This window comes from Streptomyces vinaceus (assembly GCF_008704935.1).
Lineage (GTDB): Bacteria > Actinomycetota > Actinomycetes > Streptomycetales > Streptomycetaceae > Streptomyces > Streptomyces vinaceus.
Genome location: NZ_CP023692.1, coordinates 3954861 through 4007500 on the forward strand (window position 1 = coordinate 3954861; position 52640 = coordinate 4007500).

Annotated in this window: 41 protein-coding genes, 5 tRNA genes and 1 pseudogene; 24 read left to right on the forward strand and 23 right to left on the reverse strand. The window is 74.2% G+C overall.

Translation table 11 applies throughout. From position 1 onward, the window contains the following. The first annotated feature begins 38 nt into the window (after nt 1-38). Both CP980_RS17790 and CP980_RS17795 read left to right on the forward strand, forming a co-directional pair. Nucleotides 39-842 (forward strand): DsbA family protein, encoded by an 804-nt coding sequence (locus CP980_RS17790; protein WP_150528592.1) that lies wholly within the window; start codon nt 39-41, stop codon nt 840-842. Then, entirely contained in the window at nt 839-1687 is an 849-nt protein-coding gene (locus CP980_RS17795; RefSeq protein WP_150528593.1) for a cytochrome c biogenesis CcdA family protein, read from the forward strand. The genes CP980_RS17790 and CP980_RS17795 overlap by 4 nt, the downstream gene beginning before the upstream one ends. 36 nt (nt 1688-1723) lie before the next feature. Here CP980_RS17795 and CP980_RS17800 read toward each other — a convergent pair. From CP980_RS17800 to CP980_RS17810, 3 genes are all read right to left on the reverse strand, one after another. Further along, a tRNA-Phe gene (locus CP980_RS17800) sits at nt 1724-1800 on the reverse strand. A 22-nt stretch (nt 1801-1822) separates the two neighbouring features. Then, nucleotides 1823-1896, reverse strand: a tRNA-Asp gene (locus tag CP980_RS17805). Between the two features lie 39 nt (nt 1897-1935). Further along, a tRNA-Glu gene (locus tag CP980_RS17810) sits at nt 1936-2008 on the reverse strand. A gap of 126 nt (nt 2009-2134) precedes the next feature. Between CP980_RS17810 and CP980_RS17815 the strand changes: the two genes are divergently transcribed. The 6 genes from CP980_RS17815 to CP980_RS17835 all read left to right on the forward strand — a co-directional run bounded on the left by CP980_RS17815 (nt 2135) and on the right by CP980_RS17835 (nt 6848). After that, a complete protein-coding gene (locus CP980_RS17815) occupies nt 2135-2485 on the forward strand; it encodes a metallopeptidase family protein (RefSeq protein WP_030160118.1) in 351 nt (116 codons plus the stop codon). Further along, complete coding sequence (locus CP980_RS17820) at nt 2482-3015, forward strand: fluoride efflux transporter FluC (protein ID WP_373313003.1); 534 nt, start codon at nt 2482-2484, stop codon at nt 3013-3015. The genes CP980_RS17815 and CP980_RS17820 overlap by 4 nt, the downstream gene beginning before the upstream one ends. Beyond that, the gene (locus CP980_RS17825; RefSeq protein ID WP_150528594.1) at nt 3012-3386 is read left to right on the forward strand and encodes a fluoride efflux transporter FluC; all 375 of its coding nucleotides are present in this window, start codon (nt 3012-3014) and stop codon (nt 3384-3386) included. The genes CP980_RS17820 and CP980_RS17825 overlap by 4 nt, the downstream gene beginning before the upstream one ends. A gap of 197 nt (nt 3387-3583) precedes the next feature. Next, a complete protein-coding gene (locus tag CP980_RS35170) occupies nt 3584-4099 on the forward strand; it encodes a hypothetical protein (RefSeq protein ID WP_132761442.1) in 516 nt (171 codons plus the stop codon). Nucleotides 4100-4376: 277 nt separating this feature from the next. Then, nucleotides 4377-6638 carry a DEAD/DEAH box helicase gene (locus CP980_RS17830; RefSeq protein ID WP_132761443.1) on the forward strand — a complete coding sequence of 754 codons (2262 nt, stop codon included), beginning with the start codon at nt 4377-4379 and terminating at the stop codon, nt 6636-6638. Nucleotides 6639-6775: 137 nt separating this feature from the next. Further along, a tRNA-Lys gene (locus tag CP980_RS17835) sits at nt 6776-6848 on the forward strand. A 50-nt stretch (nt 6849-6898) separates the two neighbouring features. Here the strand turns inward: CP980_RS17835 and CP980_RS35175 are convergent. Next, complete coding sequence (locus CP980_RS35175; RefSeq protein WP_165937502.1) at nt 6899-7054, reverse strand: hypothetical protein; 156 nt, start codon at nt 7052-7054, stop codon at nt 6899-6901. 325 nt (nt 7055-7379) lie between these two features. Here CP980_RS35175 and CP980_RS17840 point away from each other — a divergent pair, with 325 nt between their 5' ends. After that, complete coding sequence (locus CP980_RS17840; RefSeq protein WP_132761444.1) at nt 7380-8363, forward strand: helix-turn-helix transcriptional regulator; 984 nt, start codon at nt 7380-7382, stop codon at nt 8361-8363. A 15-nt stretch (nt 8364-8378) separates the two neighbouring features. On the opposite strand, the gene CP980_RS17845 is transcribed toward CP980_RS17840, so the two are convergent. From CP980_RS17845 to CP980_RS17900, 12 genes are all read right to left on the reverse strand, one after another. Continuing rightward, complete coding sequence (locus CP980_RS17845) at nt 8379-8912, reverse strand: rhodanese-like domain-containing protein (protein ID WP_132761445.1); 534 nt, start codon at nt 8910-8912, stop codon at nt 8379-8381. Continuing rightward, nucleotides 8809-9996, reverse strand: coding sequence for an APC family permease (locus CP980_RS17850; RefSeq protein WP_150528595.1), 1188 nt, complete (start codon nt 9994-9996; stop codon nt 8809-8811). Before CP980_RS17850 ends, CP980_RS17845 begins: the two co-directional genes overlap by 104 nt. Continuing rightward, the gene (locus CP980_RS17855; RefSeq protein WP_150528596.1) at nt 9993-11636 is read right to left on the reverse strand and encodes a methionine--tRNA ligase; all 1644 of its coding nucleotides are present in this window, start codon (nt 11634-11636) and stop codon (nt 9993-9995) included. The genes CP980_RS17850 and CP980_RS17855 overlap by 4 nt, the downstream gene beginning before the upstream one ends. Next, on the reverse strand, nt 11633-12271 hold the full coding sequence (epsC, locus tag CP980_RS17860) for a serine O-acetyltransferase EpsC (protein WP_132761448.1): 639 nt from the start codon (nt 12269-12271) through the stop codon (nt 11633-11635). The genes CP980_RS17855 and epsC overlap by 4 nt, the downstream gene beginning before the upstream one ends. Next, the gene (locus tag CP980_RS17865) at nt 12258-13466 is read right to left on the reverse strand and encodes an NAD(P)/FAD-dependent oxidoreductase (RefSeq protein WP_132761449.1); all 1209 of its coding nucleotides are present in this window, start codon (nt 13464-13466) and stop codon (nt 12258-12260) included. The genes epsC and CP980_RS17865 overlap by 14 nt, the downstream gene beginning before the upstream one ends. Next, the gene (locus CP980_RS17870; protein WP_132761450.1) at nt 13463-13891 is read right to left on the reverse strand and encodes a cupin domain-containing protein; all 429 of its coding nucleotides are present in this window, start codon (nt 13889-13891) and stop codon (nt 13463-13465) included. Before CP980_RS17870 ends, CP980_RS17865 begins: the two co-directional genes overlap by 4 nt. Nucleotides 13892-13906: 15 nt before the next feature. Next, nucleotides 13907-15223 (reverse strand): SidA/IucD/PvdA family monooxygenase, encoded by a 1317-nt coding sequence (locus CP980_RS17875; protein WP_150528597.1) that lies wholly within the window; start codon nt 15221-15223, stop codon nt 13907-13909. Next, on the reverse strand, nt 15223-16635 hold the full coding sequence (locus CP980_RS17880) for a diaminobutyrate--2-oxoglutarate transaminase family protein (RefSeq protein ID WP_150528598.1): 1413 nt from the start codon (nt 16633-16635) through the stop codon (nt 15223-15225). Before CP980_RS17880 ends, CP980_RS17875 begins: the two co-directional genes overlap by 1 nt. A 20-nt stretch (nt 16636-16655) precedes the next feature. Beyond that, nucleotides 16656-17999 (reverse strand): lysine N(6)-hydroxylase/L-ornithine N(5)-oxygenase family protein, encoded by a 1344-nt coding sequence (locus CP980_RS17885; RefSeq protein ID WP_150528599.1) that lies wholly within the window; start codon nt 17997-17999, stop codon nt 16656-16658. After that, on the reverse strand, nt 17996-19519 hold the full coding sequence (locus CP980_RS17890; RefSeq protein ID WP_132761454.1) for an ABC transporter substrate-binding protein: 1524 nt from the start codon (nt 19517-19519) through the stop codon (nt 17996-17998). The genes CP980_RS17885 and CP980_RS17890 overlap by 4 nt, the downstream gene beginning before the upstream one ends. A gap of 133 nt (nt 19520-19652) precedes the next feature. Then, entirely contained in the window at nt 19653-20933 is a 1281-nt protein-coding gene (locus CP980_RS17895; RefSeq protein WP_132761455.1) for an ATP-grasp domain-containing protein, read from the reverse strand. After that, a complete protein-coding gene (locus CP980_RS17900) occupies nt 20930-22201 on the reverse strand; it encodes an ATP-grasp domain-containing protein (protein WP_150528600.1) in 1272 nt (423 codons plus the stop codon). The genes CP980_RS17895 and CP980_RS17900 overlap by 4 nt, the downstream gene beginning before the upstream one ends. A gap of 247 nt (nt 22202-22448) precedes the next feature. On the opposite strand from CP980_RS17900, the gene CP980_RS17905 reads away from it, so the two are divergent. The 9 genes from CP980_RS17905 to CP980_RS17945 all read left to right on the forward strand — a co-directional run bounded on the left by CP980_RS17905 (nt 22449) and on the right by CP980_RS17945 (nt 29804). Beyond that, nucleotides 22449-23714, forward strand: coding sequence for an MDR family MFS transporter (locus CP980_RS17905; protein WP_167535848.1), 1266 nt, complete (start codon nt 22449-22451; stop codon nt 23712-23714). A gap of 63 nt (nt 23715-23777) precedes the next feature. Then, on the forward strand, nt 23778-24404 hold the full coding sequence (locus tag CP980_RS17910) for a DinB family protein (protein WP_123513750.1): 627 nt from the start codon (nt 23778-23780) through the stop codon (nt 24402-24404). Between the two features lie 91 nt (nt 24405-24495). After that, nucleotides 24496-25272, forward strand: a complete 777-nt coding sequence (locus CP980_RS17915) for a 2OG-Fe dioxygenase family protein (RefSeq protein ID WP_165937504.1) — start codon at nt 24496-24498, stop codon at nt 25270-25272. Continuing rightward, nucleotides 25272-25769: a GNAT family N-acetyltransferase gene (locus CP980_RS17920; protein ID WP_132761459.1), complete on the forward strand. Its 498-nt coding sequence runs from the start codon at nt 25272-25274 to the stop codon at nt 25767-25769. Before CP980_RS17915 ends, CP980_RS17920 begins: the two co-directional genes overlap by 1 nt. Beyond that, complete coding sequence (locus CP980_RS17925) at nt 25757-26590, forward strand: AzlC family ABC transporter permease (protein ID WP_208834784.1); 834 nt, start codon at nt 25757-25759, stop codon at nt 26588-26590. The genes CP980_RS17920 and CP980_RS17925 overlap by 13 nt, the downstream gene beginning before the upstream one ends. Next, entirely contained in the window at nt 26587-26913 is a 327-nt protein-coding gene (locus tag CP980_RS17930) for an AzlD domain-containing protein (RefSeq protein ID WP_132761460.1), read from the forward strand. The genes CP980_RS17925 and CP980_RS17930 overlap by 4 nt, the downstream gene beginning before the upstream one ends. Nucleotides 26914-27035: 122 nt before the next feature. After that, nucleotides 27036-27109: transfer RNA gene (locus CP980_RS17935), tRNA-Met, on the forward strand. Between the two features lie 170 nt (nt 27110-27279). Further along, nucleotides 27280-28497 carry a PP2C family protein-serine/threonine phosphatase gene (locus CP980_RS17940; RefSeq protein ID WP_150528602.1) on the forward strand — a complete coding sequence of 406 codons (1218 nt, stop codon included), beginning with the start codon at nt 27280-27282 and terminating at the stop codon, nt 28495-28497. A 293-nt stretch (nt 28498-28790) separates the two neighbouring features. Further along, nucleotides 28791-29804, forward strand: coding sequence for a M23 family metallopeptidase (locus CP980_RS17945; protein WP_150528603.1), 1014 nt, complete (start codon nt 28791-28793; stop codon nt 29802-29804). Here the strand turns inward: CP980_RS17945 and CP980_RS17950 are convergent. The 4 genes from CP980_RS17950 to CP980_RS17965 all read right to left on the reverse strand — a co-directional run bounded on the left by CP980_RS17950 (nt 29713) and on the right by CP980_RS17965 (nt 35215). Further along, nucleotides 29713-31035: a PrsW family intramembrane metalloprotease gene (locus CP980_RS17950; protein WP_150528604.1), complete on the reverse strand. Its 1323-nt coding sequence runs from the start codon at nt 31033-31035 to the stop codon at nt 29713-29715. The genes CP980_RS17945 and CP980_RS17950 overlap by 92 nt on opposite strands. Nucleotides 31036-31087: 52 nt before the next feature. Next, nucleotides 31088-31870, reverse strand: coding sequence for a tRNA (guanosine(46)-N7)-methyltransferase TrmB (trmB, locus tag CP980_RS17955; protein WP_229907424.1), 783 nt, complete (start codon nt 31868-31870; stop codon nt 31088-31090). 238 nt (nt 31871-32108) lie between these two features. Then, a complete protein-coding gene (gene lhgO / locus CP980_RS17960; RefSeq protein ID WP_150528606.1) occupies nt 32109-33332 on the reverse strand; it encodes an L-2-hydroxyglutarate oxidase in 1224 nt (407 codons plus the stop codon). 218 nt (nt 33333-33550) lie between these two features. Next, the gene (locus CP980_RS17965; RefSeq protein ID WP_150528607.1) at nt 33551-35215 is read right to left on the reverse strand and encodes an NsdA family TPR-like regulatory protein; all 1665 of its coding nucleotides are present in this window, start codon (nt 35213-35215) and stop codon (nt 33551-33553) included. 661 nt (nt 35216-35876) lie between these two features. On the opposite strand from CP980_RS17965, the gene CP980_RS17970 reads away from it, so the two are divergent. From CP980_RS17970 to CP980_RS35180, 3 genes and pseudogenes are all read left to right on the forward strand, one after another. Continuing rightward, nucleotides 35877-38063 (forward strand): asparagine synthase-related protein, encoded by a 2187-nt coding sequence (locus tag CP980_RS17970; protein WP_132761467.1) that lies wholly within the window; start codon nt 35877-35879, stop codon nt 38061-38063. A gap of 666 nt (nt 38064-38729) precedes the next feature. After that, a pseudogene (locus CP980_RS17975) lies at nt 38730-39791 on the forward strand (AfsR/SARP family transcriptional regulator); the annotation flags it as partial. A 1509-nt stretch (nt 39792-41300) separates the two neighbouring features. Next, a complete protein-coding gene (locus tag CP980_RS35180; RefSeq protein WP_167535746.1) occupies nt 41301-43736 on the forward strand; it encodes an ATP-binding protein in 2436 nt (811 codons plus the stop codon). Here CP980_RS35180 and CP980_RS17980 read toward each other — a convergent pair. Both CP980_RS17980 and CP980_RS17985 read right to left on the reverse strand, forming a co-directional pair. Further along, nucleotides 43723-45705, reverse strand: coding sequence for a sigma-70 family RNA polymerase sigma factor (locus CP980_RS17980; protein WP_150528608.1), 1983 nt, complete (start codon nt 45703-45705; stop codon nt 43723-43725). The genes CP980_RS35180 and CP980_RS17980 overlap by 14 nt on opposite strands. A gap of 432 nt (nt 45706-46137) precedes the next feature. Next, a complete protein-coding gene (locus CP980_RS17985) occupies nt 46138-46908 on the reverse strand; it encodes a TetR/AcrR family transcriptional regulator (RefSeq protein ID WP_132761469.1) in 771 nt (256 codons plus the stop codon). Nucleotides 46909-47250: 342 nt separating this feature from the next. Between CP980_RS17985 and CP980_RS17990 the strand changes: the two genes are divergently transcribed. Both CP980_RS17990 and CP980_RS17995 read left to right on the forward strand, forming a co-directional pair. Continuing rightward, complete coding sequence (locus CP980_RS17990) at nt 47251-48669, forward strand: NAD(P)/FAD-dependent oxidoreductase (RefSeq protein ID WP_132761470.1); 1419 nt, start codon at nt 47251-47253, stop codon at nt 48667-48669. Between the two features lie 113 nt (nt 48670-48782). Next, on the forward strand, nt 48783-50561 hold the full coding sequence (locus tag CP980_RS17995; protein WP_150530258.1) for an ATP-binding SpoIIE family protein phosphatase: 1779 nt from the start codon (nt 48783-48785) through the stop codon (nt 50559-50561). Nucleotides 50562-50662: 101 nt separating this feature from the next. On the opposite strand, the gene CP980_RS18000 is transcribed toward CP980_RS17995, so the two are convergent. Then, the gene (locus CP980_RS18000) at nt 50663-51952 is read right to left on the reverse strand and encodes an MFS transporter (protein ID WP_132761476.1); all 1290 of its coding nucleotides are present in this window, start codon (nt 51950-51952) and stop codon (nt 50663-50665) included. A 125-nt stretch (nt 51953-52077) separates the two neighbouring features. On the opposite strand from CP980_RS18000, the gene CP980_RS18005 reads away from it, so the two are divergent. Continuing rightward, nucleotides 52078-52614: a MarR family winged helix-turn-helix transcriptional regulator gene (locus CP980_RS18005; RefSeq protein WP_069921218.1), complete on the forward strand. Its 537-nt coding sequence runs from the start codon at nt 52078-52080 to the stop codon at nt 52612-52614. Nucleotides 52615-52640: the final 26 nt, after the last annotated feature.

The following is a 52640-nucleotide window of genomic DNA, read 5'->3' on the forward strand; positions in this document are numbered from 1 at the left end:
CCGGTCCGATCCACCACCCGTAGCTCTGGAGCACCCGTATGCCCTCTTCGCCTTCCCGCCCCTCTTCCCCGTCCTCCCGTTCCTCTTCCTCCTCCGCTTCTGCGCGCAAGCGGCTGCTGATCTCCGTCGCGGTCGCGGTCGCGGCCGTCACCCTCGGGATCGTGTCCTGGCAGGCCACCGCGCCCGAGGAGCGGCCGGACCGGTCCTCTTCCCCCTCCGCCGCGGCCGCGCCCAAGGGCTCCGACGTCCACGCCGAGCTGGCGAAGCTGGCCCGCCGCGAGGCCGGGGACAAGCTGGCCGTCGGCCGGGCGGACGCCCCCGTCGTGCTGATCGAGTACTCCGACTTCAAGTGCGGCTACTGCGGGAAGTTCGCCCGCGACACCGAACCCGAACTGGTGAAGAAGTACGTGGAGGACGGCACGCTGCGCATCGAGTGGCGCAACTTCCCGATCTTCGGAGCCGACTCCCAGTCCGCCGCCAAGGCCGCCTGGGCCGCCGGGCAGCAGGACCGGTTCGCTCAGTTCCACGCGGCCGCGTACGCCGACGGGGCCAAGGAGAAGGGCTTCGGCCGGGAGCGGCTGCTGGAGCTGGCCCGCGAGGCCGGGGTCCCGGACCTGGAGCGCTTCGAGAAGGACATGGCGGGCGACGCCGCCGTGGCCGCCCTGCAGAAGGACCAGGAGGAGGGCTACCGCATCGGCGTCACCTCCACCCCGTCCTTCCTGGTCAACGGGCAGCCGGTCGCGGGAGCCCAGCCGCTCGGCGCCTTCGAGGCGACGATCGCCAGGGCGAAGGCTCAGGCCAAGGCCGAGCCGCAGGCGGCCGACGGCCGGGCCGCGAAGTGAGCGGCGTCGGCGACATCGGGTACCTGGCCGCGCTGCTGGGCGGGCTGCTCGCCCTGCTCAGCCCGTGCAGCGCCCTGCTGCTGCCCGCGTTCTTCGCGTACTCGATCGACTCCGCCTCCCGGCTGCTCGCGCGGACCGGGATCTTCTACGCGGGCCTCGCGAGCACGCTCGTACCGCTGGGCGCGGCGGGCTCGTACGCCGGGCGGTTCTTCCACAGCAACCGCGACGGGCTCGTCCTGGCGGGCGGCTGGCTGATCATCGCGCTCGGCCTCGCGCAGATCCTGGGCCTGGGCTTCGCCTCGAAGCGGATCTCGGAGCTCTCGGGGCGGATCCGGCCGACCACCGCCCTGTCGGTGTACGCGCTGGGCGCGGTCTACGGGCTGGCCGGGTTCTGCGCCGGCCCGATCCTCGGCAGCGTCCTGACGGTGGCGGCGGTCAGCGGCAGCCCGGTCTACGGCGGGCTGCTGCTGGCGGTGTACGCGCTGGGGATGGCCGTACCGCTGTTCCTGCTGGCGCTGGTGTGGGAGCGGTTCGACCTGGGCCGGCGGCGCTGGCTGCGCGGGCGGGCCGTCCGGGTGGGGCGCTTCGAGCTGCACACCACCTCGCTGCTGTCCGGGCTGTTCTTCATCGCCCTGGGCGCGCTGTTCCTCGCGTACGACGGGGCGAGCGCGCTGCCGGGCCTGCTCGACGTGGACGACTCGTACGCGGCGGAGCAGTGGGTCCGGTCGTTCGCGGACGCGGTTCCGGACTGGGCGCTGCTCGGGCTGGTGGCGGCGGGCGCGGCGGCGGTCGGCGTGACGCAGTGGCGCCGTCGTACCCCCGGCCCCGAGGGGGAGCGGGAGTGACGCAGAAGGCCCCGTCCGATGGACGGGGCCTTCTTGTGGTGGCTGGGGCCGGGGTCGAACCGGCGACCTATCGCTTTTCAGGCGATCGCTCGTACCAACTGAGCTACCCAGCCACGAGACCGTTTCCGGCCTCAGCGATCCTGACGGGACTTGAACCCGCGACCTCCACCTTGACAGGGTGGCGAGCTAACCAACTGCTCCACAGGACCTTGCAGTGTGCGAAGACAAGTCTTGCACACGGTAATGCGTACCCCCAACGGGATTCGAACCCGTGCTACCGCCTTGAAAGGGCGGCGTCCTGGGCCACTAGACGATGAGGGCTAAAGGCCCGCCGGGCACTTCTTCAGCGCGTCGGGGACGTGAGAAGCATATGGGATCCGGGGAGCTATCGCCAAAACGGTTTCCCCCGCATGCGGGAGGCACCCCCACCGGAGCGACAATGGCCGGGTGCTGGAGATGACGCGCGAGGAGTTCGAAGAGCTCGTCGCAGAGGCCTTGGACCGCATCCCGCCGGAGCTGACGCGGCTGATGGACAACGTGGCGGTGTTCGTCGAGGACGAACCGCCGGCGGACGATCCCGAGCTGCTCGGCCTCTACGAGGGGACCCCCCTGACGGACCGCGGCGAGTGGTACGCCGGGGTGCTGCCGGACCGGATCACGATCTACCGGAACCCCACGTTGCGGATGTGCGAGGACAGGGAGAGCGTGATCGCGGAGACGGAGGTCACCGTGGTGCACGAGATCGCACATCACTTCGGGATCGACGACGAGCGGCTGCACGCGCTGGGTTACGGGTGATCGGGGCGGCCGGGGAGCTCGACGGCGGCGACGGCAGCGGCGGCGGCGCGGCGGAGGCGATCGATCCGGACGTCGACCTGCACGTGCCGGGGCAGCGCGCCGAACGGCCCGGGCCGGTGCTCGCGGCGATCGCCGCGGGCGGCGCGCTCGGCGCCTCGGCGCGGTACGCGGCCTCGCTGCTGTGGCCGGCCGCCGGGCCCGGGGCCTTCCCGTGGACGACGCTCTGGACGAACGTGCTCGGCTGCGCGCTGATCGGGGTGCTGATGGTGCTGATCAGCGAGGGCGGGCGGACGGCGCCGCACCCGCTGGTCCGGCCGTTCGCCGGGGTCGGGGTGCTCGGCGGGTTCACCACGTTCTCCACGTACGCGGTGGACTTCTCCCGGCTGCTGGACGCCGGCGAGGCCGAGCGCGCGCTGGCGTACGCCGGGCTCACGGTGGTCGGGGCGCTGGGCGCGGTGTGGGCGGGGGCCGCGGCGACCCGGCTCGCGACCGGTCTTCCCGTACGGGGCCGTCCGCGGAGGCGGGCGTGAACTGGCTGCTGGTGGTGGCGGGCGCGGTCGTGGGGGCCCCGCTGCGCTACTTGACGGACCGTGCGGTGCAGGCGCGCCACGATTCGGTGTTCCCGTGGGGGACGTTCGTGGTCAACGCGGGCGCGTGCCTGGTGCTCGGGGCGCTGACCGGGGCGGCGCTGGCCGGTGCGGCGCCCGCGTGGCTGAACCTGCTGCTGGGGCCGGGGCTGTGCGGGGCGCTGAGCACGTACTCGACGTTCTCGTACGAGACGCTGCGGCTGTACGAGCGCGGCCGGCGGTTCCTGGCGGCGGCGAACGTGGCGGCTTCGGTGCTGGCGGGGCTGGGCGCGGTGACGCTGGGCTCGCAGGTGGCGCGGCAGTTGTTCGCCTGAGCCGTGAACGGCGGGGCGCGGTCGCGGGCGCAGGCGCTTGGGGCGGCGGGTCGTGGGCGGGGGCGGGTCGCGGACGGGCGGTGTCCCCAAGGGCGTGTCTCTTACGGGGTAAAGGGAGTTGGGCACATTGACCCGCTCACCGCGGGCCCTGACCGCCCCCTCCCGGCTGCCGCCGGGGGACCCCCAGGAGGTGCCCCGTGCGCCAGTTGTCCGCTTCCCTCCGGCTGGCCGCCGCCGTGCTCGCGGTCGCGGCCACGGCGGGCTGCATGAGCGTCGGTGAGGACGGCGCGAAGCCCGGGCCCTCCTCGTCGGCGGACCGCAAGGCGGCCGCGGAGGCGGCCGCGGGCTCCGCCTCCGGCCGGGGGTCGGGGGCGCACGGCAACGGCCACGGCTCGAAGCCGGGCGCGACGGGCGAGCAGGGGAGGTCGGCCGAGGACGGCAAGGCGTCCGGCGCCACCGGGGCCACCCCCAGCCCGGGTGCTCCCGCGGGGCGGCCCGGGGCCCCCTCGCCGTCGGCCGGGCCGGGCGGCGGCCCCGGCGGCCAGGGCGGGCAGCAGCCGACCTCGGGCGGATCCGGAAGTGGTGGTTCCGGTGGGGCGCAGGTCACACCGCCGCCCGCCCAGTCGCCGACCCCGCCGCCGCCCGTGACTTCGCCCACTCCGCCAGCCCAGACACCCCCGGCGCCGGAGCCCAGCGCGTCGGCCTCCTCGTAGCCGTTCGCGGGTCCCGGGGGGCGGCGCGAGGGCGGTACGGGCTCCCTGATCGGCGGCATCGTCGCAGGTCAGGGCGGGTCGGCCCGGAATGACTTGCCAGACCCGGGGGAGGGTGCGTATGGTTATAGATCGTTTGATCCCATTGCCCGGCGCCGAATCCGAAGAGCGCCGTGTGGCGCGTACTCTCCCTAGCCGTGGCTGACCGCATTGAGGCGGTCGATTTGCGATTCACGGAGTTTGGGCGCGTGCCGAGACTCCGGAAGGTTTCGCATTTCGCATGTCCATTTCCAGTTCTGACCGTGCCGTCATGCCCGAGAACGACTCGAACGAGATCGTCGACGCCGTCGAGGCCCTTGTGGTCACCGAGGCGATCGAGGCCGCTGAGGCGGACGAGATCATCGAGGCCCTTGAGGCCGACGTGACGACCGACCAGTCCATCGACGCCGAGGCGGACGACGCCGACGCCGAGCCCACCCTCTCCTTCGGCGACCTCGGTCTGCCCGAGGGCGTCGTGCGCAAGCTCGCGCAGAACGGTGTCACCTCCCCCTTCCCGATCCAGGCCGCGACCATCCCGGACGCCCTGGCCGGCAAGGACATCCTCGGCCGCGGCCGCACCGGCTCCGGCAAGACCCTCTCCTTCGGTCTGCCCACCCTGGCCCGCCTGGCCGGTGGCCACACCGAGAAGAAGAAGCCCCGCGCGATCATCCTCACGCCGACGCGTGAGCTCGCGATGCAGGTCGCGGACGCCCTCCAGCCGTACGGCGACGTGCTCGGCCTCAAGATGAAGGTCGTCTGCGGCGGTACCTCGATGGGCAACCAGATCTACGCCCTGGAGCGCGGCGTCGACGTCCTCGTCGCCACCCCGGGCCGTCTGCGCGACATCATCAACCGCGGCGCCTGCTCCCTGGAGAACGTCGAGGTGGCCGTCCTCGACGAGGCCGACCAGATGGCCGACCTGGGCTTCCTGCCCGAGGTCACCGAGCTGCTCGACCAGATCCCCGGCGGCGGCCAGCGCATGCTCTTCTCCGCCACCATGGAGAACGAGATCGGCACCCTGGTCAAGCGCTACCTGTCCAACCCCGTCACGCACGAGGTCGACAGCGCGCAGGGCAACGTCACGACCATGACGCACCACGTCCTCGTCGTGAAGCCGAAGGACAAGGCGCCGGTCACGGCCGCCATCGCCGCCCGCAAGGGCCGCACCATCATCTTCGTCCGCACCCAGCTGGGCGCCGACCGCATCGCCGAGCAGCTCGTCGAGGCCGGCGTGAAGGCCGACGCGCTGCACGGCGGCATGACGCAGGGCGCCCGTACCCGGGTCCTCGCGGACTTCAAGGACGGCTACGTCAACGCGCTCGTCGCGACCGACGTCGCCGCCCGAGGCATCCACGTCGACGGCATCGACCTGGTCCTGAACGTGGACCCGGCCGGCGACCACAAGGACTACCTGCACCGCTCGGGCCGTACCGCCCGTGCCGGCAAGTCGGGCGTCGTGGTCTCCCTGGCCCTGCCGCACCAGCGCCGCCAGATCTTCCGCCTGATGGAGGACGCGGGCGTCGACGCCTCGCGCCACATCGTCCAGGGCGCCGGCGCCTTCGACCCGGAGGTCGCCGAGATCACCGGTGCGCGTTCGCTGACCGAGGTCCAGGCCGACTCCGCGAACAACGCCGCCAAGCAGGCCGAGCGCGAGGTCGCCGACCTCACCAAGCAGCTGGAGCGCCTGACGCGCCGTGCCGCCGAGCTGCGCGAGGAGGCCGACCGCCTGGTCGCCCGCTCCGCCCGCGAGCGCGGCGAGGACCCGGAGGCCGCCGTCGCCGAGGTGGCCGAGGCCGCCGAGGCCGAGGTCGCGGCTGCCGTCGCGGCCGCGCCGGTCGCCGAGGAGCGCCCGTCCTTCCAGGCGCGCGACGACCGCGGCAACTACGAGCGCCGCGACAACCGTCGTGACGACCGCGGTGACCGCGGTGGCGACCGCGGTGGCTTCCGCCGTGACGACAACCGCGGTGGCGACCGTGGCGGCTTCCGTCGCGACGACCGTCCGTCGGGCGGCTTCCGTTCCGGTGGCGACCGCCGTGACGACAACCGTGGTGGCGGCTTCCGTCGCGACGACCGTCCCTCCGGTGGCTTCAACCGTGACGACCGCGGTGGCGACCGTGGCGGCTTCCGCCGTGACGACAACCGTGGTGGCGGCTTCCGTCGCGACGACCGTCCCTCGGGCGGCTTCAACCGTGACGACCGCGGTGGCGACCGTGGCGGCTTCCGCCGTGACGACCGTCCCTCCGGTGGCTTCCGCTCCGGCGGCGACCGCCCGTCCGGTGGCTTCCGCCGCGACGACCGTCCGTCGGGCGGCTTCAACCGTGACGACCGCGGTGGCGACCGTGGCGGCTTCCGCCGTGACGACCGTCCCTCCGGTGGCTTCCGCTCCGGCGGCGGCGACCGCCCGTACGGCCGCCGCGACGACAACCGCCCCTCCGGCTCCGGCTCGACCGGTTCCTTCGGCGGCCGCCGCGACGACAAGCCGCGCTGGAAGCGCAACGGCTGATCTGACTGACTGACAGGGCCCCCACGACACCGTCGTGGGGGCCCTGTCCGCGTTTCGCGACCCGCGCGGGGCCCGGTCAGCCGATACTCGATCGGCTGACGGTTGGTCTCCGGCTATGCTCTGGGGTGAGCACGCGAGGGCCATTAGCTCAATTGGCAGAGCAGCGGACTTTTAATCCGTTGGTTGTCGGTTCGAGTCCGACATGGCCTACGGCTCCCGAAGCGCCCCACCCGATCCCTCGGGTGGGGCGCTTCGGATTTTCAGGACCAGCCCGGGTCCTGGGGGGCCGGGGCGGACCAGCCCGGGTCCTTGGGCGGGGCTGCGAGGGTCTGGGCCTGGCCGGCCGTGCCGGTGGCCATCACCGCGATGAGGGCGGCGGCGGTGACGGTGACGAGGGTGACGAGCTTGCGACGCATGGTGACGGTGCCTCTTGTCGGTTCGGTACGGACGTTGGTGCGCAGGAGCGGGGTGGTTGGCCGGATCTCTCGTTCCGGCGTGCCGCCATCGTGCCGAGCCGGGCAGGGCCGTGTCCCCGGTTTGAGCTGGCACAAAGCGATCTGACATATCCGTGCCAGCCCGCTCGCCCTGTCCGCGTGATGGACGGTGTTTGTGCGGGCGCTGGCTGGTATGGACAATCCAGGGTGCAAGATCGGCCCGTCGGAGGGGCCGCGTGCCGCCAGCGTTGTCGGTTCAGGTTCACAGTCGTGCTGCCGCTCCGAACCGAGAGCTGGGGGGCTCCTCTTGTTGGTTTCTCTTGGGCTGACCGAACGTTCCGACGCGCTCTACCGACTCGTCCTCAGACGGCCGGATCTCGCCGTCTCCGAGGTGGCCGCGGAACTCGCGGGCTCCGAGGACGACGTACGCGCGGACCTGGAGGAGCTGACCCGGCTCTCCCTCCTCGCGCCGTCCTGGCGGACCGACGGGCGACTGCGCGCGGTCAACCCGAAGGCCGCGCTCGATTCGCTGCTCGCCCACCAGCAGGCGGAGATCGCCCAGCGCCACCGCGCCCTCGCCGAGAGCCAGGCCGCCGCCAGCGCGCTGCTCTCGCAGTACGCCGAACTGCACCCGGCCCAGCCCGCGCACGAGGCCGAGCGGTTCCTCGGCGTCGAGGCGGTGCGGGCCAAGCTGAGCGAGATGTCCGCCCGGACCCGCCGGGAGTCGATCAGCTTCCATCCCGGAGGGCCCGTCCCCGCCGCGCAGTTCAAGGCCAGCGAGCCGCTCACCGAGGACCTCATCGCGCGCGGAGTGAAGATCCGCACCGTCTACCAGGACGCCATCCGCAACGACTCCGGCAGCCTGGAGCACGCCCGCTGGCTGACCGAGCGGGGCGGCGAGGTCCGCACCGCCCCCTCGCTGCCGATGCGCATGGTCATCGCGGACCGGGAGTTCGCGCTGATGCCGATCGACCCCTCGGACAGCGCGCAGGGCGCGGTACTGCTGCGCGAGCCGGGCGCCGTCGCCGCCTTCTGCGCGCTGTTCGACTCGGTGTGGGAGACGGCCACCCCCTTCGGCGAGCCGCCGCGGCGCAGTCTTGAGGATCCCGGCTCGCAGCCGCGCGAACTGCTGCGCCTGCTGGCCCAGGGCTATACGGACGAGGCCGCCGCGCGCCGGCTGGGGATCTCCCTGCGCAGCGAGCGGCGGCTGATCTCGGAGCTGATGGAGAAGCTGGACGCGCAGAGCCGCTTCCAGCTCGGGCAGCGGGCCGTCGAAGAGGGCCTGCTGTAGGCGGACCCGTCCGGCTCAGCAGCCGCAGGACGCGTCCGGCCCGACCGGGGCCGTCAGCGGGTCCGGCGGCGACTGGCGGGTGCCCGCCGAGTCCTCGACCGGGAAGCCCTCCCGGGACCAGTACTCGAAGCCGCCGAGCATCTCCTTGACCCGGTAGCCGGCGCTCGCGAAGGCGTACGCCGCCCGGGTCGCGCCGTTGCAGCCGGGGCCCCAGCAGTACGTGACCACCACGCTCGCGGGCGGCACCAGTTCGGCGGCCCTGGCCCCGATTTCGTCGGTGGGCAGGTGCACGGCCCCCGGGATATGGCCTTGAGCCCAGGCCTCGGCGCTGCGGCTGTCGACGAGGACGAAGCCCCCGGCGCCCGATTCCACGTCCGCGTGCACGTCGGCGACGTCGGCCTCGAAGGTGAAGCGGCGGTGGAAGTGGGCCGCGGCGGTGGCCGGGTCAGCCGGCGGAACGCGCAGCACCTTCGAGGACGCGGCCGTCGGGGCCTGCGCGGTGGGGGTCTGCGTAATCGGGTTCTGCGTGGTCGGGGTCTGCGTGGGCATGGTCGGTGGGCTCCTGAGGACGGGGGCGGCGTACGGCCGCCACGGCGATGAGGGTGTACAGGGCCGCGGTGGCTGCACCGGGGCCGATGAGCAGGACGGACAGGTCCCAGCGGGCGGCCCGCCCGAGGGCGAGCACCCCGAGGGCGATCAGGCCCGCGGCCACGAGCCCGCCGCGCCGGCTCCGGCCGGTGAGCTCGGTCCAACGGGCGGCGGTGGCATGGAGGTTCGTACGGCAGTACGTCCAGCAGAGCGCGGCCGAGCCGAGCCCGAGGGCGGCCGCCACGGCCGCGGGCGGCGCCTGCGCGGCGGGACCGGGCGCGGCCAGAAGTACGGAGTACAGCGCGGCCGCGAGCGCGATGCCGAGCAGGGTCCCGCCCAGGGCCCGCCGGCGCGCCAGGGCCGGAACCGCCCCTTCGAGGCCGACCCAGCCGAACAGCAGGGGTACGGCCACCAGCAGCGCGGCCCCGGTCCAGCCGTCGGCCGCCCAGGTCCCGGCCGCCCAGCCGCCCGCCCGGTCACCGGATCCCGGCCCCGGCAGCGGCCCGCCGAGGGCCCGCCAGGCGACGGCCAGCGCGAGCACCGCGGCCGTACGCAGCTGCCGGGCCACCGGGGACGGCCCCCGCGGTACGCACCAGGCGTACGCGGCCGCGCTGCCCAGCACCAGGGCGGCGGCCGCGTACGCCCGCCAGCCGGAGTCCCCGAGCGCGAACCCGGCGGCCCCGAGGGCCACCGCGGCCTGCCCGGTGGCGAATCCGCCGAAGTAGAGCGCGGTGGCCGCGCGGGCCGGCCCCGGGCCGAGCCTCTCGCGTACGAAGACGACGGGCCCGCGGTGCTCCGTACCGCCGGCCAGGGCCACCAGCAGGCACCAGCCGGCCACCGCCCCCGCCACCGCGATCCCGGTCCAGGGCCCCGCCCAGGGCCCGGGTCGCGGGGCGAACGCCGCCGGGAGCAGCAGGGCCCCGGCTCCGAGGACAGCGCCCAGCGCCTTCGCGGCGCCGGAGGACCAGGTGCCCCTACGGGTGAGGTCCGTACGGGTGAGGTCCGTAGGGGTCGGGTCCGTACGCGTCGGGTCCGTACGGGTCACGACAGCTCGTGGAAGAACAGCGGGGTGGCGGCCGGCAGCGTCGCGCCCGGCGCCAGAAGGCGTCCCTCCACGCCGTCCCACACCGGCATCCGCGTACCGAGGTCCACCGGCAGGCCCAGGTGCCCGGCGAGGAACGCCGACCAGCCCGGCATCAGCGGCGCCGCGGTGACCGCGACCGCCGCCAGCAGCTCCACGTGCGCGGCGAGCCGGCCCGCGTACTCCTCGCGGGGTCCGGCGGCCCGCAGCAGGGCCAGCTGCCGCAGGTCGGCGTCGGCCCGCTCGATCACGGTGGCCAGGACGTCGGCGGCTCGCTGCGGGGAGAAGGCCTGCGCGCCGAGGGCGGCGGCGATCCGCCCGGGCAGCGCCGCGCGTTCGGCGCCCAGCGGGCCGTCCGCGGGCCAGGCGTCCGGCACGACGGAGTCGAAGTCCTGGGCGAGCAGGTCCAGTACGGTGTCGGTCCACCGCTCCAGGCCGCCGGCGAGGACGGTGCTGAGGGTGTCGGCGAACTCCTTCATGGAGAAGTTGTTCTGCGCCCGCTCCGGGCCGGTCAGGCACAGGTGGAAGCGGAGCGCGTCCGCGTTGACCCGGCGCAGGAACTCGCCGCCCCAGATGGCGTGGCCGCGGCTGGTGGAGAACTTCTCGCCCTCCAGCCGGTAGAACTCGTTGATCACCACCTGGGCGGGCAGGGTCAGTTCCCCCTGGGCGAGCAGCAGCGCGGGCCACAGCACGGCGTGCGAGAACGAGCAGTCGAAGCCGATGAAGTTGACGATCCGGGTCTCGGGGTCGGTCCACAGCCGCTCCCACTCCGAACGGTCGCCGTTCGCCTCGGCGAGCCGCGCGGTGCCCGCCGCGTACCCCCAGATGCCGCTGAACCAGGTGTCGAGGACGTGCCCCTCCCAGCCGGGCAGCGGGACCGGGATGCCGTAGTCCGCCTCGCGGCTGATCGCGGTGTCGGGCAGGGTCCGCTCGAACAGGCCGTCCAGGTACGAGATCAGCCGGGGCCGCCATTCCGCCGCGGCCTGCGCGTCGGCGTAGTACGCCTGGAGGCGCTCGCGCCAGCGCTCCAGCGGGAAGACGATGCGGCGCAGGGTGGTGGTCTCGGGGGCGTTCCAGCAGGCGGTGCAGCGGGGGGCGGCGAGTCCGGCCGGGTCCTGGGGCAGGCCGCAGGCCTCGCAGTACACGCCGTCGGAGGGCTCGGCGCAGAACTGGCACTCCCCGCGCACCTCGGCCTCGTACAGGTACCGCTCGCAGGGCGCGCAGCGGAAGACGGGCAGCTCGCGCACTTCGAGGGCGCCTGATTCCCACAGTTCGAGGAAGAAGCGCTGGACGAACTCGGTGTGGGTGGAGTCGGTGAGCGGGCGGGTGAACCAGTCGTGGTGCATGGCGCCCAGCGAGAGGGTCTCCTCCATGCGGTCGCCGAACAGCTTCGCGGTCGGGTACGCGGTGGAGCCGATCTCGGCGGCCCGGCGCGGTACGTAGCAGGAGTGCTCGTCGGAGTAGCCCACGTAGTGGACGTCGTGGCCGCGCTGGCGCAGGTGCCGGGTCAGGACGTCGGCGCCGAGGAAGGGGCCGGAGAGGTGGCCGAGGTGGAGGTCGCCGTTCGGGTTCGGCGGGGCGCTGGTGACGACGTACGAGGTCATGAGGCGTGGGTTCCTTCGGGGACGGTCAGGGCGGAGGAGTCGAGGGGGGCCGCGGTGTCGAGCGGCGGCAGGGCGGCGGAGGCGGCGGCGACGACGCGGCTGCGCGGCGGCAGGTCGTCGAGGACGACCGAGTGGGCGCCGATCCGGGAGTCGGCCCCGATGGTGACGGGGCCGAGGACGCTGGCCCCGGTGCCGATGACGACGCGGTCGCCGACGACGGGGTGGCGGCGGGATCCGGAGGGCCGGCGCAGGTCCTTCCACCAGCCGACCGAGCCGAGCGTGACCTGGTGGTAGAGCATCACGTCGTCGCCGATCCGGACGGTCTCGCCGATGACGACGGCGGTGCCGTGGTCGATGAAGAACCGGCGGCCGATCCGGGCCCCGGGGTGGATCTCGATGCCGGACACGGCGCGGGCCAGCAGGGACAGGGCGCGGGCGAGGACCCGGTGGCCGCGGCCCCAGAGCCAGTGGGCGACGCGGTAGGTCCACAGGGCGTGGATGTGCGGGTAGAGCAGCACCTCGACGCGGGAGCCGGCGGCCGGATCCTTGTCGAGGACGGTCCGCACGTCCTCGCGCAGCACCTCGCGCAGCGGTCGGCGCGCTTCGCTGCCCGGTCCGGTCTCACATGTGGTCATACGGGGCCTCCGGACGGATCGGGCGGCCCGCGAGGAAGCGCTGCGGCCGGTACGGCTCCAGCAGTTCCTGGACGGCCTTGCCGGGGACGGCCCCGCCCTCGGTGATCTCCTTGGCGGCGAGCTCGGCCACGGCGGGCGCCAGCTTGAAGCCGCCGCCGCTGAAGCCGAGGGCCAGGTACAGCCCGTCGGGTCCGGCCGCGCCCACGACCGGGCGCTTGTCGGGGGTGTAGCCGTCGAGCCCGGAGCGGGTGCCCGCGAGAGGGGCGGTGGCGGCGGCCGGGACGCGGCCCGCGATGGCGGCGATCGCGGACTCCAGTTCGGCCTCGGTCAGCGGCTCCACGTCGCGGCCCAGCTCGGTGTCCGGCTTGCTGGGGACGCCGAAGTAGAAGCGGTTGAGGCCGTCGGGCCGGAAGTAGCTGCCGGTGGTGTCGTCGATGCAGGTCGGTACGGAGGCCGCCGACCCGCGCCGGCCCGCCCCTGGGAGCTCTGCCTGGGCCAGCCCGATCCGGCGTGCGGTGACGGGGATGTGGATGCCCAGGTGCTCGGCGGGGGCGGAGCCCCAGGCGCCGCCGGCGAGGACGACCAGCGGGGCGTCGATGCGGCCGATGGAGGTGAGGACGCCGGTGACGGTGCCCGCGTTCTCCAGCACCTTCACGGCCCGGATGCCCTCGGAGGGCGAGACGCCGAGGCGGTAGGCGGCGGTGAGCAGCGAGGCGGAGGCGGCCATCGGGTCGGCGTACCCGCCCTCGGGCTCGTACGCGGCGAGGGCGACGCCCTCGGTCCGCAGGCCGGGGTAGATCTCCTTCAGCTCGGCGGCGTCGATGACCTCGACCCGGCGGTATCCGGCGGCGTCGGCGGAGGCGGCGGCGTTGTACCGCAGGTCCTCGGCGTGGTTCTCGCCGACGATCATGACGAAGCCGGTGCGGCGGTAGCCGCAGTCGCCGCCGATGACGTCCGACCACTGCTCGAAGACGGGCAGGCTGCGGGCGGCGAGCCGGGTGTCGGCGACGGCCGTGTGGTGCAGCCGCAGCAGTCCGCCGGAGCGGGAGGTGGCGCCCTGGGCGTTGACGCGGCCCTGGTCGCACAGGACGATCCGGCCGATGCCGGCGAGGGCGAGCTGGTGCGCGATGGCCGCGCCGATCACCCCGCCGCCGACGACGATCGCGTCGGCGTGCGCGTGGACGATGGGACTCATGCGTCCACGCTCCGGTCCTGCGGCGCGGCGCCCGGGTCGCTGATGCCGAACTCGGCGGCCCACTTGGCGCGGTCCCGGGCCACGGCGTCCGAGCCGCCCCACCAGATGGTGACGAAGCGCAGCCGCACGTCCCCGTCGTTGGTCAGGTCGTGGTCCTGGAGCGGGGTGATGAACACGGTCTCGCCGGCCCGGACCCGGCGGGTCTCCGCGCCGATCCGCATCACTCCGCTGCCTTCGACGATGAAGAACATCTCGTTCTCGTCGTGGTCGTGCGGGGTGGAGGTGGCGCCGGGCGCCACGTCGACCCAGGCGCCGCCCCAGTTGGGCTCCTCGACGGCCTCGGGCCAGGGGAAGATCCGCCGGCCGCTGACGTTGTACGGCTCCTCGAAGACCATGTCGTCCTCGTGGGCGGTGAAGATGTGCATCGCGTACGGGTCCAATCAGGCGGCGACGGGCTGGCGCAGGCGGGCGCGCAGGTCGCGGTGGATGGTGTCGGCCTTGGCGGCCATCTGGCTGAAGGAGGTGGCGCTGCCGATGCCGTGCCGCCATTCGGTGAGTCCGTCGAGGTAGACGCCGACCTCGCAGTCCCCGGTGGTACGGGCGCGGTAGGCGCGGGTGACCTCGGGGCGGCCCTGCGCGTCCAGGCGCAGGTGGGGGACGAAGGCGGCGAGCTGCCGGGGCAGGGCGGCCTCGCGGTAGCCGGTGCAGACGATGACGGCGTCGGCCTCGATGAGGCCGCTCTCGCCCGTGAAGACCTCCGCGGTGCGCAGCCGCACCCGCCCGTCCGGGGTCAGGCCGACGTCGGTCGTCTCGGTGCGCTTGTGCATGTGCAGGCGCTGCCGGCCGGTGAACCGGTCCTGGTAGACGGCCTGGTAGAGGGCGGTGGACACGTCGGGGTCCACGGCCGCGTAGTTGGTGGCGCGGGCCTGGTCCAGGGCGCGTTCGCGCTGCTCGCCTTCGAGGCCGTAGAAGTAGTCGGTCTCGTCGGGGAAGTACACCTCGTTGCTGAAGTGTCCGAGCTCGTACATCCGGAAGCCCGCGTGCCGCACCACCGAGTGGATCTCGGCGTCCGGGTGCTGGGCGGCCAGGTGCAGGACGATCTCGCCCGCGGTCTGTCCGGCGCCGATGACGGCGATGCTGCGCAGCGGGCGCTCGCCCAGGGCGGCCAGACCCGGCAGCAGCTTCGAGGCGTGGAAGACCCGCTCGCCCAGGTGCGGCCGGAACAGCTCCGGTACGTATGCCTCGTGGCCGGTGGCGAGCGCGATGTTGCGGCCCTCCACGGTGTGCAGGGAGCCGTCGCGGGTGTCGCGGGAGAGCACGCGGGCGGTGCGGACGCGGCCGTCGGCACCGGTGACGGGCTCGACGCTCAGCACCTCGCGGTGGTAGTCGACGGGGCCGCGGACCTGGCGGGCGGCCCACTGCACGTAGTCCGACCACTCCAGGCGGCTGACGTAGCCGCCCATCAGCGTGAACGGGTAGAAACGGCCGCTCTGCTGGAGGTAGTGGGGGAAGGTGAAGCGGGAGCGGGCGTCGCGCGGGGTGGCGAAGTCGCGCAGGAAGTGGTGCTGGATGTCGGTGCCGGGCAGGACCAGGTTCGGCTGCCAGGCGGAGTCGGCGGCCTTCTCCAGGTAGCGGGCGGCCAGCGGGGCGGCGCCGGTGGCGTCGTCGTGGTCCTCGACGGCTGCGGCGAGCGCGATCCCGGAGGGGCCGAAGCCGGCCACCACCAGGTCCTGGACCTCGGTGTCGTGGGTGGTCATCAGGCATCCGCCGCCGTCGTCAGGCCGAGCGCGGCCAGGGCCGCGGTCAGGGACTCGCGGATGATCCGGCCGGCCTGGTCGATCTCGCGGGCCGAGCAGTTCAGCGGCGGCAACATGCGCACGACGCAGTCGTCGCGGCCGCCGAGCTCGATGATCAGGCCGCGGCTGACGGCCTCCCACTGGACCTGCTTCGCCAGCTGGTCGGCGGGCAGCCCGGTGTGCGGATCGGTCAGCTCGACACCGGTCATCAGGCCGAGTCCGCGTACGTCGGCCACGTACGGGGTGAGCTCGCGCAGGCCCTGGAGGTGGACCATCAGCTGGTCGGCGCGGGCCCGGACGTTCTCCAGGACGCGCTCGCGCTTGACGACCTTCATGGTGGCGACGCCGGCGGCGAAGGCGGGCTGGTTGCCGCGGAACGTGCCGGAGTGGGCGCCGGGCTTCCAGACGTCCAGCTTCTCGTCGTAGAGGATCACGGAGGCCGGCAGGCCCATGCCGGACAGGGCCTTGGAGGCGCACACGACATCGGGCTCGATGCCGTACTGCTCGAAGGCGAACCAGGTGCCGGTGCGGCCGCAGCCGCTCTGCACCTCGTCGACGATGAGCGGGATGCCGAGCCTGCGCGTGACCTCGCGGATCCGCTGGACGAACTCGACCTCGGCGGGGATGACCCCGCCCTCCCCCTGCACCAGCTCCATGATCACGGCGGCGGGCAGGGTGATCCCCCCGTTGACGTCGGTCAGCGCCTTCTCCAGGAACGCGGCGCAGTTGACCTGGCAGATGTCCCGCTTCAGGCCGAGCGGGCAGTTGTGGCAGTTGGAGTACGGGAAGAAGTGCACGCCCGGCATCCGGCCGCGGACCGGCTCCTTCTGCTCGACGAGCCCGGTGACGCTCAGCGCGGCCAGTGTCGCCCCGTGGAACCCGCCCTGGAAGGTGATGATCTCCTCGCGGCCGGTGGCGGTCTTGCACAGCTTGAGCGCGGCGTCGACGGCGTTGGCGCCGGTCGGCCCGCAGAAGTGGATCCGGGTGCGCTCGCGCATCGGCTCCGGCAGCATCCCGATGGTCAGCTCGGTGAACTCGTCCTTGACCGGGGTGGGGAAGTCCAGCCCGTGCACGAACTCGTCGAGCTGGCGGTGGGCGGCGGCCAGCGGCTCGGGGTGGTTGTGGCCCAGGGAGAGCACCCCGGCGCCGCTGAGGAAGTCGAGGAAGACGTTGCCGTCGAGGTCCTCCACGTACGAGCCCTTGCCGCGGCGGACCGCCATCGGCAGCTTGCGCGGGTAGGAACGGGAGTTGGACTCGCGGCCGGCCTGGCGGTCGAGCAGCTCGGCGCTGCGCGGACCGGGCAGCGGGCCGGTGATCACGGGGGCGGTGTAGACCTGCGGGGCCGCGACCGGGGTGTCGATGGTGGCAGTCATGGGGAACGGGACCTTTCCGGTCAGGCGGCGGCGAGTACGGCGCTGCGGTCGGCGGCGGTGGTGGCGGCGCCGGTCAGGCGGGCGGTCAGGGCGTCGGTGAGGGTCGCGGCGCGCAGCGACAGGAGGCTGAAGGAGCCCGCGTCGCCGATGCCGTGGCTGGACTCGCACAGACCGTTCAGGAAGAGCGGCGGGGTGCCGTCGGCGACGGGTTCGAGCGCGTAGTCGACGGACACCTGGAGGCGGCCGTCCGGCTCGGTGGCGAAGAGCTCCGCGAGCGGGGCCATCAGCGGCGGGCACAACTCCTCGTGCGGGCCGGGGCCCATGTTGCGGAAGCCGGTGGCGAGGACCGCGAAGTCCACGGTCTCGCTGACGCGCTCACCCGTGGTCCGCTCCAGGAAGTCCAGGGCGATCCGGTCCCCGCCCGCCGGGGCGACGCCCACGGCCTCGTGGTTGCCGCGGACGAACACCTTCTGGTCGCCGTCGAGCTCCTGCTCGTACATGGTCATGTAGAGGTCGCGCAGCACGTCGCCGTCGGCGGAGGAGTAGTTCGTGCCGTGCATGTAGGCGTCCAGGGCCTTCTTGCCCTCGCGGGAGGCCTGGAAGTAGTACTCGGTGAACTCGGGGAAGTAGCCCTCCTCGCTGAAGGGGCTGGTGTCCTTCAGGCGCAGTGAGTGCGAGCGCGTGTACGTGGTCACCTTGGCCCGAGGGAAGCGGCGGTGCAGGTCGAGGGCGAGCTCGACGGCGCTCTGGCTGCCGCCGATGACGGCCACCGACTCGGGGGCGCGCCCCTCGCCGGCCAGCTCCGCCAGCTTCGGCAGGTACTGGGTCAGGTGGAAGATCCGCGGGGTGCGCAGCGTGTCGTACGGGGCCGGCACGTAGGGGGTGCGGCCCGGACCCATCACCAGCGTGCGGCCGAGGTAGCGGCTGCCCGACATGGTGGTGACCTCGTAGAGGCGCTCGCCGAACTCCTCGACGACCTCCACGCGGGCCGCCCGCTGGTTGCAGTCGACCAGGTGCGAGAAGAACCCGGCGGCCCAGCGGATGTACCCGGCGTACTCCTTGCGCAGCGGGAACTCCGAGGGGAGGTTGAGGTGGCGCAGGAGCCGGCCCTGCTCGTGCAGGTAGTTCAGGAAGGTGTAGCGGCTGCGCGGGTTGCGCAGGGTCACCAGGTCGCGGCTCGGGTGGTTCTGGATGTCGGAGCCGTCCAGCAGCATCCCGGGCTGCCACTCGGGGCTCGGGCGGGCCTCCAGGAAGCGTGCCGTCAGCGGCGATTCGCGCTCCTCCAGGGCGATCGCCAGGGCCAGGTTCGCCGGGCCGAAGCCGATGCCCAGGATGTCGTGGACGGGAGTCGTGCTCGCGCTCATCGGGTGGTCTTCCTTGCCTTGACAGTGGTGAGGGTGGGGTTTCCGTCGAAGTCGATGCGCAGGCCGGTGATCCGGTCGGCGGCGTGGACCCGCTGGTCGGTCCGGTACCAGAGCGGGATCAGCGCCAGGTCCGCCATCGCGGTACGGTCCGCGCGGCGCCAGGCGTCGGCGCGTTCGGCGGGGTCCGTCGAGGCCCGGGCGTGCGCCACGAGGGCGTCGAACTCCGGGTTCACGTAGCGGCCTTCGTTGTCGCCGTGGGCGGTGCCCTCGGCGTCGGGCGCCGTGCACGAGGAGTGCAGCAGCGGGAAGAGCATGTTGTCGGGGGTCGGGTAGTCGCAGGCCCAGCCGGCCCGGCAGAACCCTGCCGCCGCGATCGAGGTCCGGTGGTCGACCAGACCGCGGGCGTCGGTGCGCAGCAGCTCGATCCGCCAGCCCAGGACCTCCTCCAGGCCGCGGGCCAGCGCCTTGACCCAGTCGTCGTGCCCGGCGCCGGTGTTGTAGGCGAACTCGACGCGGCTGCCGGGCCCCAAACCTGCCCGCAGGGCCGCGGCTCGGGCCCGCTCGGGGTCGTACGCCGACCAGCCGGAGTCCGGGTCGTCGGCGCTCAGCTCCGCGAGGGGGGTGTGGGCCTTGCCGAACCAGGGGGAGAGCAGGGAGTGGGCCGCGCTGCGCCGACCCTGGAAGTAGGTGTCGATCAGCCCCTGGCGGTCGATGGCCGCGGACAGGGCCCGGCGGGCGTCCAGCGACTCCATCGGCGCCTGGTGGCAGAAGGGGATCAGGTAGAAGAGCCCGGCGCCCTCCTGTTCCAGGAAGCCGTCCTGGGCCGCCGCCTCGGCGGTGCGCGCCGGGGGGATCCGGGCGTAGTCGTAGACGCCGGCCAGGAAGCGCTCGTACTCGTCGTCCAGGCCGGTGACCGCGTCGAGGATGTCGATGTGCACCTCGCGGACCTCGGGCGCGGGCCCCGCCCACAGGTCGTTGCGCTCCAGCCGGATCGCCACCCCGTGCTCCCAGGGGCCGGCCATCTTGAACGGGCCGTTGCCGACCGGGAGGTCGTTGTACCCGGGGTTCAGCGCCGGGCCGGCGCACTCGGGCACGGGGCTGAAGATCGGCTGGAGGGTCTTCAGGTCGAACTGCACGTCCGGCTCCGACAGTTCGACCACCAGGGTGGTCTCGTCGACCGCCGTGAAGGAGCGCACGCCCGCCAGGTGGTAGGCGGTCTCCGTGTTCGCCTCGGGGTCCAGCGCCCGCTTCCAGCCGCGTACGAAGCTGTGCGCGGTGACCGGCTCGCCGTTGCTGAAGACCGTGCCGGCGCGCAGCGTGAAGGTCCAGGTGGTGGCGGTCGGGTCGCTCTCCCAGGACCGGGCGGTGGCCGGGATCAGCGCGCCGTCTTCGTCGAGGGCGAGGAGTCCGGTGAACAGGGCCTTGCAGACGAGAATGCCCTCCCCCTCCTGGGCCTTGTACGGGTCGATGGCGGTGGGCTCCGTGATTCCCATCCGGAACACGGGGTCGTTGGCGTGCACGTGGGGCTCTTTCCGCGGTCGGTGAAGTGTGGAGTGCGTGGACGGCGGCCGATGTTTCACGTGAAACAGGCGAAGTCCCGGACATCGGGCGACGTTTCACGTGAAACATCGCCACGGGCGGGGTGCGCAGCGGTCAGGCCGCCGGTACGACGACCACGTCGAGCCGCTCGTCCAGATCGGCGGCGATGCGCTCCACCCGGTCGATGTCGGCGGCGCTCCGGTAGGGCGCGGCCACCGCGAGCGAGCCGGCGATCTCGTACCAGCCCTCGGGGGCGCGCCGCAGCCGGTCCCCCGGCTTGGAGGCGGGGATGTACGAGCGAAAGTGCGGGGAGTGCGTCGCGTCGCCGGGGTTGTTGCGGACGAGGGTCCCGGTCCGGTACGCGAACTTGATGCAGGTGGCGGCCCGCGGGGCCGCGGCCCGCAGCACCTCGCCGTCCAGGAGCGCGCCCAGGGCGGAGGCGTCGTCCCCGGCCAGTACGGCCTTGGCGTAGAGGCGGACCGCGTCGATGCCGTGGACCTCGCGCAGGTTGCGGTAGTTCTGGCCGCCGCTCATGCGGGTGGCGAACTCCACGACCCGGTAACGGCCCTCGGAGTCCTGCCGGAACTCGGCGTTGAACAGGCAGTGCCGCACGCCCAGCCCCGCCACGATGCCCTCGGCGACCGCGACCAGCTCCGGCTCCTCCTCCGGGGTGCGGAACGGGAGGGTGTAGAAGTCCTCCTCGAAGTACGGGCCGGGCATCTGCATCTTGTTGGTGACGCCGACCAGGTGGAAGGCCCCGTCCAGGACCACCCCGTCGAGGGTGACCTCCTTGCCCGGGAGGAACTCCTCCAGGAGCGCGATCTCGGGGCCGTCGCTGGGGAAGTAGCCGCCCCACTCCTCGGCGAGGCGGGCCACGTCGGTCAGCGCCCGTTCCAGCTCGGCGCGGTCACGGACCAGGCTGACGCCGATACTGGCGGCCAGCGCGCTCGGCTTGACGATGAACGGGTACGTGAAGGCCTCGGCGGCGGCGAGACCGGCCTCGACCCCGGTCACCCCGGCGAACTTCGGGCCCGGCAGGCCGTGCCGCTCCAGGAAGGAGCGCTGGAGCTGTTTGTCGCGGGAGATCAGATCGGCCTCGGGCCGCGGCCAGGCATGCCCCAGAAGCTGGTTGACCCGGGAGGTGACGGCGATGTCGCTGTCGTAGAAGGTGATCGCCGAGGCGATGCCCAGCCGGCGGGCCGCGGTCGCGCAGAACTCGGCGAGCTCCGCCCCCTCCAGCGCTTCCGGGATCGGTACGACGTTGGCGAAGCGGCCGTCGTCGGCGGCCTGCGCGACCCGGGTCGCCAGGTGGATCTCCAGCCCCATCCGCTCCAGGGTTTCGATGTGCTCGCGGTGCCACGCGTACGTGTTCCGCATGATCAGCAGGATCTTCATGACGCGGTCTTTCCGTGGGAGTCGTTCAGAGGGGTGGTGACGACGGTGACCTTCTCGGTGAGCCGCTCGGCCGTGGCGACGGCGGCCTCGGTGTCCGCCCCGGTGACCAGCACCTGGCCGACCCGGTCCCAGTTGCCGCGCAGCTCCCCGACGGTGTCGCCGGGCCGCACGGTGGTCTCGACGTCGATGACGTCATCGAGGGCCCTGGCCTCGTCCGCGCCCTGGATCTCCACGACCCTGCCCGGCTCGGCGGACAGGAAGCGGGTGGCCGCCGCGTGGCGGGGCACGGGGCGCTCGGTGAGGGCCGGGACCAGCCCGAACTGCCAGGCCACGATCCACTCTTCGAGGTCGATGCCGTAGGCGGAGTCCAGCAGGTCGAAGATCCGGTCGCCGCCCATGCGGTTGTGGCTCTCGATGATCTGCGGACCCGTCGGGGACAGCCGCAGCTCGGTGTGGGCGGCCCCGTCGGTCAGGCCCATCGCGTCCAGGAAGCGGGCGACGGCCTCCTCGACGCGCCGCTCGTCCGCCGGGTCGAGGCGGGCCGGCAGTGCGTGACCGAGCTCGATGAACCCGCCTCCGGTGAGCTTCTCGGTCACCGCGAGGACGATGTGCCGGCCGGCGAACGAGAAGCTCTCGACGCTGTACTCGGGGCCGGCGATGTACTGCTCGGCGATGAACCGGCCGATGGTGAAGAACGCGCCCCACTGGAGGTCGGTCCGGGCCCGCAGGGCCTCCACCCCGGCCCACGCCTCGGCGGCCTGCTCCGGCCCGTCGATGCGTACGACGCCCAGGCTGGCGGTGGCGTCCACGGGCTTGAGCACGAACGGGTAGCCGTGCTCCGCGCCGAAGGCGGTCAGCGCCTCGACACCGTCGACCTCGGCCGCGGCCACCGACAGGGCCCGCACCTCCGGGGACGGGGACGCGGCCAGGTGGCGGCGCATCGCGTGCTTGTCGCGCAGCAGCTCGGCGACCTCCTCGGAGGTGTTGCCGAGACCCAGGTGGTCGCTGATCCGGCCGGCCGGGACCAGGCCCGGCTCGGTGATCGAGGCGACCCGGGTGAACCCGTACGCCTGCTGCGCGGCCTCCACCAGAGGACGGGTGACGTCCCAGTCGGTGTAGTCGGCGATGAGGACGGCCTCGGCCAGCTCGGCGGCCTCGGGCACGAACTGGTCCTTGTGCTGGATCAGCACGAAGCGGATTCCGAGGGCCGCCGCCTTGCGCAGCGTCTGTATCCGTCCGCCGACGACGAGAAGCATGTGTTCGGTCATGGCCAGAACACTGCAGCAGAATTCCGGACCGGGAAATGGATTCGGGCTGGCACAAGAGTGCCCGGCACGAATGACGCAGCGGCCGCCTTCGAGTGATCTTGAATCGGGTCTCGTCGAGGCGCCCGGGCAGGAATGTGCCAGCCCCGTTTGTGCCAGCCCTCAGCCCTGGGCAGGGCCTTGACCGGCGGGTTTCATGGTGGACGCCACCGCATCCGTGATGCATCCCCCGATCCAGAAGGAGCCCCCCATGGCCGGCGAGGACCCCTTGCGCCGACGATTGCAGGACCTGCCCAGAAGTGCCTGGGTGATCTTCTCCGGAATGTTCCTCATCAAATTCGGCAATTTCCTCAACGTATTCCTGGTGCTCTTTCTCGTCGCGCAGGGATTCTCCGCGTTCCAGGCCGGTGTGGCCCTCGGCGTCGTCGGGGTCGGCGCCTTCATCGGCAACGCCGTCGGCGGCACGGTCGCCGACCGGTTCGGCCGGCGCACCGCCATCGCCGTGTCGATGTTCGGCAGCAGCGCCGCCACCGCCCTCGTCCCGCTGACCGACGGGCTGCTCGCCACCACCGCGCTCGTCGGGCTCGTCGGCGTCTTCGCCCAGCTCTACCGGCCCGCGGCCGGCGCGCTGCTCATCGACGTGGTCCCCGAGAAGCAGCGGGTGACGGCCTTCGCCGTGCTGCGGCTCGCCATCAACGTCGGCATGGCGGTCGGCCCGCTCGTCGGCGGCCTGCTCAGCGGGGCCTCGTACACCTACGTCTTCCTCGGAGACGCCCTGTTCTCCTTCGCCTTCGGCGTGCTCGCGCTGAGCACGCTGCCGGGCGGGCGCCCGCCGGTCGGAACACCGGCGCCGCAGGCGGCGGCCAAGGGCAAGGGCAAGAGCACGGGCAAGGGGGGCTACCGCGAAGTGCTCTCCGACCGCCCGTACCTGCTCTTCCTCGGCTCGATGGTCGCCGCGACCTTCGTGTACGGGCAGTCCACGGCCACCCTGCCGCTGCACGTCACGGACGCCGGCTTCGACAACAAGGTGTACGGCCTGCTGCTCGGCCTCAACGCCCTGCTCTGCGTGGTCATCGAACTGCCGCTCACCCAGCACACCGAGCGCCGCAACCCACGCCGGGTGATCGCCGCGGGACTCGCCCTGCTGGGCATCGGCATGGCCCTCACGGGCGCGGTGCAGGCCGTCTGGCTGCTCGCCCTGACGGTGGTCGTCTGGACGGTCGCCGAGACCGTGTACACGCCGATCGCCAACGCCTACCCCGCCGAGTTCTCACCGGCCCACCTGCGCGGCCGCTACCAGGGGGCGGAGGGCATCGCCCACACCCTCGGCGGCGCACTCGGCCCGGCCGTCGGCGGCCTCCTCTACAGCATCTCCCCGCCGCTGCACTGGACGGCCTGCGCGGCCGTCGCGGGCCTCGGCGCCCTCCTGGTCCTGGGCGCCAAGCCCGGCACCCGCGGCGAGGTGAGCACCCCGCAGCCCGCCGAGACCACCCCCGAACCGGCCCCGGCGGCCTGAGCCTTCCCGTACTCCCGCACCCACCGGGCCCACCGGTCCATCCACCCGAAAGGCACCTTCACCATGACCACCCGCACCGCAGCCGGCAGCACCGCCACCCACGGCGTTCACCGGATCGACATCCCCTCCGCCACCGAGGACCCGGCCGCGTACGTCTCCGCGCTCCTCGAAGTCGCCGGCGAGCGCGACGCGTTCGACGTCCTCGCCAAGACCCCCGTCTGGGCCGCGCAGCTCTTCGCCGACCTGCCCACCGACCTCGCCGAGACCGTCCCCGAGCCGGGCGAGTGGCCCGCCGCCTTCATCGTCGGCCACCTCTTCGACGTCGACATCGTCTACGGGTTCCGCTGGCGTCTCGTGGCCACCGAGGACAACCCCGTCTACCCCGGCTACGACGAGCGGCTGTGGGCCCCGCTGCCCCGGCTCCCCTTCCGCCAGATGCTCGACGCCTGGACCGGCCTGCGCGCCTCCAACGTCGCCCTCCTCGCCGCGCTCACGCCCGAGGACCGGCAGCGCACCGGCCGCCACGGCGAGCAGGGCGGCGAAACGATGGAGGTCATGATCCGCAAGGTCATCGGCCACGACATCGCGCACATCAACCAGATCTACCGGGCCATCCGCCTCGTCCGCGAGGCCGCCGGTCTCGACGTCGCCGAGCTGGACGCCACGTACGAGTCGCTGGGCCTGCGCTGAAGCGCTCAAGCGCTGAATCCCCGGCGCCCGCCGCGCCCCGCCTCCCACCGCCACCCCGACACCCCACCACCTCCGGAGAGAGAACACCGCCGTGACCACCGTTGCCCACAAGCCCGCCCCCGACACCATCACCTCCGTCGGCCCCGACCTCCGCGACACCCTGCGCGAGCAGCGCTACGCCCTCGTGCCCGCCGCCGACCTGACCCTGTCCCCCGAGCTCGCCGCCGCCTTCGACGGCCTCCAGGCCTCCTGGGGCCGGCTCACCCCCGACACCCACTTCGGGGGCGGCGACCGCGCCGTCCGCACCCGCCGCTACAGCGACTTCACGTACGTGCCCGCCACCGGCGAGCTCGCCCCGCTCGACCACGTCGCGTACTACCAGAGCGAGGCCATGAACGCCTTCGTCGGCGGAATCGAGCGCCACTTCGGCGACGTCGAGGAGGCCACGTACCGCAACCCGCTCTTCCAGGCCCTGGTCCGCTACGACTTCGACAACCTGCCGGTCGAGGACGAGTACCGCGACCGCGCCTGGGTCTGCCAGATCCACCAGATCCGCATCGAGATCAACCCCGGCAAGTACAACGAGCTGGTCCCGGAGGGCATCCACTCCGACGGCTACCCGTGGGCCGGCCTGCACCTGATCTCCCGCGTCGACGTCGAGGGCGGCCACAGCACCGTCTTCACCTGGGACGAGGAGCCGCTCGCCAAGGGCACCTTCCTCACCCCGCTCGACTCGCTGATCTTCGAGGACCGCGCGATGAAGCACCACGTCACGGGCCTCAGCGCGGCCGAGGACAAGGGCGGCTACCGCGACGTCCTCGCGATCTCCTTCTCCCTGCCCGGCTCCCCGTACGAGACGCTGGTCTGATGAGCGCCGCAGCTCTGGCGCTCCAGGAGCCGTACACAGGGGTCGCGGCGTACGAGGCCCACGCTCCCGCCGCCGCACCGGCCGTCTCCGAGCCCATGACGGCGGCCGACATCCCGCAGGTCATCGAGCTGCTGCGGGCCGCGCCGCAGGCCGCGTACTGCGAGTGGGAGGACGAGCGGCTGCTCTCCGGGCACCTCGCCCACTCCTCGGACCTGTGCCGGGTGATCCGCACCCCCGCGGGCCGGGTCGTGGCGGCGCTGCTCGCCGGTTCGTTCGGCGTACGGGGAAGCATCAGCCACGCGGTGGTCGACCCCGGCCACCGCAGGCTGGGGCTGGCCCGGGTGCTGGCGGTCGACACCCTGGCGGCCTTCCGCCGTCGCGGGGTCAACCGGATCTTCCTCGCCGTCCTCGACGGGAACGAGGCCGCGACCGGCCTCTGGACGGGCGTGGGCTTCCGCCCGGCCCTGGGGGAGAGGACCTTCGAGTGCGATCTGTAGCGACCGATTCCCCGGCCCCGGCCCGTCCCGCCGCGGCCGGGGCCCGGGCCCCCGGGGCGGGGGCCGGGCCGGGCCGCGCGCCGCGGCAGCCCCGGGCCCCCTGGGCGGCGGGCTTCGGGCAGGCCGTCCCCGTGATGCTCGGCTACGTGCCGGTGGCCTTCGCGTTCGGCGTGCTGGGCCACACCGCGGGCCTGCCCTGGTGGGCGATGGTCGCCATGTCGGCCTTCGTGTACGGCGGTTCCTCGCAGTTCGCCGCCCTCCAGCTGCTGGCCGTCGGCGCCGCCCCGTACGCCATCGTCCTGACCACCTTCGTGGTCAACCTGCGCCATCTGCTGCTGTCCGCCGCGATCGCGCCCCGCCTCGCCGGGTGGCGCCGCCGCGAGCAGGCGCTCTTCGCCTACGAGCTCACCGACGAGGCCTTCGCGGTGCACTCCGCCCAGTACGCGGAGCGCGCCGAGCGCCCCAAGGCGGAGGTCTTCACCTTCAACACGGCCGTGCACGCCTCGTGGGTCGCGGGCACGCTCGCGGGCGTGCTGGCCGGCGACCTGGTCACCGACGTGGAGGCGTGGGGCCTCGACTACGCCCTGCCCGCCATGTTCATGGCCTTGCTGGCGGCCGGGGTCATCGCCGACCGGCGCGGGCTCGCCGTCGCGGTCGTCGCGGGCGGCGGCGCGGTCGGGCTGACACTGCTCGGCCTGCAGTACTGGGCCGTCCTCGTCGCGGCGGCCGTCGCGGCCACGTTCGGCCTGGCCGTCGCGGAGCGCGAGGGGCGCGCCGACGACGGCGAAGCCGTCCGTACGGAAGGAGTACCGGGCCGATGAGCCACCTCGTGCTCGCCCTGACCATCGCCGGCATGGCGGCCGTCACCTTCGGCCCGCGCCTGGTACCCACCCTCTTCCTCGCGGCGGCCGCCCTGCCCCGGCCCGTCGTGGTCTGGCTGCGGCAGGTGCCGCCCGCGGTGATCGCCGCCCTGCTCGCCCCGTCCCTGTTCGCCCCCGCCGGGACGCTGGACCTCGGCCCCGGCAACCCCGGCCTCTGGTTGGCCGTGCCGACCCTGCTGCTGGCCTGGCGGACCCGAAACTTCTACCTGACCATCGCCTTCGGCATCGGGTCCCTGGCCCTGCTCCGCCTGGTCACGGGCTGATGCGAAGCCGGCTTTCCGGCCCTCCGTACGGCTCTGACCTGCAGTTATTGCCGTCCTGGAGGCGACGGGACGGTTAATTGGCGCGCGCCCTCCCCGCGATGACGTAGAGTTGTGTTTACCGACGCGGGGTGGAGCAGCTCGGTAGCTCGCTGGGCTCATAACCCAGAGGTCGCAGGTTCAAATCCTGTCCCCGCTACTCAGTACGAAGGCCCGGTTCCCTTGGGAACCGGGCCTTCGTCGTTCTCCCCTTCCCTCTTCTCCCCTCCTCTCCTTCCCTTTTCTCCCCTCGCCCCCGGGCCCCGCCTCACCCGATCGGCCCGGGCCGGGTCGCCGTACCCTCCCCGCGGCAGCCAGCCTTGAGGGGCGATGCGGAGGCGGCCCGCACCCGCGCGAGGGACCGGGCAGGAGAGCGGCGTGTTGGGGCTGGGGCGGCAGCAGGGCGGCGACGAGGACCCGGGAGGCACCGGCAGCGGTGCGGCCCGCAAGGTGGTCCGCGCGCTCCCGGCCGTGCTGATCGCGGGCGGACTGGCCTTCGACCTGCTGACCCCGCCCAGCTACACCGGATCCCCCTTCTTCTCCGCGGCCCCGCTGATCGCCGCCCCGCTGTCCTCCCTGCGCGTCACGGTCCTCACCGGGGTGCTCGCCTCGCTCGCGGTCGTCCTGCTGCACCTCCTCAACGGCACCACCTGGCAGGTCGAGGCGCTGACCGAGCTGGTCACCGTCATGACCGTCTCCGGGCTCGCGATCCTGACCAACCGGGTCGTCCGGCGCAGCGGGGAGCGGCTCGCCTCGGCGCGCGGCATCGCCGAGGCGGCCCAGCGCGCTGTCCTGCCCGAACCCGCCGAGCGCATCGCCGGTCTGCACGTCCGCGCCCGGTACGAGGCCGCGCAGGCCGACGCCTTCATCGGCGGGGACCTGTACGCCGTCCAGGACACCCCCTTCGGGGTGCGGCTGGCGGTGGGGGACGTACGGGGCAAGGGGCTGGGGGCGGTGGAGGCCGTGGCCGTGGTCCTGGGCGCCTTCCGGGAGGCGGCGGATACGGAACCCACCCTGGAGGGCCTCGCCCAGCGGCTGGAACGGGCGCTGACCCGCGAGGGCACCCGGCGCGACAGCCTGGACTCGGTGGAGGGGTTCACCACCTGCGTGCTCGGCGAGATCCCGGCGGACGCGCAGGTGCTGCGCCTGGTCAACCGGGGCCATCCCGAGCCGCTGCTGCTGCACGCCGACGGGCGGCTGTCGGTCCTCGCCCCGGCGGAGCCCGCGCTGCCGCTCGGCATGGGGGACCTGGGCAGGGTCTGGCCGGACCGCGCCGAGGAGTGGCCCTTTCCCGCCGGGGCCACCCTGCTCCTGTACACGGACGGGCTGACCGAGGCGCGGGACGCGGCGGGGGTCTTCTACGATCCGGCGGCCCGGCTGAGCGGCCGCGTCTTCCCCGGTCCCGGGGAGCTGCTCGGCGCGCTCAGCAGCGACGTACGCCGGCACACGGGCGGCGGGGCGACGGACGACATGGCGCTGCTCGCGGTGGGCCGGCCGGGGGAGGGCGAGCCGGAGCGGCGGCGTACCGTCCCCGTGGTCGCTCCGTGACTGTGCGTCAGGTAAGTGGTGTGCACTGAAAGGTTTATGACGCTACGTCAAGGTGTGGGCGTGGCCGGAGAGATGTGGATCTTGCTTGATTTTTGGCCTGGTTGATCCGTTGAAGGGCTTTTAGTCCTGGCCAAGGCCGCGCGATACGTGGCCGATTACTGCCATCGATCCATCACAACAGCTTGGAATCACTCCCCTCCGTATATTACCGTTCGATAACGCAGCGCGGTCGTCCCAGCCGTCGCAAGAGACGGCGCCGTGCGCGTGCGTGTCCCCCTGAGGAGTGTGGCCCGGTGGCCTCCAACTCGCCTGCCCCCGAAGGCATAGAACTCCAGGAAGCGCCCACCGCCGGCGCCTGGGGTGAGTGGAACCCCACCGAGGACTCGGCCCGCCCGCCGCGCGGCAAGCACCGTGTCGCCAAGCAGCGCGGGGGACTTGCCCGCAGCTCCACCGTGCTCGGCGTCGGCGTCATCGCGGCCGTCGGCGCGGGCGGTATCGCCACCGCTCAGGACCGGCCCCAAGTCGCCATCTCCATGCCCTCGTTGCCCGACTTCGGCCTGGGCGGCGGCGGGGTCGACGGGCAGCACCACGCGGAGGCCGAAGGCACCGCGACCTCCGCCCGCCCGACCGGCATCATCGCGCAGCAGGCGACCCAGCACGCCGACGCCGGAGCCACCCTCGTGGGCCGCATCCTCCAGCAGGCCGAGTCCCAGGAGACCGCGGCCGACGCCCAGGCCCGGGCCCAGGCCGAGCGGGCGGCGCAGGACGCGGCCGCCGCGGAGGCCAAGGCCAAGCGGGAGGCCGCCGAGAAGGAGGCGGAGGACGCCCGCCTGGCCGCCGAGACGGCCGCGAAGGAGGCCAAGGAGGCCGCCGACGCCAAGGCCGAGCAGGAGCGCCCCTCGAAGCCCTCCGGCAGCTACTCCCTCCCCACCTCCGCCTACACCCTCACCTCGCACTACGGCGATTCCGGTTCCATGTGGTCCTCCGGCCACCACACCGGCCTCGACTTCGCCGCCCCGACCGGCACGCCCGTCAAGGCCGTCGCCTCCGGGAAGATCACCTCGGCCGGCTGGTCCGGGGCGTACGGCTACCGGATCGTGCTGGAGCTCGAAGACGGTACGGAGGTCTGGTACTGCCACCTGTCCTCGATGTCGGTGACCTCCGGCTCGGTCGGCGCCGGCGACACCATCGGCCGCGTCGGCGCCACGGGCAACGTCACCGGACCCCATCTCCACCTGGAAGTACGCAAGGGCGGCTCGACGACGGACCCCCTGGCGTGGCTGGAGTCCAAGGGCCTGAACGTCTAGAGCGCGGCACGAGCGGTACGAAGACCCGCTCCAGGGATTCCAGGGGCGCGAGGGGGGCCGGCCGGGGCTCGACGAGCTCCTCCAGGACCGCCGCCCGGGCCAGCGCGGGCCCCGCCGTCGCCTTGCGCAGCCACAGCCGGTGCAGCAACTCCCGCTCCCGGCAGGCGAAATCCGGCACCCCGGCCGGGCCCCCGTGCCGGGCCCGGTGCCGCAGCAGGGCCAGTGCCGCCGCGTCCGCCTCGTACAGGGCGACCGCCCTGCCCGCCGCCCGGCCCCCCGTGGACCGGGCCAGCGTGCGGGCCAGCGACCGGGCGGGCATCGACACCAGTGCCGGCACCTCCGCCGGGCGCAGCCAGCCCGCGGCCGCGTACACCGCCAGCTCCCCGGCGACCGCCCGCAGCCGGCGCCGCCTTATCCGTACGGCCAGCCACAGCAGCAGGGCGAACACCGGGACCATCACGCAGCCGTAGACCACGTAGAACCCGTGCTCCCCGAACCGCGAGGAGCTGTTCCACAGCGCGTGCAGACCCATCGCGGCCAGTAGTCCGAGCAGCGGCAGCCCGGTCCGGCGCACCCGGCCCGCCCCGAGCGCGGCCGCGCCGAACCCGAGTCCGGTGAGCACCGTGAACAGCGGGTGCGCGAACGGCGACACCACGATCCGCACGAAGAAGGTCGCCGCCGTCACCGAGTCCAGCGGGGCGGCACCGCTCTCCACGTCCTCGCCGAAGGCGTTGCCGAGATAGAGGACGTTCTCGGTGCAGGCGAAGCCGGTGGCGGTGAACCCGGCCACCACGAACCCGTCGGCGGGGCCGGTGAACTGGCGTTTTCGGAACGCGAACACCAGCAGCAGGGCGGCCGCCTTGGCGCTCTCCTCGACCACCGGCGCGATCGCCACCGAACCGAGCCGGTCGGCGGCCGAGGCATCGGCGGTGGCCGCCTCTATCCACTCGGTGGCGAAGTTGTTGGCCAGTATCGCGATCAGGGCCGCGGTGCAGGCGCCCCAGCCGAAGCAGAACAGCAGCTGCGCCCAGGGGCGGGGCGCGGCGCGGCCCAGCCACCGGAAGGCCGCCATGAGCGGCGGCACCGGCAGCACGGCCAGCCCGAGGCCGACGAAGAACCCCGCGGTACCCGTCTGCTCCCGCACGAGTTCGAGGATCGCCAGCCCCGACAGCGCCAGCACGGCGATCACGCACGCACGGACGCCGCGGACAGCAGGGAGCGCTCGGAACACACGATGACTCTAGCGAGCCGCTCTGACACGGCGAGTGACGTACGGGGTTTCTCTACTCGTTCGGGGAAGCGTGCTCCCGGCGCGCGAAGAGCAGGTCGTGCACGACGTGCCCCTTGTCGAGGCCCTGCCCCTCGAACCGGGTGAGCGGCCGGAACTCGGGCCGCGGCGCGTAGCCGCCGTCCGCCTGCGTGTTCTCGAACCGCGGGTGCGCGGTGAGCACTTCGAGCATCTGCTCGGCGTACGGCTCCCAGTCGGTCGCACAGTGCAGTACGGCCCCAGGGGCGAGGCGGGTCGCGGCGAGGTCGAGGAACTCGGGCTGGATCAGCCGCCGCTTGTGGTGACGGGCCTTGGGCCACGGGTCCGGGAAGTACACGCGCAGGCCGGCCAGGGAGTCGGGCGGCAGCATCTCGCGGAGCAGGATGATGGCGTCGCCGTTGGCGACGCGGACGTTGGTCATCCCGCCGCGCTCGGCGAGCGCGAGCAGGTTCCCCTGGCCGGGGGTGTGCACGTCGGCGGCGAGGATGCCGGTCGACGGATCGGCGGCGGCCATCTGCGCGGTGGCCTCGCCCATGCCGAAACCGATCTCCAGCACGACGGGCAGGCCGCCGAACATCTCGTCGAGGTCGATGACGGAACGCCCGTCGATGTCGAGCCCCCAGGTCCCCCAGAGCCGCTTCAGGGCTTCGCCCTGCCCGGTGGTGACCCGGCTGCGCCGCGGCTGGAAGCTGCGGATCCGCCGCTCGTGGTGCGAACCGGCCGGATCGGGGGCCGGGCCGTCGGGGAACCGGGGCTCGGTCCGCCACTTCGGGGGCACGTAGGAATTCGCCTCCGGCACGGTCTCCGGGGCGCTGGGCTGGGGGGTGAGGGACTCAGACACAATGCCCAGATTCTACGACCCCGCCCCGGCCCGGCCGCCGCCCGCCGAGCCGACGGCACGCAGCGCCGTCCGGCCCCGTCGGGTGCTTGAGGCCCGGTCCGGTCCGGCCCCGGCCTGCGCCTCGCGGTCAGGCCGTCCGGTACCTCCCGGTCCGGCCCCGCCCGTCCGGCCGACCCCCTCCGGTACCCCGCTCTAACTACGCGCGCAGCGATGCCAGCGCCCGCCGGGCGATCTCCCGCCCGATCGGCAGCGAAGCGGTGGCGGCGGGCGACGGCGCGTTCAGCACGTGCACCGTCCGCGGCCCCTCCTTGATCAGGAAGTCGTCCACGAGCGTCCCGTCCCGCAGCACGGCCTGCGCCCGGACCCCGGACCCGGCCGGCGCCAGATCCGCCGCCGACACCGCCGGCAGCAGCCTCCGTACCGCCTCCGTGAACGCCTGCTTCGACAGCGAACGGTGGATCTCCCCCATCCCGTACCGCCAGTGGCGCCGGGCCATCCGCCAGGATCCCGGCCAGGCCAGCTCGTCCGCCACGTCCCGCGGCCGGACCACGCCCCAGCCGTACCCCTCGCGCGCCAGCGCCGGCACCGCGTTCGGCCCGACGTGGACCCCGCCCCCGATGCCCCGCGTCAGGTGCACGCCGAGGAAGGGGAACGCCGGATCCGGCACCGGGTAGACCAGCCCGCGGACCAGATCGGGCCGCGCCAAGTCGTAGTACTCCCCGCGGAACGGCACGATCCGCATGCCCGGGTCGTCCCCGGCCAGCCGCGCGACCCGGTCGCACTGCAGCCCCGCGCAGTTCACCAGCACCCGCGCCCGCACCACGAGCCCCGCCGTCGTGCGCACCGCGATGCCGCTCGGCCGCCGCGAGACCAGGTCCACCGCCCCGCCGTAGACGATCTCGGCTCCGGAGGACTCCGCGAGCTGCCGCGCCACCTGCCCGTAGTCCACGATCCCGGTCGTGCCGACATGGATCGCGGCCAGGCCCTGCACCTCCGGCTCGTACTCGGAGATCTGCGCCGGACCCAGCTCGCGCACCGGGATGCCGTTCTCCCGGCCCCGCTGCACCAGCGCGTGCAGCCGCGGCAGCTCGTCCCGCCCGGTGGCGACGATCAGCTTCCCGGTGACCTCGTGGGCGATGCCGTGCTCGGCGCAGAACTTGACCATCTCGGCGGCCCCGCGCACCGCGAAGCGCGCCTTGAGCGATCCCGGCCGGTAGTAGATGCCGCTGTGGATCACCCCGCTGTTGCGCCCCGTCTGGTGCCGGGCCGGGCCGGACTCCTTCTCCAGCACCACGACCCGCGTCCCCGGGGCCAGCTGCGCCAGGGCATGCGCCGTCGACAGACCGACGATGCCGCCGCCGATCACCAGCACATCGCAGTCCAACCTGCCCGCGCCGCCCACGCTTCCCGTGCCGCCCATGCCGCCGCCCAAGCCGCCACCTCCCACCCCTGCATACTGCACCCCGCCACTGACATTGCGGCCACGCGGGTCCGCGCCGCGGCACCCGGCGGCCTCCCGCCCGGTGCCGCCGGCTGCTGCGCGCCGCCGGACTCCTGCGCGCCCGGCGGGCCGCCGCGCGCCCGCCCGGCCGCCGCGTGCCCGCCCGATTCCTGCGCGCCGCCAGGCCGCCGTCCGGATCAGGCCTGCGCCACCAGCAGCGGCCGTGCCCGCTCCCGCAGCTCCGCCACCCGCGGCTCGTCCCCGTACGGTTCGAGCCGGTGCAACAGGTCCCGTACGTACTCGGTCGTGCGCGCCGAGGAGATCCTGCCCGCGACCTCCACCGCCCGGGTGCCGGCCGCGCACGCCGCGTCGAGGTTGCCCGACTCCAGCTCCGCCACCGCGCTCACCACCAGCCGCAGCCCGTGCGAGCGCACGTACTCCTCCGTCGGGCGCGACAGCGCCTGCTCGGTGAAGCGCCGGACCTGCCGCGGCAGCTTGAGGTCCCGGTAGCACTCGGCCGCGTCCGCCGCGAAGCGGTCGTACGAATAGAAACCGAGCCAGGTCGGATCCGGGTCGCCCTCGCGCGCCCGCTCCAGCCAGCCCTCCGCCGCCCGCAGCGCCGCCCCGGCGGCCGCCGAATCGCCCGCCTTCGCGTGCGCCCGCGCCTCGACGAGCCGGAAGAAGCTCATGGTCCGCGCCGTGGCCAGGCCGCGGTTGCGCTCCACGGCCGCCTGCGCCAGGTCCACCCCCTCGTCCGGGAAGTCCCGGTAGGTGGCCTGGAGCGACATGGAGGCCAGCACGTACCCGCCCAGCGGGACGTCGGCGGCCGCGCGGGCCAGGCGCAGCGCCTGGATGTAGTAGCGCTGGGCCGCCTCCTGCTGGCCGGTGTCGAAGGCCATCCACCCGGCCAGACGCGTCAGTTCGGCGGTCGCGCCGAACAGCGCGCGGCCCACGTCGTCGCTGTACGAGCCGAGCAGCAGCGGCGCCGCGTCGACCCGCAGGCACTCCGGCACCATCGAGGAACGCCAGTCCCCGCCGCCGTACTTGGAGTCCCAGCGGCGCGCGTCCTCGGCCGCCTCGCGCAGCTTGGTCACGTCGCTGTGGCCCACGCGCTGCGGCGCCGGATCGTAGAGCCCGGCGGGCGCGGCCCCGGGTGCGGCCGCCGCCGCGGGCACCTGCCCGGGCGGGGCGTGCGGCGTTTCACCCGAAGACTGCGCGGGCAGACCCGATGACGAAGAGGACGACGCGGACGCAGGGGAAGACGACGCGGACGCGGACGCAGGGGAAGACGGGGACGACGCGGACATCGGCGAGGGCGAACCCCCGGCCGCCGCCGGCTCGCGCGACGCCACGGTCGCGCGGGACGGGGCGGCGGGCTCGCGCGCCACCGAACCGTCCGCCGGAGATATCAGCCAGCGCGAGGCGGGCGTCGCGTACGCGGACACCGCGAAGGAGCCGGCCAGCGACTGCCAGATCCCGCCACCGCCACCCGCGCCGCCCCTGCGGCCCGCGAGGTCCAGCCGGTACAGATCGGTGGCCGAGCGCACCGCCTCGCCCACGTCCCGCGGGAAGGCCAGGCCGACCTCGGGCGCGGGATCCGCGTCCGCCAGCCCGATCTCGTGCAGCGGCACCGGCCGCCCCAGCTTCGCGCCGATCGCGGCGGCGATCAGATGCGGCGCCGCGCCCTGCGGCACCATGCCCTTCGACACCCACCGGGCGACCGAGGTCTTGTCGTAGCGGAGCGTCAGGCCGCGCTGTGCGCCGAGGTCGTTGACCCGCCGGGCCAGCCCGGCGTTGCTGATGCCCGCGAGGGCGAGGACGGCGCCGAGCTTCTCATTGGGCTCGCGGAGCTCCCTGGACATGCGCCACCCCTCGTCACACGCGGAACGCACACAACGCATACGCCGCCGGGGCATAGTTGCCCGGCATTTCGTAAACCCAGCGTAGTTCCCCGCCTCCCAAGCGTTAAGGCCCCGACTTCCCTATGGCGGGATTGTTGTCCGCCCGCACAGTCGGGGCGGGGTCCGCGCCGCGGGCGCACGCCCCCTCCCGTGCTCCGTGCGTGTGGCCGTGCGCCCGCCCGTGCGCTCTGGCCGGTCGGCGGGCCCGGCGATTCGATGTGCCCTGCGTGGGTCGGCCCGCTGCGTGGATCCGGCGGGCCGGGGGATGCCGCCGCCCCAATCCCCGCGGGTGGCGGAACGGTCCGGGGGGCGGATCCCGCCTCCCGGACCGCGCCCGCCGGCCGGTGCGGCCGGACGCCCGAGGGCGGGCGGCGGCGCCGAGTACGGCCGCGGCGCGGCCGAAGAATGGCTGAAACCGGCCTATGGGGCGGTGGGAACGGAACGCCAAATACTGCGTGTCCGCGGCGTGTTCGTTTGCACCTGCGCCCTCCCGGGCCACTCTCGCACGCCTGTCTCGTGGCAGCATGGACCCCGAGCCACCCGGGGTCCCGTCGGCCACGCCCTCAGCGCTGACCGCGACGTTCCCGCCCCGGTCAATTGCCCACGGGCTGGGGAGGCGGCGGTGCGCTGGTTGGTCGGCTGGAGCAGTATCGCCGCGAGCTTCGGCACGGCCGGCCGCGTGTCCGGCCAGGGCGGATCCGGCCCACGCGACCACCTGAGCGGCGGCCCGGTGACCGGAGGCCTCGCCGACGCCGACACCGCCCACCCGGACGACCCCACCGCCGAACGCACCGTCGTCCCCGTCGGAGCCCAGCTGCTCTGGGGAGACCCCGACCCCCTGTGGGCCGTCGGCGACTGGCGCCCCGACGAGATCCGCACCCTCGCCGCCGACCCGGCCGACCCCTTCACCCGCCTCGCCGTCCTCGGCTGCTGCGGCGCCACCGACGCCGAACTGCGCAGCGCCCTCCTCGCCGCCCGCGGCGGAGCCCTGCGCCACCTCACCCAGTGGTCCGGCAGCTACACCGCCGTCGTCCAGACCGGCCGGCGCATCACCGTCGTCGGCGATCTCGCGGGCGCCCGGCCCGTGTTCTACACCCCCTGGGCGGGCGGGACCGCGTACGCCACCGCCGCACTGCCGCTCGCCGACCTCATCGAGGCGCAGCTCGACATCGGCCACCTCGCGGCCCTGCTGGCCTGCCCCGACAGCCCGGAGGCACTGGGCGACGGCACACCGTACGTCGGCGTGCGGCGCATCCCGCCCGGGCACGCCCTGATCCTGCGCGAGGGCTCGCGCGAGATCACCGGGTACGAGCCGGTGGCCTCCCTCGCGGTGGCCGCTCCCACGGCCGACCCGGAGCGCGCGGTGGAGGGCGTACGCGAAGCATTGGTGGATGCCGTGCGCGCCCGGCTCACGGCTCCGCGGCATGCCCCCGACACGCCGCCCCACGACCCCGGCCCGGTGCCCGGAATGGGCCCCGCCGACCGGCGCGCGGCCCGGGGCGCACCCGCGCCTGCGCCCGGCGTGGGCGCCGACCTCTCCGGAGGCAGCGCCTCCGCGACCCTCGCGCTGCTCGCCGCGGGCCTGCCCGGCGCGCCCGGCACGGTGCTGAAGCAGTCCGGCGAACGGCTCCTCGCCGTCACCTTCAACGACCTCGCCACCCCCCGGGGCCGCGAGGCCGAACTCGAACGTGCCCGCGCCATCGCCGCCGACCCCCGGCTGCACCACGTCGTCGTGGCCGCCGCCGAGGAGGCACTCCCGTACGCCGACCTCGACGGCCCCCTCACCGACGAACCCGGCCCCTCGCTGGTCACCGCCGCCCGCGAACGGCGCCGGCTGGCCGCCGGCTCGGCCGACCACTTCGTCGGGCACGGCGCCCGCCAAGTCCTCGACGCACACCCGGCCCGCCTCGCCGACCTCCTCATGGACCGCCGCAGACGCCACCTGCTGCGCCCGGTCGCGGCCCTGGCCCGCTCGGCGCCGGGCGACTCCGCCCTGTCCCTGCTGGTCCCGTTCTCCGTCTACTCGGCGGCCCGCCGGCTGGCTCGTACGCCGTACCGCGCGGGCATGGAAGCGGCGGCGGCCCGGCTGCGCGAAGGGGCCGTGGCGGGGGGCGCCTCGAACCCGGTGGACGCCTCGCTGGCGGCCCTGACCTGGTCCCGGCCGGGCCCGGCGGCGGCCTGGCTGACGGGGGAGGCCCTCGCGGAAGTATCGATCCGCCTGACCACCGCCGCGGGCCGCCCCCCGCTGTCGCTGCGCCCCGGCGAGGCCCGGGCCCGCGCCGCGCTGACCCGGCACGCGGCCGACCACCGGGTCTTCGAACAGGCGGTGGAGGTCCGCAGCCAGCGCCTGCACGCACCGTTCCTGGACAACCAGGTCGTACGGGCCGCCCGCGCCCTCCCGGAGTCCCTGCGGGTCCAGCCCGGCGCGCGGGCCACGATCCTGCGCACGGTCCTCTCCTCGGCGGGCGTACGCGAACTCCCCCCGGGCTGGGGCGCCCCGGCCCACACCCCGAACGAAACGGCCACCCGCCTGGGCCTCGGCGCGGCGCTGCCCTCGCTGCTCTCCCTCTTCACGGCCCCGCTCCTGGCGGACGCGGGCCTGATCGAGGCCCGGGTCGTCCAACAGGCCCTGGTGGACGCGGCGGAGGGCCACCCGGTCCCCCTGGACGGCCTGGCGGAACTCGTCTCGATGGAGCTGTGGCTGGGCCGCCTCCTCGCCCGCCGGGGCACGTGCTGGACGGGTACGTCCACCCCCCGCCGCAGGGCGGTCCCGGAAGGAGTCCCCACCCCCCGCCCGGCCCTCTCCTGAACCCGCCCCAGGGCCCCACGCCCCCGACCGACCGCGGCCCTCCCGGCGACGCCGAGGTACGGCCCGGCTGACGCGGCTCCCGGCAGCGCCGAGGCACCGGCCCGCCACCCCGGTCGACGCGGCTCCCGGTGGCGCCGCGGACCCGGTCGGCTGCCCTGGTCGGTGCCGGCGGCGCCGTGGACCGCCCGGCCGCCGCGGCCGTCAGTCGACGCCGAGGTCCCGGCCACTGCCCCGGCCGACGCGGGCCCCGGCAACGGCGCGGCACCGGCCGGCCGTCCCGGTCGACGCGGCCCTCCGGCAGCGCCGAGGTACCGCCCGGCCGACGCGGCGCTCCGGCAATGCCGAGGTCCCGGCTGGCCGGCCCGGCCGACGCGGCCCCCGGGCAGCGCCGCGGCACCGGCCGGCCGTCCCGGCCGATGCGGCCCCGGCCGGCAGCGGCGCGGCTCCCGCCCGCGGATGCGGGTGATGCCGGTGCTCAAGTCCGGAAACCCGGGGTGGCGCGGCGGGCGGTCGCTTCCCGCCACCTGGCATATCCAGTTCCGCCGCCGCATCTACGGCGACTGGCAACCGGGCCCGACGGCGCCCATCCGCCCTGTTCGGCACCTGAGCGGCGCTCCCCGGGCAAATCCGCTCCGGCCCCACGAGTGGCCCCTCAATCCGAGCCCCATGGGGTTCCGGCCCCGGGCTCTTGCGGCGCCGTGCGAGCCGAGCCCCGGCAGGGGCACAGGCATCGAGCGGCGCGCCACTGGCCCACCGGCGGCCCGTCGAGGGGCCCCGGGGTTCGAGGCGCGGAGTGCGGCGCCGAGCCCCGGCGGGGCGCCGGCATCGAGTGGGCCGGCAACCGCTGACCGGCGGGCCGCCGAGGCGGGAAGGCGGGAGCTCCGGCCCGGCCGTGTACTTGCGGCACAGGGACGCGGGGCCGAGCCCCGGCGGGGGCCGGCGCCCCGCGCGTGGCCGCGCGCAAACCCTCCGGCACCCCCGGCAGCGGCAAGGCAGAATTGCCCGGTGCGGTATCTCATCCTTGGCGTCACCGAGGCGCGCGACGAGACCGGCGCCCCCCTCCCCATCGGCGGCGCCCGCCTGCGCGCGCTCCTCGCCGCCCTCGCGCTCCGCGTCGGCGGCCCGGCCGCCGCCCCCGTCGTCGACCTCGTCGACGACATCTGGGGCGACGCCCCGCCCCAGGACGCCCCCGCCGCCCTCCAGGCCCTCGTCGCCCGGCTCCGCCGCGCCCTCGGCCGCCGGGAAACGGTCCTCGCCGACCCCGCCGGCGGCTACCGCCTGGCCGTCGCGGACCGCGACGACGTCGACCTGCACCGTTTCACCCGGCTCGCCCGCCAGGGCGCCCGGCAGCTGGCCACCGACCCCGCCACCGCCGCCGAAACCCTCCACACCGCCCTCGCCCTCTGGCGCGGCCCCGCCTTCGCCGACCTCCCCGAGCCCGCCCGTACCGCCCACGCCGCCACGCCCGAAGCCCACCGCGCTACCGCCCTCCGCGCCCGGATCGAGGCCGAACTCCGCAGCGGGGCCGCCGACCCGGCGTCGCTCCTGCCGGAGATCGAGGCGCTGATCCGGGAGCACCCGTACGACGAGCCCCTGCGCGCCCAGCAGCTCCGGGCGCTCCGCGCGTGCGGCCGCCCGGCCGACGCCCTCGCCGCGTACGAGCGCACCCGCCACACCCTCGCCGAAGCCCTCGGCACCGATCCGGGCCCCGAACTCGCGGCCCTCCACGCGGAACTCCTCCACCCCACACCCGCAGCACCCCCCGTACCCCCCACGCCCCACCCCGAAGGCCCGGCGACACCGCTGCCGCACGGCACCCCGGCGCCCTCCCCGACTCCCGCGCCCGCAGCCTCGGTGCCAGCGGGGACGGCAGTGCCCCGTGGGCAGCGGATACACCTGCCGACTCCCGCGCCCGCCTCCACGGCGCACCCGGGACCCGAGGCGCCGCAGTTCCCCCAGGGGTCGCCGTACGAGCACACTCCCGCGTCTGCGGCGCACCCGGAGGCCGACGCGCTGCAGCTCACCGATGGGTCGCCGTACGAGCCAACTCCCGTGTCTGCAGGGGCGGCTGTACCCAGTGCAGCCCCCATGGCCGCCGAGCCCGTGGCACACCCCGCGCCCCCGTTGGCGTCAACGTCCCATGGCCACCGGACGTACCCGCCGACTCCCGCGCCCCCGCCGGCCGCCACGCCGGCATCCGCGGCGCCGCCCGTGTCCCCGGCGGCGCCGGTGACGTCCGCACACCCCACGTCCTCGGCACCCCCGGCAACGCCCGCGCCGGTGGCGCCGGAGACCGCCGCCGCGTTCGTGGAACACCGGCAACCGCCCGCACCCGCAGCGGCCACCCCGGCGCCCAACGGGCGACCCACAGCCCCCGGTTCCTCGGAGAAGCCGACACCAGCCACCTCCCCGGCGTCCCCCGCGCTCCCGGCAGCCCCGGAGCTCCCCGCCGTGCCGGTTTTCCCGCCGGTCCCAGCGGTATCCACGCCGCCGGCGTCGGCGGCGCTTCCGGCGGGGCCCGGCGTTCCGGCGTCTGCCGCGCTTCCGTCGAGTCCCGGCGTTCCGGCGTCTGTGGCGCTTCCGGCCAGGCCCGGCGCCCCGGCACCCGCCGTGCCCCCGGCCAGGCCAGGCGGCCCGGTGCATCCGGCATTCCCCCCGCACCGGGCCCGGCCCATGCCCCCGGCGGCGTCCGTGCCTCCGGGGGGTCCCGCCTCCTCCGCGACCCCGGACGCATCGGTGCGCGCAGTGCACCCCGTACCTCCGGCGCCCTCAGCGCCGACGGCCCCTTCCGCGTCGGCGCCGAGCCCTGCAGCCCCCGCCTCCCAGGCCGTACCCGCACACGCACCGGCTCCCGCGCCCCCATACTCCGCACCTCCCGCCTCCCCAGCACCGCCCGCGCATCCCACGCCTCCGGCACCCCCCACGCCTCCGGCACCCCCCACGCCCCCGGCACTCCCGACGCCCCCCGCGCCCTCGGCGCCCCCGGCACTCCCGACGCCCCCCGCACCCCCCGCGCCTCCGACACTCCACGCGCCCCCGGCACCCCCCGGACCCCCAACGACACCCCCCGCGCCTCCGGCACCCCCCGCGCCTCCGGCACCCCCCACGCCCCCGGCACCCCCCGCGCCCTCGCCGGCCCCGCCGCCCCCGCCTGCCCCCGCGCCTCCCGCCGGCCCCGGCGGGAACCTTCGGCCGCGGCTCACCTCCTTCGTCGGGCGGGAGCCCGAGCTGGCCGGGTTGCGGGGCGATCTGGCGCGGCTGCGGCTCGTCACGCTCACCGGCCCCGGCGGCTCCGGAAAGACCCGGCTCGCCGAGCACGCGGCCGCCGCCGACCCCGAACCCGGCTGGCTCGTCGAACTCGCCCGCCTCGACAACCCCGCCGCCGTCCCCGGCGCCGTCCTCAGTGCCCTCGGCCTACGCGAAGGCACCCTCGTCGCCCGCGAGAAGGCCCCCGCCGACGACCCCGCCGCCCAACTCGCCGAGCACTGCGCGAACCGCCGCCTGCTCCTCGTCCTCGACAACTGCGAGCACGTCATCGACGCCGCCGCCGAACTCGCCGAACACCTCCTCACCCACTGCCCCGGCGTCCGGATCCTGGCCACCAGCCGCGAACCCCTCGGCGTACCCGGCGAAACGGTCCGCCCCCTCGGCCCGCTGCCCCCCGACCCCGCGCACCGCCTCTTCGCGGACCGCGCCACCGCCGTCCGCCCCGGCTTCGCCCCCGCCGACGACCCGGCCGCCGTCGCCGAGATCTGCGCCCGCCTCGACGGACTCCCCCTCGCCATCGAGCTGGCCGCTGCCCGCCTCAACCTGCTCACCCCGCGCCAGATCGCCGACCGTCTGGACGACCGCTTCCGGCTGCTGACCGGCGGCGCCCGTACCGTACTGCCCCGCCAGCAGACCCTGCGCGCCGTCGTCGACTGGTCCTGGGACCTCCTCGACGACAGGGAACGAACCGTCCTGCGGCGCCTCTCCGTCTTCGCCGGCGGCTGCGACCTCCCGGCCGCCGAAGCGGTCTGCGCCGACCCCGGCACCCCCGCCGACGGCCCCCGCACCCTCGCCGCCCCCGACACCCTCGACGTCCTCGGCTCACTCGTCGACAAATCCCTCGTCGTCGCCGCTCCCGATCCCGATCCCGGCACCGGCATGCGCTACCGCCTCCTGGAGACCATCCGCGAGTACGCCGCCGAACGCGCGGCCGCTCACCCCGCCGACCGTGCCGCCGCCGCCCACCGCCACGCCGCGCACTTCCTGGCCCTCGCCGAGGAAGCCGAGCCCCTCCTGCGAGGCGCCGGCCAACTCCCCTGGATCCGCCGCGTCGAGACCGAACTCGACAACCTGCGGGCCGCCCTCCTCCACACCACCCGCACCGCGTCCGTCGAGACGGGCCAACGCCTCGCCCTCGCCCTCGGCTGGTTCTGGTGGCTGCGCAACTACCGCAGCGAGGGCGCCGAATGGACCGCCCGCATCTGGGAGACCCACCCCGTCGAGCCGCCCGAGGGCACCCCCGAGTACTGGCGCAGCATGAGCCTGCGCATGCTGCACGTCTTCCTCGTCGCCGACGGCAACGCCCCCGAGAGCCTCCGCACGCCGGAGAACATCGCCGTCGGCGAGCGCATACGCCGGGTCTTCCGGGCCGGCGGCCCCGAGAGCTCCCGCTTCCCCGGCGTTCTCTGGCCGATGACGAGCCTCCTGACCGGCAACGCCCCCGGCTCCCGCGATTTCCGCGACGGCCTGGACGAGTCCGTCGAGAACTGCCGACGCCACGGCAGGGACTGGGAGCTCGGCGTCTCCCTCATGCTCCGCACCCACATCGGCATCGACACCACCGGCGGCCTGTCCTCCGTCGACGCCGACCTCGCCGAACTGCACGAGATCGCCGACCGGGTCGGCGACCGCTGGACCCGCTCCCAAGTGGCGAGCGCGGCCGGCGAGGTCGCGCTCTCCCGCGGCCGCTACGACTGGGCCCGCAGCGAGTACGAGGAGTGCCTGCGCCTGGCCCGCGAGGTCGGCGCCCACATGGAGACGCCGTTCGTGATCGCCCGGATCGCCGAGGCCGCTTTCTGCTCCGGGGACTTCGCGGGCGCCGAGCAGCTCCTGGCCGAGGCGGCCCGCGAGGCCGACCGCCACGGCGGGACGCCCGAGATCAGTGCGTACGGCGGCATGCTCACGGCGCTCCTCGCCCTCGTCCAGGGCGACCTCGCGCGGGCCCGTACCGAGTGGGAGCTCGCCCGCGCCGCCGCCGCGAAGATGGCCGGGCCCCCGCAGCTCGCCGCCGGACTCGCCAACATCGACGCCGTCCTCACCGCCCGCGAACAAGGCCCGCGGGCCGGCCTCGCCAAGCTGGCACCGGCTCTGGCCACCGCCGTCGCCGCACGTTGCGCCGAGCGCGTCCTGGCCTCGCTCGCCGACAACGCGGCGGCCCTGCTGGCAGCCACCGGGCGTACGGCAGAGGCCGTACGGGTGCTGGCGGCGGCCACCGCGTGGCGCGCGGGCCATCCGCGCTCGGTCGCGGAACAGGCCGCCATCGGCGGACTCCCGGACGAGACCCGCGCGGTACTCGGCGCCGACCGCTACGCGGCCGAGGCGGCGGCGGGCGCGGAACTCTCCCCGCCCGAGGTGGCGACCCTGGTCACGGAGGCCACCCGCGCCGCCCCGGTCACCGGCAGCTGATCACCGCGTCGGCCCAGCTCGCCAACGTCGGCAGACTGCCCTGCCCGGCCTGCTCCACCACCAGCCGCATCGTCGTGCGCCCGGCCAGGGAGACGTCGACGGAGGCGGCCGGATCCCCGAACCCGAGCGCGTCCGAGCGCCACAGCCGCTGCCCGTCGGCGTACACGGAGAACCGCACCGTGCCGTCGGTGAACAGCGACAGGTCGTCCACCCCGGCCCGCGCCGAGAACGCCGTGCACTGCCGGTTGAGGGCGATCACCACCGAGGAGCGGGAGTTCACGGTGATCCCCTGCGCGAACCGCCGGTCCGCGATCCGCAGCCCCCACCGCTGCCACACCCAGCTGCTGCGCCCGGTCTGCAACTCGGGACCGCTGTGGTCGCCGAACGCCGCGTGCCCGAGCCCGGCCAGGCGGAACCCCTGGGGCTTCGGCGTGGACGGCGACGGGGACGGCGACGGCTTGGCCGGACTCGGCGACGGCGAGGGCTTCGCCGGAGGCTGCGGCGCCGGGGAGACGGGCGGAGCCGGAGCCGGCGCCTTCGGCTTCGAGCGGGAGGGCGTCGGCGTCGCGGGAGCCCTGCTCGGCTCGGAGGGTACGGAGCCCTGAGCGGCCGGCGGCTGCGCATCCGTCGGCTCCGCCGTCCGCGGAGGCGGTACGAGCGGCACCACGGGCGCGGCCACACTCGGCGCGGGCTGCGCCGTGGGCCCCTGCTCGGGATCGTCCCCGGCCAGCGCGAACACCACGCCGGCGGCCGCCGCGACCGCGATACCGGCGGCGATGGCGGCCTTGACCGGCAGCCCGAGCCCCTCGGAAGCCACCGCACCCCCCACCCCGGACCCGGCGCCCCCACCAGCACCACCGGCCCCGGCTCCACCAGCAGCCCCGGCGGCCCCACCAGCACCCCCAGCTGCCCCTGCCCCCGCCGTCGAGCCGCCCGAAGCCGCGGCGGCAGCGCCCGCACCCCCGGCCGCGACGGCCCCGCCGGCCACGACACCGGCGGCCTTCGCCGCGTACCCGGCGGCGAACCACCCGATGACCGCGACCGGCAGCAGCGCGGGAATGCCCGCGTTGACGTCCTTGAGCTCCCCGGCGGCCAGCCGGCACTTCGCGCACTCCTCCAAGTGCTTGCGCAGCCCGCGCTCCGCCCGCATCCGCAGCCCGCCGCGGGCATAGGCCCCCAGCCGGTCCGCGTACCGCGCGCAGTCCCCGCCCGCACTCAGCGCGGAACTCACATGCGCTTGCAGGTAGGCCTGCTTGAGCCCTTCCCGGGCCCGGCTGGCCAGTACCGCCGTCGCGTTGGCGCTCAGCCCGAACAGCGGGGCGATCGCGCTCGGCGAGGCGTCCTCGACGGTGGTGTGCCACAGCACGGCCTGCCACCGCTCGGGCAGGCTCCGGAACGCCTGCATCGCCAGCGACTGCTCCGCCTCGCGCATCGCCCGGACTTCCGCGCCCAGTTCGAGGGTGTCGTCCCCCGACAGGCCGGACATGCCGCCGCCCACCTCGGTCCCCGCGGCCGCCTGCTCCGCGAACACCGCGAAGTCCTCGACGAGGTGCTCCCGCCGGGATGTCTTCGCCCACGCCGCCGCGACGCGCCGCACCGTGGTCAGCAGGTACGCCCGCACCGACTGGTCCGGACCGGCCCCGCCCCGTACCGCCTGGAGCGTCCGGGCGAACACCTCGGCGGTCAGGTCGTCGGCCGTGTGCGCGTCGCGGCAGCAGGTCCGCGCGTAGCGCCGTACGGAATCGGCGTGGCGCAGGAACAGCTCCTCGTACGCGCCGTCGTCGCCCCCGCGCATCCGGGCGATCAAGTCCCCGTCGGACGGCGGCAGATCGGTGCCGGGATGCCCGGCGGACGCGTGCCGGCCGCGGCGCGGCGCGCGCTGCGCCGGGACCTGGCGTGCGGCCGGGCTCTCCGCCTCGACCTCGCCGCCGGCACCACCGAGCGGCTCCTCCCGACCGTCAACGCCCATCGCGGAAGCCCCCGCACGCCACACTCAACCGGTACACCGTTCAAGCGTGTCACACGGGGGGCGCGCGCCGGGCCCGTCTTCCCGCCATCCACTCGTCCGGGCAGCACCCGGTGAACCCCTCGTACGGCTCCCCACTCTTTCGAGTGAGGAGCCGTTCGGGGGCCGTTCGACGAACCGGCCGTCGAGCCCGAGCGGGCCACCGCAGGACGAACCGCACCGGACGGCCAGGCGTCCCAGACCACCAGGCCACCAGGCCGGCTCGGACCACCAAACCATCTCGGCCCGCCGGACGCCCAGCCCGCCGGCCGCCCAGACCGCCGGACCGCCAGACGATGAGGCCGCCGGCCCGCCGGCCCGTCCGCCAGACGAATAGCCCGCCGGACCACCGGCCGCCCAGACCGCTAGCCGCCGGACGCCCAGCCCGCCAGCCCGTCAGGCCGTACGGGAGCGCAGTCCTTCGAGCAGGATGTCGAGCAGCCGCGACGAAGCCGCCGCCTGCTGCGCCGCGTCGGGCAGCGCGGGAGCAGCCGTGGCTATCACCAGCAGCACATCGGCCACCGTGACGTCACCGCGCAGCTCACCGGCCTCGCGGGCGCGGTCCACCAGCCGGCCGACCACTTCGAGCAGTGCACCCGCGCCCGCGTCCTCGGAGGGCTCGTCCTCCATGGCCGTCCGCCCGCCCACGACCCGCAGCTCGGGGGCCCCACCGGTCACGCCGGCCTGGCGCTGGTGCGGAACCCGCGCCGCCGCCTCTTCGACACCGTCCTCGCTCGCCGACCCGACCCGCAGCACCTGCGGCGGCAGCAGCCGCCCGGCACCCGAGGCGACGGAGGTCCGCAGGAAGCGCGAAAGCGCCTGCCACGGCTCCTCCTCCTGACCGAGCGCGGCCTGGGCCTGCTCGGTCAGCCGGGCGGTCTCCTCCTCGGCTATGCGGCGGACCAGGACGTCCTTGCTCGGGAAGCGCCGGTACACGGTGCCGACGCCGACGCGTGCGCGCCGCGCCACGTCCTCCATCGGAGCCCCGTAGCCCAGCTCGCCGAACACCTCTCGGGCCGCGCGCAGCACGTGTTCGAGGTTGCGCTGGGCGTCTACGCGCAGCGGCGTGGAGCGGCCCACGCCGTGCGTCGTGGCGCCTGCCATCAGGCGGCCGCCGCTCTCGCTGGAGAGCGCGGTCGCGGAACCATGGAAATCGGAAATATGCATATGTATCCCCCGGTAATCATTTGTCTCCCCCCGGAGACACTCCCCGCCTTCGTGTCGAGGTGGGCCACGGTCATGTGGGCCCCGGTCTTACTCCTCGACGAGATACGAACATAGTTGAGCCAGAGTCAATTCAGAAGAGGGAGCCCCGGACGGACCACCGCCCGATCGGAGCATTCACCCCCACTTTTCCGATCCAAGCCCCCGGAATCACCCCCTCCGCACCCCCTGACCTGCGGAACTTCACACCCACTCAAGCCATCCGGCAGCCCCGTACCGGCACTCCCTCCGGTCACACAATGTGTCAGGGCTGTGGACAAACTCCCGGCCACGTTGCGTCATGGGATGGTGAAGGCTGCTAACTCCCGGGGCGAGGCCCCCGGTACCCCGCCCCGTACGCGCATCCTCGTCGTCGGCGGCGGCTACGTCGGCTTGTACACGGCACTCCGGCTCCAGCGAAAGCTCAGAGCCGGCGAGGCCGAGGTCACGGTGGTCAGCGCCGAGCCCTACATGACGTACCAGCCCTTCCTCCCCGAGGCGGCCGCCGGCTCCATCTCCCCGCGCCACGTCGTCGTGCCGCTGCGCCGCGTCCTCGGCACATGCCGCATCGTCATCGGCGAGGCCCAGCGCATCGACCACGCCAAGCGGACCGCGACCGTCGCCACCCTCGCCACCGAGGACGAGGGCACCGGACCGCTGGAGATCGAGTACGACGAACTCGTCCTCGCCCCCGGATCCGTCTCCCGCACCCTGCCCGTCCCGGGCCTCGCCGACTACGCCATCGGGTTCAAGACCGTGGAAGAGGCCATCGGCCTGCGCAACCACGTCATCGAACAGATGGACATCGCCTCCTCCACCCGCGACCACGCCCTGCGCGACGCAGCCCTCACCTTCGTCTTCGTCGGCGGCGGCTACGCCGGGGTCGAGGCCCTCGGCGAGCTGGAGGACATGGCCCGCTACGCGGCCCGGTACTACCACAACATCAAGCCCGAGGACATGAAGTGGGTGCTGGTCGAGGCCAGCGACCACATCCTCCCCGAGGTCGGCCCCGAACTCGGCGTCTACACGGTCCGCGAACTGCGCCGCCGCAACATCGACGTACGCCTGGAGACCCGCCTCGACTCCTGCGAGAACCGCATCGCGGTCCTCAGCGACGGCGCCCGCTTCCCCACCCGCACCGTCGTGTGGACCGCAGGCGTCAAACCGCACCCGGTCCTCGCCGCCTCCGACCTCCCCCGCACCGAACGCGGCCGCCTCGTCTGCACCGCCTTCCTCACCGTCGACGGCGTCGAACACGCCTGGGCCGCCGGCGACGCCGCCGCCGTGCCCGACATCACCGCCGAGGAGCCCGGCCGTGAATGCGCCCCCAACGCGCAGCACGCCGTCCGCCAGGCCAAGGTCCTCGCCGACAACCTGGTGGCCTCGCTGCGCGGCGAACCGCTCACCGAGTACGCGCACAAGTACGTGGGCTCCGTGGCCTCCCTCGGCCTGCACAAGGGCGTCGCCCTCCTCTACGGCCGCAAGCTCAAGGCCTACCCGGCCTGGCTGATGCACCGCGCCTACCACCTCAGCCGGGTCCCCACGTTCAACCGCAAAATGCGCGTCCTCGCCGAATGGACCCTCTCGGGGCTCTTCAAACGTGAGATCGTCTCCCTCGGTTCCCTCGAACACCCCAGGGCAGAATTCGAACTCGCCGCAGGACACGGCCACAAATTCCCCCCGCCCCCGCCCGCCCCCAACCCCCCGAAGGACAGCCAGGGCTGACGTTGTCAGTGCGGTCGGCCACACTGGACGTGTGACCATAGGTGGGCCCACGCCTGCACACAGTGACATTCACGGCACAGCGACCACTTGCGACACCACGAGGCTTGAACGCAGTGAACTTCACGCGCTGGAGCGCCCGTTTTCCCGGAACGCAGCGCCGCGCCGCCGCCCGGTCCGAGCACGCCGCCGCCCAGGCCAAAAGGGGTGAGGGTGCCGTCCCGGCAGCCCGCGGCGCCGCCGCCCGCCCGGCCACCGCGCCGGACGGGGGCCCCGCCGACCCCACGGTCTCCGGGACGGGAAGCGGCACCGGCCCGGGCGGAGGCAGCGGCAGCGGCCACGGCTCCGGGAGCGGCGCCCTCGCCGCCGTGCCCTCCCTCGACGAGCTCTCCGTACGGGAGGTCCTCGGCCGGCTCCCGGCCCTCGTCGCCCTCGTCCACGGCCCCGAACACCGCGTCGCCTACGTCAACGACGCCTACACCGCCGGGTTCGGCCCCCGCCCGGCCGGCGCGCCCGCCCACGACGCCCTCCCCGAACTCGGCGAGCTCGGCCTCCTCCCGCTCCTCGACCAGGTCCAGCGCAGCGGCAAGCCCCGTACCGCCAAGAACCGCACCGCACCCGGCGGCACCAGCTCGTACACCGTCACCTGCACCCCCGTCGAGTTCCCCAAGGCCGCCGCCGAAGGCGACACCGACCCCCACCACACCGGGGTCCTGATCCACCTCGCCGACGTCAGCGACCACGCCGAAGCCGTCGAACGGCTGCGCGCCAGCGAACGCCGCCAGCGCGAGGCCGCCGTCACCCTCCAGCGCTCCCTCCTCCCGCAGGAACTCGAACAGCCCGACGACCTCCGCATCGCCGCCACCTACCAGCCCGGCGGCACCGAGGCCGCCGTCGGCGGCGACTGGTACGACGTCATCACCCTCGGCGCCGGCCGCACCGCCCTCGTCATCGGCGACGTCATGGGCCGCGGGGTGCGCGCCGCGGCCGTCATGGGCCAGCTGCGCACCGCCGTCCGCGCCTACGCCCGCCTCGACCTGCCCCCGCACGAGGTGCTCCAGCTCCTCGACGGGCTCGCCGCCGAGATCGACGCCAGCCAGATCGCCACCTGCGTGTACGCCGTCCACGACCCCAACGAGGGCCTGCTCGCGTACGCCTCCGCCGGCCACCTCCCGATCCTGGTCCGCGACGAGGACGGCACCGTACGCAGAGCCGCCGACCCCACCGGCCCGCCGCTCGGCACCGGCGGCTGGCTGCACACCTCCGGCACCATCGCGCTGGGCCCGGGCTCCACCGCCGTCCTCTACACCGATGGCCTGGTCGAACGCCGCGGCGAGGACATCGACGAAGGCGTCGCCGCCCTCGAACGCGCCCTCTCCGGCGCCCAGGGCACCCCGGCCGTCATCTGCGACCGCCTGATGCGCGCCCTCGGCGTCGACGCCGACCACGACGACGACGTCGCCGTCATGGTCCTCCAGCAGCCGAGCCGCACCGGAGCCGACGCCGAGCTCTTCCACAACGCCGCCCTGGAACTCCTCGGCGGCGTCGAGGCGGCCCCGCGCGCCCGCGCCTTCGCCTCCGGGGTCCTCGCCTCCTGGCGCTTCCCGGTGGAGCTGTGCGACCTCGGCGTCCTGGCCGCCAGCGAGCTCGTCGCGAACTCCCTCCAGCACGGGACCCCGCCCATGCGGCTGCGGCTGCGCCGCACCGACCGCCGCCTGATCATCGAGGTCACCGACGGGGACGACCACCTCCCGCGCCGCCGCCGCGCCGAACCGGCCGACGAGACCGGCCGAGGCATCTCGATCATCGCGACGATCGCCTCCTCCTGGGGCTCGCGCCGCACCCCGGGCGGCGGCAAGGCCGTCTGGTGCGAGTTCGCCCTGCCGACCACGTAGCCGTACGGGCACGACGAAAGGCCCCGGTCCACCGACCGGGGCCTTCATCGTGCCCGTACTCCTACGTACTCCTACGTACTCCTACGTGCCCCTACGCGCTCCTACGCGCCGACGGGCTCACCCACCTCGGAGCCCGCCTTCGCGCCCTGCGCGACGACCCGGCTGCCCAGCAGCGACGGCTTGTCCTGCACCGCGCTCAGCTGCTTGCCGAGCCGCAGCGCCAGCCACGCGATACCCAGCGACACCGCGACGAACACCCCGATGTAGAGCATCGGCACGCCCGCACCCAGCGGCACGCCCAGCGGACCCAGGGCCAGCGCCATCTGCTTGACCAGCGCGAAAGCCGAGTTGTACTGGCCCACCGAACCCTCGGGCGCCAGGTCGGCCACCAGCGGCGCCAGCGTCGGCGAGAGCATCGCCTCGCCGATGCCGAAGAGCGCGTACGTGGTGATGAACGCGGCGGCCGCCATCATGGCGCTGCCGTGCCCCAGCCCCGAGAACCCGGCGATGATCCAGGCCACGGTCCAGATCAGGCCGACCAGCGCGATCACCCGGGACCGGCGGCGCTTCTCGACCAGCTTCAGCACGACGAACTGCGCGACGACGATGGCACCGGTGTTCGCGGCCAGCGCGAAGCCGAGGGTGGACGGGGAGATTCCGGCCGCCTCGGTACCGAAGGCGGCGAGACCCGACTCGAACTGCCCGTAGCAGGCGAAGAAGATCACGAAGCCCAGCACCAGCAGCTTGACCATGGCCTTGTGTTCCAGCAGCCGCTTCCACGCGCTGCCGCCCGCCTGCGAGGCGTCGCGCGGCACGGCGTCCTTGATGCTCGGCGCGTGCGGCATCCGTACGGTCAGGATGACCCCGGCCAGGACCAGGAACATCACGGCCTCGATGCCGAACAGCAGGGTGAAGCTGGCGGGCCGGCTCTCGTCGACGATCTGGCCGCCGATGAGGCCGCCGATGCCCAGGCCCAGGTTCTGCATGAAGAACTGGAGGGCGAAGGCGCGCGTCCGGGTGGCCGGCGTCGAGCACCACACGATCATGGTGGCCAGCGCGGGCTGCATGACCGCCTGCCCGGCGCCGAGCGCCAGGGCGGACAGCAGGATCGGCACGATGCCGGTGGACAGCCCGAGCGACAGCGCCCCGGCCGAGGCGGCGACGGCCGCGCCGATGACCACGGGGACGGGACCTCGGCGGTCGATGACCCGACCGGTGAGGGGCAGCGCGACCAGGGCACTGACGGCGAAGGCCACGAACGCGCTCGTGGCCGCCATGGAGCCCAGACCTCGCACCTGCGCCACGTAGATGTAGAGGAACGGAACCGTGAAACCGATGCCGAACGCGGTCAGCGCGTTGCCGGCCTGGATCCGCCGCATCGCAGCGCCCATCACCTTGGTCACTTCTCACCTGCCTTTGAGAGCTGAAGCCCGAAGACTTCATACCTAAACTTCGATCCTTAACTCTACACATCGAAGGAGTTAGATGCCAACGGGCTCGTGCGATACTTCGGAGCATGGGTGACACCCCCGACGGCACCACGCCCGTCCACGAGCCGAGCCTCGACGAGCAGATCGCCGTCTACCAGCGCGAATTCCAGGACCTCGACCCCCAGGTCGAGAAGGTGGTCTCTGCCCTCAGCCGGCTGAACCGCCGCATGAACGTCGCGTACGGACGCCAGACCGCCGCTCTGGGCATCAGCAACGCGGAGTGGGAGGTCCTCAAGGCACTCGTCATCTCCGGAGCCCCGTACCGGATGGGCCCGAGCGAGCTCGCGAAGCAGCTGGGCCTCACGCCGGCGGCGATGACCCACCGGATCGACCGCATGACGGCGGAGGGACTGGTGACGCGCGAGCGGGACGAGTCCAACCGGGTCCGCGTGATCGTGGAGCTGACGGACGAGGGCCGCAGCAAGTGGCTCGACGCGATGCGCGCGGCCACGGTCTTCGAGGAGGACCTCCTCCAGGACCTCTCCACGGCGGAGCGCGGAGTGCTGGGCGACATGCTCACGCGACTCCTGGACCGCGTCGAGGACCTCCAGTCGCCGAGCTGACCAGCAGCTGAGCTGCGGGGTTGACA

Coding starts and splice junctions, on each gene's coding strand:
- CP980_RS17990 (WP_132761470.1), top strand. CDS start 47,251: ATGGTGAAGGCTGCTAACTCCCGGGGCGAGGCCCCCGGTACCCCGCCC.
- CP980_RS35175 (WP_165937502.1), bottom strand. CDS start 7,054: ATGCGTCGCAAGCTCGTCACCCTCGTCACCGTCACCGCCGCCGCCCTC.
- CP980_RS17885 (WP_150528599.1), bottom strand. CDS start 17,999: ATGAGCGCGAGCACGACTCCCGTCCACGACATCCTGGGCATCGGCTTC.
- CP980_RS17875 (WP_150528597.1), bottom strand. CDS start 15,223: ATGACCACCCACGACACCGAGGTCCAGGACCTGGTGGTGGCCGGCTTC.
- epsC (WP_132761448.1), bottom strand. CDS start 12,271: ATGACCACATGTGAGACCGGACCGGGCAGCGAAGCGCGCCGACCGCTG.
- CP980_RS17900 (WP_150528600.1), bottom strand. CDS start 22,201: ATGACCGAACACATGCTTCTCGTCGTCGGCGGACGGATACAGACGCTG.
- CP980_RS17845 (WP_132761445.1), bottom strand. CDS start 8,912: ATGCCCACGCAGACCCCGACCACGCAGAACCCGATTACGCAGACCCCC.
- CP980_RS17985 (WP_132761469.1), bottom strand. CDS start 46,908: ATGCATATTTCCGATTTCCATGGTTCCGCGACCGCGCTCTCCAGCGAG.
- CP980_RS17965 (WP_150528607.1), bottom strand. CDS start 35,215: ATGTCCAGGGAGCTCCGCGAGCCCAATGAGAAGCTCGGCGCCGTCCTC.
- CP980_RS17870 (WP_132761450.1), bottom strand. CDS start 13,891: ATGCACATCTTCACCGCCCACGAGGACGACATGGTCTTCGAGGAGCCG.
- CP980_RS17980 (WP_150528608.1), bottom strand. CDS start 45,705: ATGGGCGTTGACGGTCGGGAGGAGCCGCTCGGTGGTGCCGGCGGCGAG.
- CP980_RS17855 (WP_150528596.1), bottom strand. CDS start 11,636: ATGACCTCGTACGTCGTCACCAGCGCCCCGCCGAACCCGAACGGCGAC.
- CP980_RS18005 (WP_069921218.1), top strand. CDS start 52,078: ATGGGTGACACCCCCGACGGCACCACGCCCGTCCACGAGCCGAGCCTC.
- CP980_RS17895 (WP_132761455.1), bottom strand. CDS start 20,933: ATGAAGATCCTGCTGATCATGCGGAACACGTACGCGTGGCACCGCGAG.
- CP980_RS18000 (WP_132761476.1), bottom strand. CDS start 51,952: ATGGGCGCTGCGATGCGGCGGATCCAGGCCGGCAACGCGCTGACCGCG.
- lhgO (WP_150528606.1), bottom strand. CDS start 33,332: ATGGGCGGCACGGGAAGCGTGGGCGGCGCGGGCAGGTTGGACTGCGAT.
- CP980_RS17920 (WP_132761459.1), top strand. CDS start 25,272: ATGAGCGCCGCAGCTCTGGCGCTCCAGGAGCCGTACACAGGGGTCGCG.
- CP980_RS17830 (WP_132761443.1), top strand. CDS start 4,377: ATGTCCATTTCCAGTTCTGACCGTGCCGTCATGCCCGAGAACGACTCG.
- CP980_RS17940 (WP_150528602.1), top strand. CDS start 27,280: ATGCGGAGGCGGCCCGCACCCGCGCGAGGGACCGGGCAGGAGAGCGGC.
- CP980_RS17790 (WP_150528592.1), top strand. CDS start 39: ATGCCCTCTTCGCCTTCCCGCCCCTCTTCCCCGTCCTCCCGTTCCTCT.
- CP980_RS17880 (WP_150528598.1), bottom strand. CDS start 16,635: ATGACTGCCACCATCGACACCCCGGTCGCGGCCCCGCAGGTCTACACC.
- CP980_RS17910 (WP_123513750.1), top strand. CDS start 23,778: ATGACCACCCGCACCGCAGCCGGCAGCACCGCCACCCACGGCGTTCAC.
- CP980_RS17865 (WP_132761449.1), bottom strand. CDS start 13,466: ATGAGTCCCATCGTCCACGCGCACGCCGACGCGATCGTCGTCGGCGGC.
- CP980_RS17930 (WP_132761460.1), top strand. CDS start 26,587: ATGAGCCACCTCGTGCTCGCCCTGACCATCGCCGGCATGGCGGCCGTC.
- CP980_RS17905 (WP_167535848.1), top strand. CDS start 22,449: ATGGCCGGCGAGGACCCCTTGCGCCGACGATTGCAGGACCTGCCCAGA.